This window comes from Azospirillum sp. TSH64 (assembly GCF_003116035.1).
In the GTDB taxonomy this organism is placed as follows: Bacteria; Pseudomonadota; Alphaproteobacteria; order Azospirillales; family Azospirillaceae; genus Azospirillum.
Map to the genome: position 1 here is coordinate 3,961,769 of NZ_LGQW01000015.1, position 56,115 is coordinate 4,017,883.

48 protein-coding genes and 1 tRNA gene (1 of these 49 running past the window's edge) are annotated in these 56,115 nt (G+C 68.3%); 27 read left to right on the forward strand and 22 right to left on the reverse strand.

The window, feature by feature from the left end; all coding sequences use genetic code 11:
- The first annotated feature begins 95 nt into the window (after nt 1-95).
- From TSH64_RS19410 to TSH64_RS19435, 6 genes are all read left to right on the forward strand, one after another.
- On the forward strand, nt 96-593 hold the full coding sequence (locus TSH64_RS19410) for a PaaI family thioesterase (protein WP_247873043.1): 498 nt from the start codon (nt 96-98) through the stop codon (nt 591-593).
- A 182-nt stretch (nt 594-775) separates the two neighbouring features.
- Nucleotides 776-1,240 (forward strand): 50S ribosomal protein L13, encoded by a 465-nt coding sequence (gene rplM / locus TSH64_RS19415; RefSeq protein WP_109447441.1) that lies wholly within the window; start codon nt 776-778, stop codon nt 1,238-1,240.
- A 2-nt stretch (nt 1,241-1,242) separates the two neighbouring features.
- Nucleotides 1,243-1,731: a 30S ribosomal protein S9 gene (gene rpsI, locus TSH64_RS19420; protein WP_098737139.1), complete on the forward strand. Its 489-nt coding sequence runs from the start codon at nt 1,243-1,245 to the stop codon at nt 1,729-1,731.
- Between the two features lie 150 nt (nt 1,732-1,881).
- Nucleotides 1,882-2,958: an N-acetyl-gamma-glutamyl-phosphate reductase gene (argC, locus tag TSH64_RS19425; RefSeq protein WP_109447443.1), complete on the forward strand. Its 1,077-nt coding sequence runs from the start codon at nt 1,882-1,884 to the stop codon at nt 2,956-2,958.
- Between the two features lie 177 nt (nt 2,959-3,135).
- Nucleotides 3,136-3,672, forward strand: coding sequence for a gamma carbonic anhydrase family protein (locus tag TSH64_RS19430; RefSeq protein WP_098737137.1), 537 nt, complete (start codon nt 3,136-3,138; stop codon nt 3,670-3,672).
- 170 nt (nt 3,673-3,842) lie between these two features.
- A complete protein-coding gene (locus tag TSH64_RS19435; RefSeq protein WP_109447445.1) occupies nt 3,843-4,454 on the forward strand; it encodes an OmpA family protein in 612 nt (203 codons plus the stop codon).
- 135 nt (nt 4,455-4,589) lie between these two features.
- On the opposite strand, the gene TSH64_RS19440 is transcribed toward TSH64_RS19435, so the two are convergent.
- A complete protein-coding gene (locus TSH64_RS19440; RefSeq protein WP_109447447.1) occupies nt 4,590-5,279 on the reverse strand; it encodes a pyridoxamine 5'-phosphate oxidase family protein in 690 nt (229 codons plus the stop codon).
- Nucleotides 5,280-5,391: 112 nt separating this feature from the next.
- On the opposite strand from TSH64_RS19440, the gene TSH64_RS19445 reads away from it, so the two are divergent.
- From TSH64_RS19445 to TSH64_RS19475, 7 genes are all read left to right on the forward strand, one after another.
- Nucleotides 5,392-6,918: a PLP-dependent aminotransferase family protein gene (locus TSH64_RS19445; protein ID WP_247873044.1), complete on the forward strand. Its 1,527-nt coding sequence runs from the start codon at nt 5,392-5,394 to the stop codon at nt 6,916-6,918.
- 337 nt (nt 6,919-7,255) lie between these two features.
- Complete coding sequence (gene treS, locus TSH64_RS19450; RefSeq protein WP_109447451.1) at nt 7,256-10,606, forward strand: maltose alpha-D-glucosyltransferase; 3,351 nt, start codon at nt 7,256-7,258, stop codon at nt 10,604-10,606.
- A gap of 182 nt (nt 10,607-10,788) precedes the next feature.
- Nucleotides 10,789-13,077: a 1,4-alpha-glucan branching protein GlgB gene (glgB, locus tag TSH64_RS19455; RefSeq protein ID WP_247873045.1), complete on the forward strand. Its 2,289-nt coding sequence runs from the start codon at nt 10,789-10,791 to the stop codon at nt 13,075-13,077.
- Nucleotides 13,078-13,634: 557 nt separating this feature from the next.
- Nucleotides 13,635-15,773, forward strand: coding sequence for a glycogen debranching protein GlgX (gene glgX / locus TSH64_RS19460; protein WP_109452832.1), 2,139 nt, complete (start codon nt 13,635-13,637; stop codon nt 15,771-15,773).
- A 155-nt stretch (nt 15,774-15,928) separates the two neighbouring features.
- Nucleotides 15,929-17,026: a response regulator gene (locus TSH64_RS19465; RefSeq protein ID WP_247873046.1), complete on the forward strand. Its 1,098-nt coding sequence runs from the start codon at nt 15,929-15,931 to the stop codon at nt 17,024-17,026.
- A 121-nt stretch (nt 17,027-17,147) separates the two neighbouring features.
- Nucleotides 17,148-19,337: a 4-alpha-glucanotransferase gene (malQ, locus tag TSH64_RS19470; protein WP_109447456.1), complete on the forward strand. Its 2,190-nt coding sequence runs from the start codon at nt 17,148-17,150 to the stop codon at nt 19,335-19,337.
- 157 nt (nt 19,338-19,494) lie between these two features.
- A tRNA-Gln gene (locus TSH64_RS19475) sits at nt 19,495-19,568 on the forward strand.
- Nucleotides 19,569-20,058: 490 nt separating this feature from the next.
- On the opposite strand, the gene TSH64_RS19485 is transcribed toward TSH64_RS19475, so the two are convergent.
- The 4 genes from TSH64_RS19485 to TSH64_RS19500 are packed head-to-tail and all read right to left on the reverse strand — an operon-like array spanning nt 20,059 to nt 24,369.
- Nucleotides 20,059-21,618, reverse strand: a complete 1,560-nt coding sequence (locus tag TSH64_RS19485) for a gamma-glutamyltransferase (RefSeq protein WP_109447458.1) — start codon at nt 21,616-21,618, stop codon at nt 20,059-20,061.
- 57 nt (nt 21,619-21,675) lie between these two features.
- Entirely contained in the window at nt 21,676-22,698 is a 1,023-nt protein-coding gene (locus tag TSH64_RS19490; RefSeq protein WP_109447460.1) for an ABC transporter substrate-binding protein, read from the reverse strand.
- Between the two features lie 27 nt (nt 22,699-22,725).
- On the reverse strand, nt 22,726-23,499 hold the full coding sequence (locus TSH64_RS19495) for an ABC transporter permease (RefSeq protein ID WP_109447462.1): 774 nt from the start codon (nt 23,497-23,499) through the stop codon (nt 22,726-22,728).
- Between the two features lie 3 nt (nt 23,500-23,502).
- A complete protein-coding gene (locus TSH64_RS19500; RefSeq protein ID WP_199237605.1) occupies nt 23,503-24,369 on the reverse strand; it encodes an ABC transporter ATP-binding protein in 867 nt (288 codons plus the stop codon).
- 234 nt (nt 24,370-24,603) lie between these two features.
- Here TSH64_RS19500 and TSH64_RS19505 point away from each other — a divergent pair, with 234 nt between their 5' ends.
- Nucleotides 24,604-25,320: a GntR family transcriptional regulator gene (locus tag TSH64_RS19505; RefSeq protein ID WP_109447464.1), complete on the forward strand. Its 717-nt coding sequence runs from the start codon at nt 24,604-24,606 to the stop codon at nt 25,318-25,320.
- A gap of 31 nt (nt 25,321-25,351) precedes the next feature.
- Here TSH64_RS19505 and TSH64_RS19510 read toward each other — a convergent pair whose 3' ends face one another.
- Nucleotides 25,352-25,750 carry a hypothetical protein gene (locus TSH64_RS19510; protein WP_109447466.1) on the reverse strand — a complete coding sequence of 133 codons (399 nt, stop codon included), beginning with the start codon at nt 25,748-25,750 and terminating at the stop codon, nt 25,352-25,354.
- Nucleotides 25,751-25,830: 80 nt separating this feature from the next.
- On the opposite strand from TSH64_RS19510, the gene TSH64_RS19515 reads away from it, so the two are divergent.
- Nucleotides 25,831-27,066, forward strand: a complete 1,236-nt coding sequence (locus TSH64_RS19515; RefSeq protein WP_109452836.1) for an amidohydrolase family protein — start codon at nt 25,831-25,833, stop codon at nt 27,064-27,066.
- On the opposite strand, the gene TSH64_RS19520 is transcribed toward TSH64_RS19515, so the two are convergent.
- From TSH64_RS19520 to TSH64_RS19540, 5 genes are read right to left on the reverse strand one after another with little or no spacing between them, the layout of a single operon-like run.
- Nucleotides 27,038-27,358, reverse strand: coding sequence for a DUF3325 family protein (locus tag TSH64_RS19520; protein WP_109447468.1), 321 nt, complete (start codon nt 27,356-27,358; stop codon nt 27,038-27,040). The genes TSH64_RS19515 and TSH64_RS19520 overlap by 29 nt on opposite strands.
- Complete coding sequence (locus TSH64_RS19525) at nt 27,355-29,010, reverse strand: PepSY-associated TM helix domain-containing protein (protein ID WP_247873047.1); 1,656 nt, start codon at nt 29,008-29,010, stop codon at nt 27,355-27,357. Before TSH64_RS19525 ends, TSH64_RS19520 begins: the two co-directional genes overlap by 4 nt.
- Before the next feature lie 13 nt (nt 29,011-29,023).
- Nucleotides 29,024-29,305 (reverse strand): DUF3649 domain-containing protein, encoded by a 282-nt coding sequence (locus TSH64_RS19530; RefSeq protein WP_109447472.1) that lies wholly within the window; start codon nt 29,303-29,305, stop codon nt 29,024-29,026.
- Nucleotides 29,302-30,030, reverse strand: coding sequence for a DUF4198 domain-containing protein (locus TSH64_RS19535; RefSeq protein WP_109447474.1), 729 nt, complete (start codon nt 30,028-30,030; stop codon nt 29,302-29,304). The genes TSH64_RS19530 and TSH64_RS19535 overlap by 4 nt, the downstream gene beginning before the upstream one ends.
- A 30-nt stretch (nt 30,031-30,060) precedes the next feature.
- Nucleotides 30,061-32,547 (reverse strand): TonB-dependent receptor, encoded by a 2,487-nt coding sequence (locus TSH64_RS19540; protein ID WP_109447476.1) that lies wholly within the window; start codon nt 32,545-32,547, stop codon nt 30,061-30,063.
- 315 nt (nt 32,548-32,862) lie between these two features.
- On the opposite strand from TSH64_RS19540, the gene TSH64_RS19545 reads away from it, so the two are divergent.
- From TSH64_RS19545 to TSH64_RS19575, 7 genes are all read left to right on the forward strand, one after another.
- Complete coding sequence (locus TSH64_RS19545; RefSeq protein WP_098737104.1) at nt 32,863-33,753, forward strand: LysR family transcriptional regulator; 891 nt, start codon at nt 32,863-32,865, stop codon at nt 33,751-33,753.
- A gap of 148 nt (nt 33,754-33,901) precedes the next feature.
- Nucleotides 33,902-34,903: a 2-hydroxyacid dehydrogenase gene (locus tag TSH64_RS19550; RefSeq protein ID WP_199237606.1), complete on the forward strand. Its 1,002-nt coding sequence runs from the start codon at nt 33,902-33,904 to the stop codon at nt 34,901-34,903.
- Nucleotides 34,900-36,120: an enolase C-terminal domain-like protein gene (locus TSH64_RS19555; protein ID WP_199237607.1), complete on the forward strand. Its 1,221-nt coding sequence runs from the start codon at nt 34,900-34,902 to the stop codon at nt 36,118-36,120. The genes TSH64_RS19550 and TSH64_RS19555 overlap by 4 nt, the downstream gene beginning before the upstream one ends.
- A 51-nt stretch (nt 36,121-36,171) precedes the next feature.
- A complete protein-coding gene (locus tag TSH64_RS19560; protein ID WP_109447480.1) occupies nt 36,172-37,260 on the forward strand; it encodes a maleylacetate reductase in 1,089 nt (362 codons plus the stop codon).
- Nucleotides 37,261-37,316: 56 nt separating this feature from the next.
- The gene (locus tag TSH64_RS19565) at nt 37,317-38,354 is read left to right on the forward strand and encodes a TRAP transporter substrate-binding protein (RefSeq protein WP_244592502.1); all 1,038 of its coding nucleotides are present in this window, start codon (nt 37,317-37,319) and stop codon (nt 38,352-38,354) included.
- Nucleotides 38,351-40,240, forward strand: coding sequence for a TRAP transporter large permease subunit (locus tag TSH64_RS19570; RefSeq protein WP_109447482.1), 1,890 nt, complete (start codon nt 38,351-38,353; stop codon nt 40,238-40,240). The genes TSH64_RS19565 and TSH64_RS19570 overlap by 4 nt, the downstream gene beginning before the upstream one ends.
- A gap of 113 nt (nt 40,241-40,353) precedes the next feature.
- On the forward strand, nt 40,354-40,587 hold the full coding sequence (locus TSH64_RS19575; RefSeq protein ID WP_199237608.1) for a hypothetical protein: 234 nt from the start codon (nt 40,354-40,356) through the stop codon (nt 40,585-40,587).
- Between the two features lie 102 nt (nt 40,588-40,689).
- Here the strand turns inward: TSH64_RS19575 and TSH64_RS19580 are convergent, their stop codons facing one another.
- The 7 genes from TSH64_RS19580 to TSH64_RS19610 all read right to left on the reverse strand — a co-directional run bounded on the left by TSH64_RS19580 (nt 40,690) and on the right by TSH64_RS19610 (nt 47,214).
- On the reverse strand, nt 40,690-41,604 hold the full coding sequence (locus TSH64_RS19580; protein ID WP_109447484.1) for an SMP-30/gluconolactonase/LRE family protein: 915 nt from the start codon (nt 41,602-41,604) through the stop codon (nt 40,690-40,692).
- Nucleotides 41,601-43,118, reverse strand: coding sequence for a tripartite tricarboxylate transporter permease (locus TSH64_RS19585; RefSeq protein WP_109447486.1), 1,518 nt, complete (start codon nt 43,116-43,118; stop codon nt 41,601-41,603). Before TSH64_RS19585 ends, TSH64_RS19580 begins: the two co-directional genes overlap by 4 nt.
- A gap of 39 nt (nt 43,119-43,157) precedes the next feature.
- On the reverse strand, nt 43,158-43,664 hold the full coding sequence (locus tag TSH64_RS19590) for a tripartite tricarboxylate transporter TctB family protein (RefSeq protein WP_109447488.1): 507 nt from the start codon (nt 43,662-43,664) through the stop codon (nt 43,158-43,160).
- 62 nt (nt 43,665-43,726) lie between these two features.
- Complete coding sequence (locus TSH64_RS19595; RefSeq protein WP_109447490.1) at nt 43,727-44,692, reverse strand: tripartite tricarboxylate transporter substrate binding protein; 966 nt, start codon at nt 44,690-44,692, stop codon at nt 43,727-43,729.
- 74 nt (nt 44,693-44,766) lie between these two features.
- Complete coding sequence (locus tag TSH64_RS19600) at nt 44,767-45,417, reverse strand: 2-dehydro-3-deoxy-6-phosphogalactonate aldolase (protein WP_109447492.1); 651 nt, start codon at nt 45,415-45,417, stop codon at nt 44,767-44,769.
- Complete coding sequence (locus TSH64_RS19605; protein ID WP_109447494.1) at nt 45,410-46,417, reverse strand: 2-dehydro-3-deoxygalactonokinase; 1,008 nt, start codon at nt 46,415-46,417, stop codon at nt 45,410-45,412. Before TSH64_RS19605 ends, TSH64_RS19600 begins: the two co-directional genes overlap by 8 nt.
- Complete coding sequence (locus tag TSH64_RS19610; protein WP_109447497.1) at nt 46,381-47,214, reverse strand: IclR family transcriptional regulator; 834 nt, start codon at nt 47,212-47,214, stop codon at nt 46,381-46,383. Before TSH64_RS19610 ends, TSH64_RS19605 begins: the two co-directional genes overlap by 37 nt.
- A 280-nt stretch (nt 47,215-47,494) precedes the next feature.
- Between TSH64_RS19610 and TSH64_RS19615 the strand changes: the two genes are divergently transcribed.
- Nucleotides 47,495-48,271, forward strand: a complete 777-nt coding sequence (locus TSH64_RS19615) for an SDR family oxidoreductase (protein ID WP_109447499.1) — start codon at nt 47,495-47,497, stop codon at nt 48,269-48,271.
- Between the two features lie 9 nt (nt 48,272-48,280).
- Here TSH64_RS19615 and TSH64_RS19620 read toward each other — a convergent pair whose 3' ends face one another.
- Together TSH64_RS19620 and TSH64_RS19625 are read right to left on the reverse strand one after the other, a co-directional pair.
- On the reverse strand, nt 48,281-51,544 hold the full coding sequence (locus tag TSH64_RS19620) for an efflux RND transporter permease subunit (protein WP_109447501.1): 3,264 nt from the start codon (nt 51,542-51,544) through the stop codon (nt 48,281-48,283).
- Entirely contained in the window at nt 51,544-52,608 is a 1,065-nt protein-coding gene (locus TSH64_RS19625) for an efflux RND transporter periplasmic adaptor subunit (protein ID WP_109447503.1), read from the reverse strand. The genes TSH64_RS19620 and TSH64_RS19625 overlap by 1 nt, the downstream gene beginning before the upstream one ends.
- A gap of 71 nt (nt 52,609-52,679) precedes the next feature.
- On the opposite strand from TSH64_RS19625, the gene TSH64_RS19630 reads away from it, so the two are divergent.
- The 3 genes from TSH64_RS19630 to TSH64_RS19640 all read left to right on the forward strand — a co-directional run bounded on the left by TSH64_RS19630 (nt 52,680) and on the right by TSH64_RS19640 (nt 53,646).
- Nucleotides 52,680-53,027: a metalloregulator ArsR/SmtB family transcription factor gene (locus TSH64_RS19630; RefSeq protein WP_109447505.1), complete on the forward strand. Its 348-nt coding sequence runs from the start codon at nt 52,680-52,682 to the stop codon at nt 53,025-53,027.
- Complete coding sequence (locus TSH64_RS19635) at nt 53,024-53,227, forward strand: DUF2892 domain-containing protein (RefSeq protein ID WP_109447507.1); 204 nt, start codon at nt 53,024-53,026, stop codon at nt 53,225-53,227. The genes TSH64_RS19630 and TSH64_RS19635 overlap by 4 nt, the downstream gene beginning before the upstream one ends.
- A gap of 167 nt (nt 53,228-53,394) precedes the next feature.
- Nucleotides 53,395-53,646 (forward strand): hypothetical protein, encoded by a 252-nt coding sequence (locus TSH64_RS19640; RefSeq protein WP_109447509.1) that lies wholly within the window; start codon nt 53,395-53,397, stop codon nt 53,644-53,646.
- Nucleotides 53,647-53,658: 12 nt separating this feature from the next.
- Here TSH64_RS19640 and TSH64_RS19645 read toward each other — a convergent pair whose 3' ends face one another.
- Together TSH64_RS19645 and TSH64_RS19650 are read right to left on the reverse strand one after the other, a co-directional pair.
- Nucleotides 53,659-54,204 carry a GNAT family N-acetyltransferase gene (locus TSH64_RS19645; protein WP_109447511.1) on the reverse strand — a complete coding sequence of 182 codons (546 nt, stop codon included), beginning with the start codon at nt 54,202-54,204 and terminating at the stop codon, nt 53,659-53,661.
- A 5-nt stretch (nt 54,205-54,209) separates the two neighbouring features.
- Nucleotides 54,210-55,457 (reverse strand): MFS transporter, encoded by a 1,248-nt coding sequence (locus TSH64_RS19650; protein WP_109447513.1) that lies wholly within the window; start codon nt 55,455-55,457, stop codon nt 54,210-54,212.
- A 75-nt stretch (nt 55,458-55,532) separates the two neighbouring features.
- Here TSH64_RS19650 and TSH64_RS19655 point away from each other — a divergent pair, with 75 nt between their 5' ends.
- A protein-coding gene (locus TSH64_RS19655; RefSeq protein ID WP_109447515.1) for a LysR family transcriptional regulator crosses the window boundary here: on the forward strand, nt 55,533-56,115 show its 5' portion. 329 nt of this gene lie beyond the right edge of the window; only the first 583 of its 912 coding nucleotides appear in the window; the start codon lies at nt 55,533-55,535; the stop codon falls past the right edge of the window.

The window sequence follows — 56,115 nt, forward strand, 5'->3', positions numbered from 1 at the left end:
TGGAGACCAAGCCGGCCGAGTAGCACCATACTTGTCCGAATGGACGGGATGGCGCACAGTTCGGTGGTCCAACCAAGATCACCGACAGAGGCCCCATGTCCGCCGTCGACCGTTCCGCCGCCGCTCCCGTTCCCGCCATGACGAAGGGGGAGCTGGAGGATCTGATCCGCGAGGGGGTTCCGCTGGTCGGAAACTTCGGCGTCGTCGTCGAAAGCCTGGGGGCCGGCACGATCCGCCTGCGCCTGCCCTACAAGGACGATTTCGTCCGTCCCGGCGGCACCGTCACCGGCCCGGCGATGTTCGGGCTGGCCGACGTGGCGCTCTACGGTGCGGTGCTGAGCCTGATCGGCCGGGTCGAGCTGGCAGTCACCACCAGCATGACCATCAACTTCCTGCGCCGTCCGCCGCCCGTCGCCATCATCGCTGAAGCGCGCGTCCTGAAGCTGGGCAAGCGGCTGGCCTATGGCGAGATCCTGCTGTTCTCCGAAGGCGATCCGGAGCCGGTCGCCCATGTCACCGGAACCTACTCGATCCCGCCGCATGACCCTGTCACCGTTGCGGTATCTCATTACCGTACCGATGAAGCCTCATAAAAAGTCGTTTCAGATCAATGGGTTTGCCAGCGCGGTATCTTATTACCGCGATTGCAAGTCATTGAAATAAAAGGATAATTTTTCCATTGACAGAGGCATGCTCCGGCCCGTAGAAAACCGTCCGCTTCGGCGCCCCGGTATCGGCGGCCAGCCGATCCGTATTCGAAGAAACGAGTGTGGCGATGAAGACCTTCAATCTGAAGCCGACCGAAATCGAGAAGAAGTGGTACGTCGTCGACGCCGACGGCCTCGTTCTCGGCCGGCTTGCCAGCATCCTGGCGAACATCCTGCGTGGCAAGAACAAGCCGACCTACACCCCCCACATGGATTGCGGCGACCACATCGTCGTGATCAATGCTGAGAAGGTGAAGCTGACCGGCAACAAGCGCGACGCCGACATCTTCTACTGGCACACCGGCTATCCGGGCGGGATCAAGGGCCGTTCCAAGGGCCAGATCCTGGACGGCAAGTATCCGGAGCGTGTGATCGAGAAGGCCGTGGAGCGCATGGTTCCGCGCGGTCCGCTCGGCCGCCAGCAGATGACCCACCTCAAGGTCTATAAGGGTGCCACGCATCCGCACGATGCGCAGCAGCCGGTCGCCCTCGACATCGGCGCCCTGAACCCGAAGAATAAGCGGAGCGCGTAAGCATGGCCCAGGTCACCACCACCCTCTCCGGCCTTAAGGAACTGACGGGCGCTGCCGCCACCGCGACCGTCTCCGAGGAGCTCGCCGCTCCGAAGCTGGACGCCCAGGGCCGCGCCTATGCCACCGGCAAGCGCAAGGACGCCGTCGCCCGCGTGTGGATCAAGCCGGGCTCCGGCAAGGTCACCGTGAACGGCCGCGACCAGTCGGTCTACTTCGCCCGCCCGGTGCTGCGCATGATGATCGCCCAGCCGTTCGGCGTGACCGAGCGTTCGGAGCAGTTCGACGTGGTCGCCACCGTTGCCGGCGGCGGTCTGTCGGGCCAGGCCGGTGCCGTCCGTCACGGCATCTCCAAGGCGCTGACCTACTTCGAGCCGGCCCTGCGCCCGCCGTTGAAGGCCGCCGGCTTCCTGACCCGCGACGCCCGTACGGTCGAGCGTAAGAAGTACGGCCGCGCCAAGGCCCGCCGCAGCTTCCAGTTCTCGAAGCGCTAATCCCTACACGGGCCTGCTGCTTTACGGTACAAGCGAGGGGCGCCCCGGAAGGGGCGCCCCTTTCTTTTTGCGCTGTCATCACGCTTTCGCTTATCCCGGATACAGGTTCCACCCGTCTTCAGATCGTCTTCAGCGAAGGACATTGCCTCCATGGCCTCGACCAGCATTCTCGGCAGCACGTCCGGCGGTTCGAAAATCCGCGTCGGCATCCTGGGCGCTTCCGGCTACACCGGCGCCGAACTGGTGCGCATGCTACTGCGCCACCCGAACGTGGAGATTGCCGCGCTGACCGCCGAACGACAGGCCGGCAAGCCGATGGCGGAGGTGTTCCCGCATCTGGGCGGCTATGGCCTGCCGGATCTGGTGAAGATCGAAGAGCTGAAGTGGGACAATCTCGACTTCATCTTCTGCGCCCTGCCGCACGGCACCACGCAGGAGGTGGTCGCTGGCCTGCCGAGCGGGCTGAAGGTTGTCGATCTGTCCGCCGATTTCCGCCTGACCGACCCGGCCGAATACGCCACCTGGTACGGGCATGAGCACCGGGCCGTCGACCTGCAGAAGGAGGTCGCCTACGGCCTGACCGAGTTCAACCGCCAGGGCGTGCGCAAGGCGCGGGTGGTGGCCAATCCGGGCTGCTACCCGACCTGCTCGCTGCTGCCGCTGCTGCCGCTGCTGCTGGAGAACCAGATCGAGCCGGGCGGCATCGTCATCGACGCCAAGTCCGGCGTGTCGGGCGCCGGCCGCGACGCCAAGCAGGCCAACCTGTTCACCGAGGTGTCGGAAGGCTTCAACGCCTATGGCGTCGGCCATCACCGCCATATGCCGGAAATCGAGCAGGAGCTGCGGCTGGCCGCCGGCCGTCCGATCACCGTCTCCTTCACCCCGCATCTGGTGCCGATGAACCGCGGCATGATGGCGACCATCTATGTCCGCATGGCCGATGGCGTCACCGCCGACGATCTGCGGGCGACGCTTGCCGCCCGCTATGCCGACGAGCCCTTCGTCGGCGTGACCCCGGCCGGGGTGGTGCCGGCGACGCGCCATGTCCGGGCCTCCAACCACAACCTGATCGGCGTTGTCGCCGACCGTGCCCCGCGCAGCGCCATCATCGTGTCGGTGATCGACAATCTGGTGAAGGGCGCGTCGGGTCAGGCCATCCAGAACATGAACGTCATGATGGGGCTGGGCGAGACGACCGGCATCGATCAGGCGCCGCTTTTCCCGTAATCGGCTACCGCGAAAGGATAGGTGGGGGGCTGTGACAGCGTTGTGGCCCCCTGTCCGCACTGTTGCACAGAGGCACCAATCGGGATTTGCTTTGGCCTGTCAATGCGAAATCAGGTGGTGCCTTAAGCCTTACGGTGCTTCAATCCGGCCCGTCATGCACGACTTCGGTACGACCTGATGACTGGCCTTGTCCGCGCCTTCAACGGCATCCTGCCCACCGTCGACCCAACCGCGTTCATCGCGGAAACGGCGGCGGTGATCGGCGATGTCGTGATCGGGGCGAACAGCAGCATCTGGTACGGCTGCACCGTGCGTGGAGACGTCAACGAGATCCGAATCGGCGCTCGCACCAACATTCAGGACGGCACCGTGATCCACGTGGCCTCCGAAGGGCAGGGCACCTACATCGGCGACGACATCACCGTCGGCCACATGGCGTTGCTGCACGCCTGCACGCTGGAAGACGGCTGCTTCATCGGCATGAAGGCCTGCATCCTGGATGGGGCCTATGTCGAGTCGCGGGCGATGGTCGCGGCCGGTGCTCTGGTGACGCCCGGAAAGCGGGTTACGTCCGGATTTTTGTGGGCCGGCAGCCCTGCTAGACCGGTTCGCGAGCTTACGGAAAAGGATCTCGCGGTTTTTCCTGTGCTCAGCCACCGTTATACGGATTTGGCAGAATCATACCGGAAAAGCTGCTATGGAAGTGGAGCATAGGTCAAGGTACAGGTACGGTTCGGCCGAACGGCTGAGGTGTCGGAACATCGCCGCACACCACATGTTGGGAAGGTCGCTGCCGCGCTTGCACGTGGGCCGTTGCTTCGATTGATACGTTCATCCCCCGCAGGCACTCTGATGGGGAAGGGTTCTGGAAGGGAGTGAAGACAATGAAGACTATTGTTCGCGCGGGTCTGGCTGCCATCCCGGCCGCCATCGTCGCTTTCGGTTTGTCGGCGGCCGCCAATGCCCAGGACGCGAGCCTGGTCGGCAAGGGCACCCAGTGGTGCAACCCGGTCATCGGCTGGACCGGTCAGGTGTCGGAAGGCGTCGCCGCCCGCACCGCTGACGGCGGCTACGTCATCCATCAGGGCAGCTATCCGTGCCCGCCGGCCGCTGCCGCTCCGGCTCCGGCCGCCGTTGCCGCGGTCCAGAGCGAATATCTGGTGTTCTTCGACTGGGATAAGTCGAACATCACCCCGGCCGCCGATCGCGTGATCGGTGACGCGGTGTCGGCCATCCTGAAGAACGGTGGCGCCAAGATCCACGTCGTCGGCCACACCGACACCTCGGGTTCGCCGGCCTACAACCAGAAGCTGTCGGTCCGTCGCGCCGACGCGGTCAAGAAGGCCCTGGTCGCCAAGGGCATCCAGGCTGCCAACATCACGACCGAAGGCAAGGGCGAGAGCCAGCTGCTGGTCCAGACCGGTCCGAACGTCCGCGAGCCGTCCAACCGTCGTGCGCAGATCCTGCCGCGCCTGCTGAACGCTCCGTCGTCCTAAGGACGGTTGGCAGGGGGCCGCTCCGGGGGTTTCGGAACGGCCTTCCCGCCTGCGGAAGAAACCGCAGGAAAAAGGCCGCGCCGGGCTTCCCGGTCGCGGCCTTTTTCTTTTCCAACTGTCAGCGTCGTCCGCGCCTCACCCTGCGGTCTGGGCCGGGTCCTGTTCCGGCTCGCCGGCGGTCAGCCGCAGGGGCACCACGCCCGCCCACACCGGGTGGGCCATATCCTCCGGATCGTCGGCGGGCGGGCCGGAGCGCCGCTTGGCCGACGCCTCGGCAATCGGGAAGGCCAGAACCGACGTGGCCTTCAGTTCCTGCACGTTGGGCGCCCGCACCTTGGCGCTGCGGCCCGGCTCGATCTTCTCCATCAGCGCATCGAGGGCAGCACGCTTCTCCGTCTCCTCCGACACCAGCCGCGGCCAGCCGAACAGCATGACCGAGCGGTAGTTGACGGAGTGATGGAAGGCCGAGCGCGCCAGCACCCAGCCATCGATCAGCGACAGCGTGATGCAGGCCTCGCCCCCCTCCTGCAGCCGGCGGATCATCCGGCTGGACGAGGCGCCATGGATCATCAGCTCGTCGCCCACCCGCCAGGGAACCGTCGGGATCACCATGGGGGAGGGGGACCCATGGCCCTTGATGGCATCGTCGACGAAGCCGACGTGGCAGATCGGCGCCTCGTCGATGATGGCGTGGATCTGGGCGACCTCATGGCTGCCGCGGTCGCCCAGACGCACCGGGCGGGTGCGCGGAGTCTGTGCCAGAGCGGCGGAGGAAACGGCGGCGGCGGAATCGTTGAGGGCGGAATCGGCGGGAAGGCTGGTCATTGTCGTGCTCAAGGCCGGACTGTTGCGGTGCTGCAGAATGGCCGGCAAAATGGCCCCTTTGAAAGGTCCGGAATGTCGATTCCATAGGGGCCAATTCCAGAGACCGCTTTGCTTGACCCTCGCGAGGATCGCCATGGCCCGCTCGGCACGTCCGGTTCTGTCCAGCCTGGGGCCGGTGGCGCTCGACCGGGACGGGGCGGAGCCGCTCCACCGCCAGCTCTACCGCGCCTTGCGTCAGGCGGTGCTGGACGGCCGTCTGCGCCCGGGTGAGCGCCTGCCGCCCAGCCGGGCGCTTGCCACCGAATGGGCGCTGTCGCGCAACACGGTGGTCACCACCTATGACACGCTGCTGGCGGAGGGGTATGTCACCGGCCGGGTCGGCGCCGGCACCTTCGTCGCCGCCTCCCTGCCCGATGCGGCACCCGGCGGTGCCGCCGGCCGCGATGAGGCGCGCCGGGGCGTCGGGCTGTCCGCCCGCGGCCGGGCGCTGGCGGAGGCGCCATCCATCGCCCGCGACCGGGTGGGGCGGCCCTTTGCGCTCGGCACGCCGGACCTGGAGGCCTTTCCCTTCGCCCTGTGGGCGCAATTGATCGGCCGCTGCTGGCGCCATGGCGGGCGGGCGCTGGCGACGGAGCCGGACCCGTTGGGCTACGGCCCCTTGCGGGCGGAGATCGCCGCCTATCTGCGGGCGGTCCGCGCCGTGCGTTGCGAGCCGGAGCAGGTCGTCATCGTCTCCGGCGCGCAGCAGGGGCTGGCGCTGATGGCGCAGCTGCTGCTCGACCCCGGCGACGCGGCCTGGGTCGAGGAGCCGGGCTGGCCCGGCAACCGCGCAGCATTGCTGGGCGCCGGGGCGCGGCTGGTGCCGGTGCCGGTGGACGGGGAGGGCATCGACGTCGCCGCCGGCATGGCCCGCGGGGCGGATGCCCGGCTGGCGCTGGTCACCCCGTCCCACCAGTTCCCGCTGGGCGTGACGATGAGCTTGGCCCGCCGCCTGCGCCTGCTGGATTGGGCGGCGGCGCGCGACGCCTGGATCGTGGAGGACGATTACGACAGCGAGTTCCGCTATGCCGGCCCGCCGCTGGCCGCTCTCCAGGGGCTGGATGGCGCCGGCCGGGTGATCTATGTCGGCAGCTTCAGCAAGGTGATGTTCCCGGCGCTGCGGCTCGGCTATGTCGTCGTGCCGCCCGATCTGGTGGAGCCGGTGCGCGCCGCGCGCCGCCATTTCGACGGCGGGACCAGCGTGGTGCCGCAGGCAGCATTGCACCGCTTCCTGGCCGACGGCCATTTTGCCTCGCATCTGCGGGCCATGCGTTCGCTTTACGCCGCCAAGCGCACTGCCATCCTGGCATCGATAGAGACTGCCTTCGCCGGCTTTGCCACGGCCGAGGCGGGCGAGGCCGGCATGCATGTCCTGCTCCGCCTGCCGCCGGACTGCCCCGACCATGTCCTGGCCGGGCGCGCCGCCCGCATCGGCCTGACCACGCCATGCCTGTCCGGCTATTACCGCGCTGATGCCGAGACCGCTGACGCGGTCACCGGCAACGGCTTCCTTCTCGGCTTCGCCGCCCACGACCCGGCGGCACTCGACCGCGCTGTGCGCGATCTGGCGCGGCTGGCGGTCGACATGCCGAACGGCTGACGCGACCTCGCCATTTGCTCCGCCGCCGGTCACGACGATGAAGGAACCATGCATCGCCTTCCTCTTGCGGCATACGCTCAAAGCGGTACGTACGATCAGGCCGCCCGCAAGATCCGTCGGTGTCGCTCCATGTCCACTCCGGATTGCCGCGCATTCGAACGGAGCCCCCGGCACCCTCGCTGAAGGGTGTACGCCTTGGTTTCCGCCATCCCGCCTATCCGGAAGTCAGGGGTTGCCGGACGGCCGTCCGGGTGAAACCTTCGACCCTCTGGCTTGTTTCCGTCCCGTGTTCCCGCGACACGTGTTCCGTCAATCGCTTCTCGAAAGTGCTGGACTCATGATCGATCGGCAGGACCGGCTCTGGTACAAGGACGCCGTCATTTATCAGCTGCACATCAAGGCGTTCTTCGACGCCGACAATGATGGCATCGGCGATTTCGCCGGCTTGACCCAGAAGCTGGACTACATCCAGGAGCTGGGTGTGACGGCCGTGTGGCTTCTGCCCTTCTATCCATCGCCGCTGCGCGACGACGGCTATGACATCGCCGACTACACCTCGGTCAACCCGACCTACGGGAACCTGGATGACTTCCGGCGCTTCATGGAGGAATGCCGCAAGCGCGGTCTGCGGGTGATCACCGAGCTGGTCATCAACCATACCTCCGACCAGCATCCCTGGTTCCAGCGCGCGCGCGAGGCGCCTCCGGGCTCCAACCACCGCGACTATTATGTCTGGTCCGACAGCGACCAGAAATACCAGGGCACGCGGATCATCTTCTGCGACACCGAGAAGTCCAACTGGACCTGGGATCCGGTCGCCAACGCCTATTACTGGCACCGTTTCTATTCGCACCAGCCCGACCTGAACTTCGACAATCCCGAGGTTCTGGAGGAGGTGCTGAAGGTCATGCGCTTCTGGCTGGACATGGGGGTGGACGGGCTGCGGCTCGACGCCATTCCCTACCTGAAGGAGCGCGAGGGCACCAACAACGAGAATTTGCCGGAGACGCACGACGTCCTGAAGGCGATCCGCGCCGCGCTCGACGCCGAGTATCCCGACCGCATGCTGCTGGCCGAGGCCAACCAGTGGCCGGAGGACGTGCTGCCCTATTTCGGCGATCCGGAGAAGGGCGGCGACGAATGCCACATGTCCTTCCACTTCCCGCTGATGCCGCGCATCTACATGGCGGTGGCGATGGAGGACCGGCATCCCATCGCCGACATCATGCGCCAGACCCCGGACATCCCGGCCGATTGCCAATGGGCCATCTTCCTGCGCAACCATGACGAGTTGACGCTGGAGATGGTCACCGACACCGAGCGCGATTATCTCTGGAACTTCTACGCCGCCGACCGGCGCATGCGGATCAACCTGGGCATCCGCCGCCGCCTCGCCCCGCTGCTGGAGAACGACCGCCGCAAGATCGAGCTGCTGAACAGCCTCTTGATGTCGATGCCCGGCACGCCGGTGCTCTATTACGGCGACGAGATCGGCATGGGCGACAACATCTATCTCGGCGACCGCGACGGCGTCCGCACGCCGATGCAATGGTCGATCGACCGCAACGGCGGCTTCTCGCGCGCCGACCCGGCGCGGCTCTATCTGCCGGCGGTGCTCGACCCGATCTACGGCTTCATGGCCGTCAACGTCGAGGCGCAGTCCCGCAACCCCTCCTCGCTGCTGAACTGGATGAAGCGGCTGGTGGCGGTGCGCAAGCAGCGCCAGAGCTTCGGCCGCGGCAGCTTCGCGCTGCTCTATCCCGGCAACCGCAAGGTCCTCGCCTACATCCGCAGCCTGGAGACCGAGAACGGGTCGGAGATCGCGCTGTGCGTCGCCAACCTGTCGCGCTCGGCCCAGGCGGTCGAGCTTGATCTCAAGAACTGGAAGGGCCGCATCCCGGTCGAACTGCTGGGCCGCACCGTCTTCCCGCCCATCGGCGACCTTCCCTATCTGCTGACCCTGCCGGCCTACGGCTTCTACTGGTTCGCCCTGACCGCCGAGGCGGAGCTGCCGACCTGGCACGAGACCCCGCCGGAGCCGGTGCCCGACCTGCTGACCGTCGTCGTCCGCGACGGCTGGCACAGCCTGACCACCGGCAAGGCGGCGGATGAGCTGGGCCGCGATGTCCTCCAGGGCTTCCTGCCGCAGCAGCGCTGGTTCTCGGCCAAAGACCGCCGCATCACCCGCTCGCACGTCACGCTCGCCGCCCAGCTTCCGGGGCCGGGCGAGGGCTTCATGCTGGTCCGGACGCAGGTCGGCCTCAGTGGGGTCGGCCTGGACGGCGACGCCGCGGAGCAGAGCTATTTCCTGCCGATGGCGATGAGCTGGGAGGATGGTGCCGGCGGCACCGGCTGGCCGCTCCTGCCCTACACGCTGGCCAAGGTGCGGCGCGGACCGCGGACCGGCGCCATCTACGATGCCGTCCAGGCCGACGGCTTCGCCCTGGCGCTGATCGAGGCGCTGCGGCGCGGCGACACGCTGAAGGCGACCGCCGGCGAGGACAGCATCCGCTTTACCGCGACAGAGGCTTTGGGCGCCATCGAGCTGTCGCCGGAGCCCGAGGTGCGGCGCCTGGGCGTGGAGCAGAGCAACACCTCCGTCCTGGTCGACAGCCAGATCGTGCTGAAGGTGCTGCGCCGTCTGGTGGAGGGCGAGCATCCCGAGGTCGAGATGGGCCGCTTCCTGACCGAGGTCGGCTTCGCCAACACCCCGGCCCTGCTGGGCACGGTGGAGCAGGTCGCCGCCGACGGCACCCCGACCGCCCTGGCGGTGGCGCAGGCCTTCGTCCGCAACCAGGGCGACGGCTGGGCCAGCACGGTGGAGGAGCTGGAGCGCCAGCTGGAGGACATCCGCCTGGGCGTCGCCGGCAGCACCGAGGACGCCGCCGAATCGGGCGAGCCCTTCGGCATGCATCTGGTCATGATGACCACGCTGGGGCAGCGCACCGCCGAACTGCACCGGGCGTTGGCGCAGAGCACCGGCAATCCGGCCTTCGATCCCGAGCCGATCGCCGCCGGCGATCTGGCGAACTGGGCCGATGCCGTCCGCACCCAGGCCGAGGCTGCCTTCGCCGCCCTGCCGGGGACGCTCGACCGCCTGTCGGCGGACGTGCGGACCGACGCCGAACAGCTGCTGGCCCGCCGGGCCGAGGCGATGGAGCGCATCTCGGCGCTGGCGTCGATGCCGGCCGGCGGGGTCAAGACCCGCATCCATGGCGACTATCACCTGGGGCAGGTCGTGCGGGCGCAGAACGACTGGTACATCCTCGACTTTGAAGGGGAGCCGGCCAAGACGCTGGAGGAGCGCCGCGCCAAGTCCAGCCCGTTGCGCGACGTGGCCGGCATGCTGCGCTCCTTCAACTATGCGGCCTGGGCGGCGCTGTTCCGGCTGGACAGTGCCGGCGAGGGGGCCAACAGCGGCGACAGCCCGGCGCTGGCCGCCGCCCGCGACTGGGAACGCCGCAGTGTCGACTCCTTCCTCGACGGCTACCGCACGGCCATCGAGGGCTGCCCGGCCTGGCCGGAGGCGGAAAGCACGGCGCGCGGCCTGCTGACCCTGTTCCTGCTGGAAAAGGCCTTCTACGAGATCGGCTACGAGGCGGCGAACCGGCCGAGCTGGATCGGCATCCCGGTGAAGGGTGTGCTGGGCCTTCTCGACGATGCCGACGGGGCGGGCGCGAAGGAATAACCGGACAAATCCGCGGCGGGCATGGTGTGACGAAACCGCCGCGGGTATGTTCACGTCCGGAGAAGGCGTTCCGGCGTCGGCCGTCATTCCCGCCTTCGCGGGGATGACGGCGTTGGGACAGGTATGGTCCACGAGACGACAGAGCCTCCACGAAGAAGGGCACTTGGCCAATGGCGAGCGACATGACGACGGACACCCGCAAGGACCAGGCGCAAACCGGCGTCTCCGAAAGCCGCACCCCCGAACAGCGCGCTGCCGACCATCGGGCCGAGGCCCTGCGCGCGGCGGCGGACGCCATCGCGCGGGCCGACCATGGCGATCCCTTCGCCGTGCTGGGCATGCAGCAGGAAGCGCCCGGCCGTCCGGTGGAGGTCCGCGCCTTCGTGCCCGGTGCCGAAAAGCTGTGGGTGATCGACAGCGCCACCGGCGAGCCGGCCGGCGAGGCGGAGCGCATCCATCAGGACGGCTTCTATCTCGCCGTGATGCCCGACCGGACGGAGCGTTTCCGCTACCGCCTGCGCGCCCAATACCCGCTGGCGACCCAGGAGTTCGAGGACGCCTATCGCTTCGGCAACATGCTGGGCGAGCTGGACGTCCATCTGCTGGCCGAAGGCACCCACCTGCGCAATTACGAGAAGCTGGGCGCCCACCCGCGCGAGGTCGACGGCGTGGCCGGCGTGGCCTTCGCCGTCTGGGCGCCGAGCGCCCGCAGCGTCAGCGTCGTCGGCGACTTCAACAACTGGGACGGCCGCCGGATGCCGATGCGCCGGCGCGTGGAGGTCGGCGTCTGGGAGATCTTCGTGCCCGGTGCCCATGCCGGCCAGCGCTACAAGTTCGAGATCCGCGGGCCAAACGGCAACCTGATGCCGGCCAAGGCCGATCCCTACGCCTTCCAGGCGGAGATGCGCCCGGCGACCGCCTCGGTCGTCCACGGCCTGTCGTCCTACGACTGGCGCGATCAGGAGTGGCAGAGCCGCAAGCTGGCCGCCTCCGAGCGCACCGCGCCGATCTCGATCTACGAGGTCCATCTGGGATCCTGGGCGCGGGTGCCGGAGGAGGACAACCGTTTCCTGACCTATCAGGAGCTGGCGGAGCGGCTGATCCCCTACGCCAAGGACATGGGCTTCACCCACATCGAGCTTCTGCCGATCACCGAGCATCCGTTCGACGGTTCCTGGGGCTACCAGCCCATCGGCCTCTATGCGCCGACCGCCCGCCACGGCTCGCCGGAGGATTTCAAGGACTTCGTCAACGCCTGCCACCGTGCCGGCCTCGGCGTGCTGCTCGACTGGGTGCCCGGCCATTTCCCGACCGACCCGCACGGGCTGGGCGATTTCGATGGCACGCATCTCTACGAGCATGCCGACCCGCGCCAGGGCTTCCACCAGGACTGGAACACCCTGATCTACAATTTCGGCCGGACGGAGGTGCAGAACTTCCTGCTGGGCAACGCGCTGTTCTGGCTCGACCAGTACAAGCTGGACGGGCTGCGCGTCGATGCCGTCGCCTCCATGCTCTATCTCGATTACAGCCGCAAGGAAGGGGAGTGGGTTCCCAACAAGTTCGGCGGGCGCGAGAACCTCGAATCCATCGCCTTCCTCAAGCGGATGAACGAGCTGGTCTACGGCCAGCAGCCGGGTGCCATGACGGTGGCGGAGGAATCGACCTCCTGGCCGATGGTGTCGAAGCCGACCTACCTCGGCGGCCTCGGTTTCGGCTACAAATGGAACATGGGGTGGATGCACGACACGCTGCATTACATGCAGAGCGATCCGATCCACCGCCGCTACCATCACCACGAGATGACCTTCGGGCTGATCTACCAGTTCTCCGAAAACTTCGTGCTGCCGCTCAGCCATGACGAGGTGGTGCATGGCAAGGGCTCGCTGATCAACAAGATGCCGGGCGACGATTGGCAGAAATTCGCCAACCTGCGCGCCTATTACGGCTTCATGTTCGCCCATCCCGGCAAGAAGCTGCTGTTCATGGGCGGCGAGTTCGCCCAGTGGCAGGAGTGGAGCGAGGCGCGCAGCCTGGACTGGCACCTGCTGGACCAGCCGATGCACCGCGGCATGCGCGACCTCGTGCGCGACCTCAACGGCCTCTACCGCGAGCTGGAGCCGCTGCACAAGACCGACTGCGACCCGTCCGGCTTCGAGTGGATCGAATCGAACGACAACGAGAACTCGGTCTTCACCTTCCTGCGCAAGGCCGACGAGTCCGGGCACATCGTCATCGCGGTGTGCAACTTCACCCCGGTGCCGCGCCAGGGCTACCGCGTCGGCGTGCCGCTTCCCGGCCGCTATGTCGAGCGGATGAACACCGACGATGCGAAATACGGCGGCAGCGGCATCGGCAACCCCGGCGGCGGCGTCTATGCCGAGGAGATCCCCTGGCACGGCCGCACCCACTCGCTGGACCTGACCATCCCGCCGTTGGGCACGCTGATCCTGGAGCGGACGGCCGAGTAGCGTCTTCCGCCCAACCCGCACCGGCTCCTCCAACCCGACACCCATCCCTTCTCCCCCCTGGGGAGAAGGTTAGGATGAGGGGGTGCCGAAGGCACGGCCCCGACTTGTACGGGATACTGCACTGTCGCGACCTCGTTCGGTTCGTTCCCGATCTGACCGGTGCGGTGCATTTCACACCCTCTTCCGAGACGGCAGAGGGCGATCATCGCCAAATGCGACCACCCGCCCATGTTGCCAACCTCCCTTGACGCCGCCGGGGGGAGGCTTTCTTATTGGATCCCTTGTGTCTTTTCGGGGAACCGGTGAGGCGTGCGCTGGCTGATGGTCGACAGGAACCCCGTTCCCTCCCTTGATGACGCGTTGCGGACCCAGCGGGAAAACCGCAAGGTGCGGTGCTGCCGAGAGTGTGGAACACTGGAACAGGCCCCGAAAACCGTTTCATCCTGTTCCAAACGTCCCATCCGCTGGCCTTCCGACCGGCGACCTGCCGGATCCCCCGTCCCATCGCCGGCCCTGACCATCACCTCCAAGACATCCACCACACAGGCCGCCCGCTGATGCCCCTCTCCCCCGCGCGCACCCCGGTCTGGCCCGGCAAGCCCAATCCGCTCGGCGCCACTTGGGACGGGTTCGGCGTCAATTTCGCGATCTTCTCCGCCCATGCCGAGCGGGTGGAGCTTTGCCTGTTCGACAAGACCGGCCAGCGCGAGGTGGAGCGGGTCACCCTGCCGGAACACACCGACGAGGTCTGGCACGGCTATCTGCCCGACGCCCGGCCCGGCCTGCTTTACGGCTACCGCGTCCATGGACCGTACGAGCCGGAGGAGGGGCACCGCTTCAACCCGAACAAGCTGCTGATCGACCCCTATGCGCGGGCGCTGTTCGGCGGTTTCAAATGGTCGGACGCCCATTACGGCTACCGGGTCGGCTCGACCAAGGAGGACTTATCCTTCGACCGGCGCGACAACGCCCGTGGCATGCCGAAATGCCGGGTGGTGGACGGCGCCTTCACCTGGGGCCATGACCGCCACCGCCGGGTGCCCTGGACCGACACGGTTCTCTACGAGACCCATCTGCGCGGCTTCACCATGCGCCACCCGGATGTGCCCGCCCATCTGCGCGGCACCTTCGCCGGCATGTCGACCCAGAATGTCGTCGAGTATCTGCGGGCGCTCGGCATCACCTCGGTGGAGTTCCTGCCGGTCCAGGCCGTCGCCGACGAACAGCATCTCGTCACCCGCGGCCTGACCAACTACTGGGGCTACAACACCATCGGCTTCTTCGCGCCGGAACCGCGCTACATGAACACCGGCGTCCTGTCGGAGTTCAAGACGATGGTCGCCCGCCTGCACGAGGCGGGGATCGAGGTCATCCTCGACGTCGTCTACAACCACACGGCCGAAGGCAACCATCTGGGGCCGACCCTGTCCTTCAAGGGCATCGACAATCTCAGCTATTACCGGCTGATGCCGGACAACCCGCGCCACTACATCAACGACACCGGCACCGGCAACACGCTGGATTTCAGCCACCCGCGCGTGGTCCAGATGGTGATGGACAGCCTCCGCTACTGGGTGACGGAGATGCATGTCGACGGCTTCCGCTTCGACCTCGCCACCGTGCTGGCGCGGGAGCCCTACGGCTACGATCCCGGTTCGGGCTTTCTCGACGCCGTGCGCCAGGATCCGGTGCTGGCCGACGTGAAGCTGATCGCCGAGCCGTGGGACGTCGGTCCCGGCGGCTATCAGGTCGGCAATTTCCCGCCGGGCTGGGCGGAGTGGAACGACCGCTACCGCGACACCGTCCGGCGCTACTGGCGCGGCGACGACGGCATGCTGCCGGAACTGGCGGGCCGCATCGCCGGCTCCGCCGACCTGTTCGAGAAGCGCGGGCGCCGCCCCTGGGCCAGCGTGAACTTCATCACCGCCCATGACGGCTTCACCCTGCACGACCTCGTCTCCTACAACGACAAGCACAACTGGGCGAACGGCGAGGAGAACCGCGACGGCCATTCCTCCAACTGCTCCTGGAACCATGGGGTGGAGGGGCCGACCGACGACCCCGCGGTGACCGGGCTGCGGGCGCGGCAGAAGCGCAACATGCTGGCGACGCTGATGCTGTCGCAGGGCACGCCGATGATGCTGGCCGGCGACGAGCTGGACCACAGCCAGGACGGCAACAACAACGCCTATTGCCAGGACAACGACATCACCTGGCTGGACTGGAGCCGGCGCGACGGGGCGCTGGTGTCCTTCGTCCGCCGGCTGGTCGCGCTCCGGCGGGCCCATCCGGTGCTGCGCCGGCCGCTCTTCCTGCATGGGCGGGAGGTGGCGGAAAACGGGCTGAAGGACATCGTCTGGTACAACGCGCAAGGGGTGGAAAAGACGGCGGAGCATTGGCGCAACACCCAGGCGCGCTGCATCGTCCTGCTGCTGAACGGCCGCGCCGGCACCCATGTCGGTCCGGACGGGCAGCCGCTGTCCGACGGCGTCCTGCTGATCGTGCTGAACGCCCATGCCGACACCCTGACCGTGACCCTGCCCGACGTGCCGGGCGGCCGTGGCTGGCGCTGCGTGCTGGACACCCGCATCGACGACGGGGCGGGAGACGAGCGCATCCATCTGGCCGGTCGGTCGGCGCTGGTCGACGGGCGGACGGTCCTGGTCTTCACCCTGGTGGAGCAGCCGGGCATGTGAGGAGCTGGACAGGAGACGGGGCATGCGGTGCCCTGCGATCCTTTGCCCACTGTCCCTCTGCCGGGCGGAGATGCTACCGCGACGGGCGGAGACAACGTGTGTTACGCTGTGCGGCGCGTTTCCGTCACAGCCGCAGCGGAGCTTCGGGTAGGACGATGCCGGATTACGATTTCTCGCAGGTCGACGCCGCGATCATCGACAGCCAGCTCAACACCGCGCGCGTGTTCCGCGACGTGCTGATCCGGCTGGGCTTCCGGCGGGTGGAGCTGTTCGATTCGGTGAAGGCCGCCGCCGGCCTGCTGGGGTCGGTCATGCCCGATCTGGTGCTGGTCGATGCCGACGGCGAGGATTCGGAGGCCTTCCACTTCATCCGGGCCCTGCGCAACGAACCGACGGTGCCCAACCCGTTTGCCTGCGTCATCGTCACCACCTGGGCGCCGACCCCGGCGCTGCTGACCCGCGTCACCAATGTCGGCGGCGACGACCTGCTGATGAAGCCGGTGTCGCCCAAGCAGGTGCGCGACCGCATCGTCAGCCTGATCGAGTCGCGCAAGGGCTTCGTCGTCACCGCCGACTACATCGGACCCGACCGCCGCAAATCGCCGCGCGAAGGGGCGCAGGTTCCGGTTCTGGACGCTCCCAACACCTTGAGGCTGAAGGCGACCGGCCAATGGACGCAGTCGGGCGCGCGCATGCTGCTGAACGAGGCGGTCGCCACCGTCACCACGCAGAAGCGGCTGCGCGCCAGCATCCAGGTTGCCTTCCTGGTGGAATTCGCCCTGGTCGGCTTGGCGCGGCAGGCTCCCGACCGCATGTCCATCGACCATGTCGGCCGCATCGGCGGCTTTCTGGACGATCTGCTGCGCCGGCTGGGCGATGACGGCGACCATGCCCCCGTCGAGGCGGTGGCCCGTGCGATCAAGACGCTGGCCGACAAGGTGCGCGCCACCGCCGAAACCGGTCCGGTTGCCGCCGACGACCGCGACCAGCTGCAGGCGCTGTCCCGTGCCCTGATGCAGGCCGTCGATCCCGACCGCGCGCTGGAGGCGATGACGCACGAAGTGTCGTCGGCCGTTGCCGGCTACCGCAGCCGGCTGGAGCAGATCGCCCAGGCCAAGGCCGCCGCTGCGGCGGCGCTGACGGCCTCCACCGCCGCGGCGGCCGACGAGGGCGCAAATGAGGGCGCGACCCGGCCCGTCGCACTGTCCGCCTCGTTGCCGGCTGCCGCCGGCACGGCCCTGTCTGCCGGCTGATGGGAGCCGGCTGATTGGAGAGCGCCGATGGCATAGGCCGCCGTGCGGCATTGACGCCGGCCGTTGCCGCCCCAATCCCTAAGCCCCACCCTTCCTTCCGTACAACCCGCGGGGACCCTGCATGAGTGCTCTCGACCGGCTGGCCGATCTGCTTGGACTTGAACCCCACTATCACGACATCTGGGGCAACCGGCGGGAGACGTCCGCCGCCACCAAGCGGTCGCTGATCGCCGCCATGGGGTTGCAGGCCGCCACGGACGGGGAGGTCGCCGACAGCCTGCGCACGGTCGAACGCCGGTCCTGGAGCCGTCCGCTGCCGCCGGTCCTGATCGGCGGGGAAGGGCAGGGGATCGGTCTGGATGTCGCCCTGCCGGCCGGCCTGGACGAGGCCGCGCTGGTGTGGGAGCTGACGCCGGAGGGGGGAACCGCCCAGGGTGGCCGTGCCGCGGTCCGCGACCTGGCCGTTACCGACCGCACCACCCTGGACGGCACGGCCTATGAGCGCCGTGCACTGGGCGCCCTTCTGCCGGTGTCCCTGCCCATCGGCTATCACCGGCTGGACCTGCATGTCGAGGCCGGTGGCGGGACGGGACTGTCGGGTTCCACCACCCTGATCGTGGCGCCGGAACGCTGCGTGACGGTTGAGGAGCTGGTGCCGGCCGGCCGCAGCTGGGGCATCGGCCTGCAGGTCTATTCGCTGCGGTCGGAGCATGACTGGGGCATGGGCGATTTCGCCAACCTCGCCGGCTTCGCCGAAGTCGCCGGGCGGCTGGGCGCCGGGCTGGTCGGGCTGAACCCGCTGCACGCCCTGTTCCCGGCGGACCCAAACCACATCGGCCCCTATTCGCCGTCCAGCCGTCAATTCCTCAACATCCTCTACATCGACCCGGCCGCCGTTCCCGAATTCGCCGGTGCCGACGATCTGCAGGCCCGGATCGCGGAGCCCGCCTTCCAGACTGCGCTGGCGTCGGCCCGGCAGGCGGAACTGGTCGACTACCCCGCCGTCGCCGCGCTGAAGCTGCCGCTGCTGGAGGCCCTGCACGTCCGCTTCCGTAGCCTCCCCGACGACCACCCGCGCAAGGCCGCCTATGCCGCCTTTCGGCAGGAGATGGGGGCGGCGCTCGACCGCCATGCCCTGTTCGATGCCCTGCACGAGCATTTCTTCCGCCAGGACTCCGCACAGTGGATGTGGCGGAGCTGGCCGGCCGCCTTCCAGGACCCGCAGAGCGCCGAGGTGGCGGATTTCGCCGCGACGCACGCCGACCGCGTCGATTTCTTCGCCTGGGCGCAGTTCGAAGCCGACCGCCAGCTGGGCGAGGCTGCGGCGCGCGGTCGCTCCGCCGGCCTTGCCATGGGCTTCTACCGCGACCTTGCCGTTGCCGCCCACCCCGGCGGCGGCTCCGCCTGGGCCGATCCGGCGATGCTGGTGCAGGGCGCCAATGTCGGAGCCCCGCCCGACCAGTTCAACATGAACGGCCAGAACTGGGGCTTGGCGCCTTTGTCGCCGCTGGGCCTGCGCGAGTCCGCCTACCGCCCCTTCATCGAGCTTCTGCGTGCCAACATGCGCCATGCCGCAGCGCTGCGCATCGACCATGTGATGGCGTTGCAGCACCTGTTCTGGATTCCGGAGGACGGCAGCCCCGGCGCCTATGTCGCCTATCCCTTTCACGACCTGCTGCGCATTGTGGCGCTGGAGAGCCGGCGGAACCGGTGCGTCGTGATCGGCGAGGATTTGGGCACCGTGCCGGACGGCTTCCGCCCGGCCCTGGAGCAGGCCGGCATTCTCAGCTACCGCGTGCTCTATTTCGAGCGCACCGCCGACGGCGGCTTCAAGTCCCCCGGTGAGTATCCGGCCGGTTCGATGGCGACGGTCAGCACCCATGATCTGGCACCCTTCAAGGGCTTTTGGACCGGCCGCGACCTCGACTGGCGCAAACGGCTGGGCCTTTATCCCGACGATGCCAGCCGCGACAAGGACCGCTGGGACCGCGGTGTCGACCGCTGGCGCCTGTTGCAGGCCCTGTCGCGGGAGGGGCTGCGCCCGGACAGCTATCCCACGGAGGACGGCGACCAGCCGTTCCGCATCGCGCTGTCCGCCGCTGTCCACGCCTATCTGTCGCGCACGCCATCCCGCATCGTGATGGTTCAGATCGAAGATGCGCTGGCCGACGACGAGCAGCCCAACCTTCCCGGCACGGTGGACCAGCACCCCAACTGGCGCCGCCGCCTTCCCCGCAAGCTGGAGGAGTTGGAGGCTGACGAAGACCTTCGCCACATCGTCGCCCCGATGACCGGTATCGTTCCGCGATGACGACAACCGCCGCCGGCCTTGGGAAAAGCGGGCCGGCGGCGGTTGTTGGAAAAAAATGCATCGGGATCGAAAAAAAGCTCTTCACAGCCCGGCACATGGTCGCTATAAACCCGCCCACACCACGGGGCACGGCGAACGAGCCGCCCCGGTGACGGTCTGGGGGATCGTCTAGCGGTAGGACAGCGGACTCTGACTCCGCCAGCCTAGGTTCGAATCCTAGTCCCCCAACCAACCTTTCCTAGAAATCATTGCACATCAGGCACTCAGGGCGAAGCCAGCAGGCTGGTCCCCCAACTGCGCTATCGACGGTTCGGCGCCCTTCACGGGGGAGTGCCGAGGATGTCGTTTGGGGTCCATCTCTACCGTCGGCCTCGACGATCATCACGCCGTCATCGAAGCCATGGTGCAGTGGACGCGGCCGGTGATACTGATCGCGCTCGCTGCGGTGCTGGCCTTCATCTCCCTCACGCATTCCGTCTTTTGGGGGTCGATGGCCTACACGCTGATCGGCGGTACGGCGGTTGGCACCTGCTGTTCCTACCCGTCTATATGCGACATGGTTCCGCGGCGGCGGTCAGCGACAGGTCAAGCTCCCATGCCTGTCTGGGAGTAATCTGAAGGGCGTTCGAGGTGGTCGTTTGGCAAGAGGGGCCACCTCAAGGTCCGTCCTTCATCCTGGGCGAACCAAGCCTATCCGACCGGCTGGGGATGGGGACCAGCCCTAACTCTGGAATAGGATCGCGTTGCCTTCGCCACGCGGATCGTGGGCGCCGCTCAAGGTGCCGGCATCGGTGAGCCTGATGGCTCCCGCCTGACCGAAGATCGGCGACAAGGCAGGAAGGGGCGCCACCTCATGCCCCAGAGCGGAAAGAGTCCCTATCGCGGCCTCACCCAGGGACGCCTCGATCTTGAGACTGTCGCGGCTGTCGGAGAATGTCTTGCCCAGAAGGAAGCGGGGCTGGGCGAGCGCCTCCTCGGGCGTCATGCCGTGATCGATCAGGCCGGTGAGCAGCACGGACAGGGTCTGTGGTTGGCCGTCCGCACCCTGGGTGCCGTAGAGAAGGTGAGGGTTCCCGTCCTTGAGGGCGATGCCGGGATTGAGGGTGTAGAAGGGGCGCTTGCCCGGCTCGATCCCGTTGCGGTCGCCGGGGACGGTCGAGAATGCCGCGCCACGGTTCTGCCAGAGGATGCCTGTGTCGCCGATGGGGACACCGCTGCCCCAGTCGAAATAAGTGCTTTGCAGGACGCTGGCACAGCGTCCCTGCTCGTCGGCCGCGGCGAAATAGACCGTATCGCCGTGCCGGTAGGGATGGGGCCAGGGCAGGGCACGTGCCGGATCGATGGCGGTGGCCTTGGCGGCCAGACGCTGCGGATCGAGGAAATCATGGGGGAGCGGTTCGGCACGATCCGGATCGGCGATCAGCGGCCGGTCGAGGAAAGCCTGCTTCACCGCCTCGACCAGCAGATGGTAACGGAGCGGGCTGGTGGGAGGCAGTGCCGCCAGATCGAAGTGGGAGAGGATGCCCATGATCGCCAGCGTGGATAGCCCCTGCGTCGGCGCTGGCGGCGCCAGCAGCGTCAGCCCGCGATAGTCCAGGCTTGCGGAGGCCTCGTCGCGCGTCCGGGTCGCCGCCAGATCCGCGGCACGGAGAGGAGAGCCGGCGGCGGCCAACCCCTCTGCCAGCTGCCGGCCGAGCCGCCCGTCATAGAAGGACCGGTAACCGTCCTCCGCCAGCAGGGAGAGGCTGCGGGCGAGGCCGGGCTGCCTGAAGAGGGCGGCGGGGGCCGCGGTGAAATGCTCCGCGAAGCCTTCCCACTGCGGGATCTCGGCGCGGCGGAAATCGAACCAGAACTGTTGCGAGCGGCTGGGGACATAGCCGTCCCGGGCCAGGGCGATGGCGGGGGCGAGGAGGTCGGCGAAGGGTTGGGTGCCGCCCCAGAGGTCCGCACCGTAGGCAAGGGCATGGCCCCAGCTGTCGACCGCGCAGGCCGAGGTGACCGTCGAGGCCGGTCCGCGCAGAGGGATGGCACCGTCATAGACGGGCAGGGTCTCCGCCGCCTGTCCGATGCCGAGGAAGCAGCGCTGCCGCCCCTGCCGGTCCGCCACCAGCCAGACGGCGTCACCGCCGATCCCGCAGAAATGCGGCATGACGACCGACAGGCAGGCGGCGATGGCGACCGCCGCTTCGATGGCGGTGCCGCCCCTTGCCAGAACGGCGGCTCCGGCTTCGGAGGCCAGGGGATGCGGGCTGGTGACCATTCCGGGCCGGGCGGCGTTCATCTCTTTCCCCCTCTGGTGGAGCCCGGCCGTCGCTGCGGCCGGGCCTGTTGCCCGCTGTCAGTTGGTCTTGTAGGCGAGCTTGCGGTCGGCCGGCGGCTGCAGGAACCGGCGGGTGAAGACCTGGTCCGGCTTGGGCGTGGCGGTCAGCTGATAGCCTTCCACCACGATGCCGATGGAGCGGGCGAGGCGGGCGTCGTCGACATCGCCGAGGCCGAGCCTGTCGACTTCGGGCGAAACGATGAGATGCTCGTAGGAGAAGATCATGCGGGCGCGTTCAAGGTCTTCCTTGGCCAGATTGTCGTATGCCAGGACCGCCTTCAGCCCGGCGGCCGGATCGCCGCCGATCTCGACCGCCGCCTTGTTGACCGCGCGGACGAGGCCGGCGACGGCGGCCGGGTTGTCCCGGATCAGCTTCTGGGAAACCATCATGCCGTTGGAATAGAGGTCGAGGCCGAAATCGCCGAACAGCAGCCAGTTGTAGTCCTTGGCCGGATCCTGGCGGTTGTTGATCAGGTTGAACCAGCTGGTGATGTTGAAGACCAGGGCGCCGTCGATGTCGCCCTTGATCAGCATCGGCTCCTGCAGGTTCGGCCCCATGTTCTCGATGGCGACCTTGGTCATGTCGACCTTGTTGAGCGTGCCGAGCACGGTGACGAGGCGGGTGGTCGGGGTGCCCTGGGCGCCGCCCAGCTTCTTGCCGACGAGATCGGCGGGTGTGGCAATGTTGGTCGCCTTCTTCGAGACGATGGCGAAGGGCGGCTTGTTCCAGAGCTGATAGACCATAACCGGAATGTCGCCGGGGCGGGTCGCCGCATTCTGGATGATCGCGTTGATGTCGCCGAAGCCGGCGTCATAGGCGCCCGACATGATGCGGGTAACGGTGGCCGCCGACCCTTCGCCCTGGTCGATGGTGACGTTCAGCCCCTCCGCCTTGAAATAGCCCTTCTGCAACGCCAGCAGGAACGGCGCGTCGGAGCCCTGGGTCTTCCAGCCGAGCGTGAACTTGATGTCGGTGTCGGCCGACGCCGTCCCGCCCAGGCAAAGGCCGAGCGCAAGCGTCGCGAGAAGCTTTTTCAACATGGGGAGGCTCCGTTTCGGAAGGATGGGTCAGGCGGAGGCAAAGCCCTGGCGGCGGGTGGCCCAGCCGGTGACGTGCGCCTCGACGAGCGAGAAGGCGACGTAGAGCAGGATGCCGAGGGCGGCGAGCAGGAAAAGGCCGGCGAAGACCAGCGGCACGTCGAAGTTGGAGGAGGCCGTCATCATCACATTGCCGATGCCCTTGTTGGAGGCGACGGTTTCGGACAGCACGCTGCCGACGAAGGCGAAGGTGACGGCGATCTTCAGCGAGGCGAAGAAGAAGGGCATGGTGCGGGGCAGGCCGACATTCCACAGGATGTCCAGTTTGCTGGCCCCCAGCGACTTCAGCACGTCCTCCAGCTCCGGCTCGGTGGTGGCGAGGCCGGTCGCGATGTTGACGACGATGGGGAAGAAGCACATGGCGAGTGCCGTGAGGATGGCTGGCGTGGCACCCGATCCGAACCACAACACGAAGATAGGCACCACCGCGACCTTGGGGATCGAGGAGAAGCCGATCAGCAGGGGATAGACCGTGTCGTAGGCGGTGCGCGAGACGCCGATGGCCGCCCCGATGACCACCCCGACGGTGACGCCGAGGACGAAGCCGATCATCGTGGTCCAGAGGGTCTGCATCACATGCGGCCACAGGATGCCGAAGCGCGCGGCCAGCGTCGCGAAGACCTGGGTCGGGCGCGGCAGGACCAGGTCGGAGACCTGGAGGACGAGGCAGAGGATCTCCCAGGCGGCGAAAAAGCCGAGGATGAGGAGGGCGGCCCAGAGGCGGCGGCGAAGCTCGTAGCTCATGGCTCAGGCTCCCTGGATCGCGGTGTCGCTGCGCGCATCGATGATGAGGTCGCGCAGGCGCTGGTTGAGGGCGACGAAATCGGCGTCGAAGGTCATCTCGACCGTGCGCGGCCGGGGGAAGACGACGGCGCTATCGTCGATGATGCGGCCGGGACGGGCGCTCATCACGCAGATGCGCGAGGCGAGGAAACCGGCTTCCTTCAGATCGTGGGTGATCAGCAGCACGGTGGGTTTGCGCGTCAGCCAGAGTGACTGCATCGTCCCCCACAGCTCCTCGCGGGTGAACTGGTCGAGCGCGCCGAACGGCTCGTCGAGCAGCAGCAGGCTCGGCTCATGGATGAGGGCGCGGCACAGGTTGGCGCGCTGCAGCATTCCGCCCGACAGTTGCCAGGGATAATGGTTGGCGAACTTGTCGAGCCCGACATCGGCCAGCAGGGCATGCACCCGGTCGCGGAACTCCGTCCTGCGCTTGGCGCGATAGTCGGAGCGGAAGGGCCGCACGATCTTCAGCGGCAGCATGACGTTCCGCTCGATGGTCAGCCAGGGCAGCATGGTCGGGTTCTGGAAGGCCATGCCGATGCGCAGCGCCTTGGCCCCCACCTCGCGCCCGCCGACGATGACGGCCCCCCGGGTGGGGTTCAGCAAGCCGGCCGTCAGCCGCAGGATCGTCGATTTCCCGCAGCCCGACGGCCCCACCAGGGCGACGAATTCACCCTCGGCGATCCGAAGGTTGGTCTCCTGCAAGGCCGCGACCGTCTTGCCCGGCTTGCCGAACGAAACGGCGGCCTGCGAAAGCTCGACGGCTATGGCCGGGGCTATGGCTGGGGAGATGGACGGGTGGCCTTGCGGGAGGGCTTCGGATCGGGACATGCGGCGTACCTCGTGGCGGATCGGTGAAACTGTATGCAACGGGTGCGCCAGTTTCGTTGAGGGGCCAAGCTCCACGGAGGAGAAGCCGCAAACCGGCTGACAAAAAGTGCATACAGTTTTTGCATGCACTTATTTTATGCATGTGCACGGAGCTGCTGCATTCAAATGCGGCACTTGGCGAGTTGCATTCCCAACCGGCCTCGCTTATGGAAGGCGGAGCAGGCGGGGGCGGTGATGGCCGAGGAAAAGCGCGAGCAGAAGCGTTCAGGGAAAACCGGTGGCGACCGTGTCGCGGCGATCTGCACCGCCTTGCGGCGCGCGATCATCGAGCGGGCGCTGTCGCCGGGAGACCGGCTGCCCGAGGATTCGCTGGGCGAACGCTTCGGCGTCAGCCGGACCATCGCCCGCAGCGCGCTCGGGCAGCTGGCGGCTGAGGGGCTCGTCGATCTGCGCCGGAACCGCATCGCCGTGGTCGCCGTGCCGTCCTTCGAGGATGCGCGCGACATCTTCGACATCCGGGTCGATCTGGAGCGGCAGGTCGTCCGCCATCTGGCCGGCAAGCTGACCGAGGCCCAGGTCAAGCAGCTGACGGCGATTGTCGAGGCCGAGCATCAGGCCCGGCATGGTGCCGAGGGGATTTCGATCCGCCTTGCGACGGAGTTCCATGTCCGGCTGGCGGAGATGACCGGCAAGCCCGTGCTGATCCGCTACGTGACGGAGATCTGTTACCGCGCCGGGCTGTCGCTGGCGGTCTTCAGCCGGCCCCATTCGTCCGAATGCGCAGTGAATGAGCATCTGGAACTGATCGAGGCGATCCGGACCGGCCCCGCCGACAAGGCCTGCGCCCTGATGGACGAGCATCTGGAGGCCGTGGCCTCCCGCGCGCTGCTGCAAAGCTCGGGCGCCCGGAGCCGCGACCTCATGGATATCCTGGCGCCCTACACCGAATAAGGGCGCCAGGACCGGCGGTCGGCAGCTTAACTCAGCGGGCGCAGGAGGGATCGAGGATCCATTCGGCGCTGTCGTTCCAGACATCGGTTTCGACGATCAGCCCGTCCCGCACCACGAAGCGGTCGACATAGCGGTTGTTGTCGAAGAGCGTACCGTCCGGCCAGGCGCCATACAGGTAGCCCAGGCTGTAGACGATGGTTTCCGTCTCGCCCGGCACCACGTCATAGCGCTCGATCCGCTTCTTCACCCATTTGTAGCGCGCGGCATTGAAACCGGTCGGCCCGCTGGGGGTGTCGAAGACGCGATGCCCGGTGAAGCGGCAGATGAAGCCCGGTGCCACGTGTTTGGCCGCACGCACCGGATCGGGGGCCATCGACGCCTCCAGATAATCCCTCACCGCCTGCAGATCGCGTTCAGTCGTCTCACTCATCTGGACCTCCGTAAGTGTCGGCATATTGGTATCAAAACTGCATGCGATTTCCGCATGCAAACGACACGCCGGATTTCGAAATGCCGCAGACCAACAGTTTCGATCTTCTCCTGCGCAACGCCCGGTTCAGGGGAGGGCAGGGCTTGCAGGACATCGCGGTCAGGCAGGGACGGATCGCCGCCATCGGCCCCGACCTGACGGGCACCGCCGTCCTGGAAGAGGACATCGGCGGGCGCCTCGTCCTGCCGGGGCTGGTGGACACCCACATCCATCTCGACAAATCCTGCCTGCTCTGCCGCTGCCGCGATGCCGGCGGCGGGCTGAAGGGAGCGATTGCCGCGGTCTCCGGCCTGAAGCGGGCATTCACGGTCGAGGATGTCTACCAGCGCGGCGCCCGCACCCTGGAACGGGCGATCACGCAGGGCACCATGCATATGCGGGCGCATGTGGAACTCGATCCGCTGGTCGGCCTGCGCAGTTTCGAGGCAATGACGCGGCTCAAGCGCGACTATGCCTTCGCCATTGACCTGTCGATCTGCATCTTCCCGCAGGAGGGGATGACCAACGACCCGGCGGTCGAACGGCTGCTGGTCGAGGCGCTGGCGGAGGGGGCCGATCTGCTGGGCGGCTGTCCCTACACCGATGCCGACCCGTCCTTGCAGATGGAGCGCCTCTTCGCCCTGGCGGTGGCGCATGACGTCGATCTCGATTTCCATCTGGATTTCGATCTCGACCCCAGCTGGTCGCATCTGGAGGAAATCTGCCGGCGGACGGTGGCGGCGGGCTGGCAGGGGCGGGTCGCCGTCGGCCATGCCACCAAGCTCGCCGCCATCGACGATGCCGCGCTGGAGCGGATGACCGCGCTCCTGGCCGAAGCCGGCGTGGGGGTGACGGCCCTGCCGGCGACGGATCTCTATCTGAATGGGCGCGATCAGAAGCACCGGGCGCCGCGCGGGGTGGCGCCGGTCCATCTGCTGGCGGACGGCGGCGTCACCGTCTCGGTCGCGACCAACAATGTCCTGAACCCGTTCACGCCCTTCGGCGACGGTTCGCTGATCCGGATGGGCAACCTCTATGCGAACCTGATGCATCTGGGGCCCGAACGGTTCGGCGATTGCCTCGACATGGTCTCGATCACGGCCGCCCGGCTGATGCGCATTGCCGACTACGGCATCGCGGTCGGCGCACAGGCGGATTTGATCGTGCTCGACGCCGACGACGAAACCGACGCCTTCGGCGGCATCGCCACGCCCCTGATAGGGTTCAAGCGCGGCCACAAGAGCTTCGTCAGACCCGCCGCGACGCTGGTGAGATAGCGGCCGATTTCCCGCGGCGGCGGGCGCCGGCAAGGCCGATGGCGGCGCAGAACACGACGCCCGCGGCCAGGCTGGTGTGGCCGCTGAACATGACGAGGCCGAGGCCCCAGCCCTGCCAGTCCAGCAGGACGCCCAGCGCCAGCAGCATGACGCCCGTTCCCGCGACCCGCAGAAGGCGCGTCGCGGCCGGCGATAGCGGACCTCCGAACAGGTCGTGCTGCTGGCGCTCCGTCGCCAGGGCCAGCGCCGCGAAGGCGGCAAGGCAGAGCGCGAAGGACAGGAGATGCATCATGAGCGCCCCTCCTCCAGCGCGCCGCCGATAACGCCGCCCCGCCCCTTGGTGGGCACAGCCCGCGGTTTCGGCCGATGGCGGGCGGTGCGCAGTGCCAGCACGGCGTGGAGCGCCGCCAGTGACAGGCACATCAAATCCATGCCGGCGAACACCCAATCGGCCTCGGCCACGCTGTGCCACAGCGGCCGGTCGGTCGTGACGGCGTTCAGCACCGGAAGAAGCGCCAGCAGCGCCGTCGCCGCCCACAGCTGTTCGATCCAGGCCGTCTTGGCCGGGCGCAGCACGGCATGCGCCAGCGCCAGCGCCCAGACCGCGAAGAACAGGTGGATCTCCCAGGCCCCCCGGTCCGCCAGTCCCGCCGGCAGCAGGCGGTTGCCCCAGAGGAAGGCCGTCATGGCGACCGACAGCCCGGCGATGCTGGCGATGTTCAGCCGCTCGACGATGCGGAAGCCAATATGGGGCCGCTCGGGATCGGCCAGCTTCTGGCGGCGCTTCACCGTCCACATCACCAGACCGGTGCCGACCATCGCCGTGCCCATCAGGCTGACGAGGAAATAGAGCCAGCGTGTCACCGCGTCGCTGAACCGCCCCAGATGCAGGGCATAAAGCACGCCGCGCGTCTCCGCCGCGGCCCCCACCCCCTCGCGGGTCTCCAGCAGCCGGCCGGTCGGGCCGTCGAACAGCATGTATTGTGGGCTCATCGAGACGCGGCCGGCCTCGCCGCGCGCGACCGCCACACGGGCGGTGCTGTCGCCGGAATTGGTGGCGGTGACGCGGCCGACGGCGTCCTGGCCCCAACGCTCCTGCGCTTGGCGCACCATGTCGGCGACGGAGGCGAGCGGGACCGCCTGTCCGCTGGGCTTGCCCGGCTGGATGAAGGCGTTCAGTTCGGCGGTCAGCTGCTGGCGCTCGGCCTGTGTCGTGATCGCCGTCCGCTCGCCCCAGGGCATGTAGAGCGCCATCAGCGTGACCAGCCCGGTGTAGGTGATCATGGCGTGGAAGGGCAGCCCGAACACCGACAGCGCATTGTGCGCGTCGAACCACGACCGTTGCCCCTTGCCGCCGCGGAAGGTGAAGAAATCGATGAAGATCTTCTTGTGCGTGATGACGCCGCTGACGATGGCGACCAGCATGAACATCGCCGCCGCCCCGGCGATCCACCGTCCCCACAGCACCGGCATGTAGTGGAACTGGAAATGGAAGCGGTAGAAGAAATCGCCGCCCAGCGTTTCGCGCGCGGTGACCTTGCCGCCGGTGGCGGGATCGAAGGCGGCCTCCGCGAAGGAGCGGCGGCCGGACGCCGCCCCCGCTTCTCCGGGCGCCAGACGCCAGAAGGCGTAGACGCTGTTGGTGCGCGCATCCGGCAAGCGCATGCTCCATTGCGGGCTGCCCGGCGCGATGGTGGCCAACTCGTCGGCGACGCGCTGGGCGACCAAAGCAGGGTCGGGCAGTTCCGCCTGATGCGCCAGTTCCGGCCGCATCCATTGCGACAGCTCGTCCTTGAAGTAGGACACCGTTCCGGTCAGGTACATGACGTACAGGATCCAGCCCATCAGCAGGCCGGCCCAGATGTGCAGGCCCGACATGCTCTGGCGGATGCCGCGGCCGGCGGGACGCTGTTCCCTTTCCCGCCTTACGTTGTCCGTCTTCACAGGACCTCTCCCCTCACCAGACCGACCATGCCGCCAGCAGCAGCGGGGCCGCCGCCGCCAGCAGGCCGGCCCAGGCCCGCAGCGCGCTGCGCGCCGCGAAGACCCAGACGACCGCCGCCGCATAGATCGCGAAGCTCGCCAGCATGCCGGTCAGCACGGCCTGCGGCTTGCTCATCGGCAATGCCAGCGCCGCCACGCTGCCGAGCGCCGCCAGCGCATAGCCGCCGAACAGCGCCGCGACGATGCGCGAGGCGACCGGTGCGGCGCGGCGGACAGGGCCGATCCGCGGCATCATTGGTGCGGCGCTGCCGCCGGGCCGGCGGGAAGCGGCGGCAGGCCGTCGCCGTGGACGTAGGTGACCGTGGTGGCGTAGCTCACGGCGTCATAGCGTTCCGGACCCTTGGCGCCCGGACGCTCGCCGGGGCTGCGGTCGGTCAGGCTGGCCTCGGCGACATAAGTGCCCTTCCACGGCAGGTCGAAGCCGACGACGCCCTGTTCGTCGGTGTAGCCCTCCTTGGCCCAGCCGGACTGCGTCACCAGCGACACCTTGGTCTTCGCCTTGGGCTGTCCCTTGAAGAACAGCTTGAAGCGGCCTGGCTCGCCGGCGGGAACCAGATCCAGGGGCAGCTTCGGCTGCTGCTCCTTGAAGCCGGTGATCAGGCGCGCCGACGGGTGGTACCAGTTGGCGGTCTCCTTCCCGTTGTCCTTGCCCGGATAGAGCGGATAGAGCGGGTCGTCGGCGACGATGGCGTCGCCCTCGCCGGCCTTGAAGGGCAGGGTAAAGCCGGTTGCGGTCTTGGCCGCGTCCACCGTCTGCTCGCCTTTGGCCGAGACCAGCGTGGCGGCCGGCTTGACGAATTTGTCGAGCAGGCCGGGCGACGCCTCGCGCAGGTTGTCGCCGAACTCGCCGAAGCGGATCACCGCATTCTGGCCGTCGGGCTGTTCGATCCAGATCTGGTGGGCGTTGGCGGGTGCCGCGAGGCCCAGCAGGGCGACAATGGCGATGGACAGTCTGGTCATGATCACTCCGGCTGGATCGGGGGGTGGGGATCAGAAATCGGCGGAGGCGGACAGCAGCACCGTGCGCGGCGCGCCGACGGTCACGTAGGTGCCGGTGGTCAGCCAGTAGTTCTTGTCGAACAGGTTCTCGACATTGGCGCGGAAGGTGACCGGCGTGCCGACGACCGTGGTGGCATAGCGCGCGCCGATGTCGAAGCGGGTCCAGCCGTCGAAGCGCAGGGTGTTGGCGTCGGTCAGGTAGGAGCCCGAGGTGTAGATCACCCGCCCGTTGAGGGCGAGGCCCTGGACCCACGGGGTTTCCCAGTCCAGCCCGGCCGACAGGGTCTTGTCCGGCACGCCGGCGGCGTCGTTGCCCTGCACCGCGGCGACGGCGGTGCGCGTCAGCTTCGGGTCCATGAAGGCGGCGCTGGCCATGCCGCGCAGGCCGGGCAGGATCTCGCCATAGACCGACAGCTCCAGGCCGCGGTTGCGCTGCTCGCCGTCATAGGCCAGCTCGTTGGCCGCGGTGCGGATCGAGTTCGGCTTGGTCAGCTGGAAGACCGCCGCCGTGGTGGTGATCGTCCCCCAGTCGACCTTGACGCCGGCCTCGTACTGCTTCGACTTGAAGGGGGCCAGCACCGCGCCGGTGTTGGCGTAGCCGGCGCCGACCACGGTGCCGCGCGTCAGCCCCTCGGCATAGTTGGCGTAGAGCGAGACGTTGGACAGCGGCTTGACGACGAAGCCGGCCAGCGGCGAGGTCGCGCTGGCATCGTAGGTGCCGGTCTGGGCGCCGGTGGCGGTGCTGAAGCTGTCGACATGGACCTTCTGGCGGCGGGCGCCCAGCGTCAGCATCACCCGGTCGTCCAGCACCGACAGCGTGTCGGCCACCGCGAAGCTGGTCAGCGAGGTTTCCGCCGACTTGCGCGCGGAGGTGCGGGCGGCGGTGACGGCCGGCAGCGCCACCGGGTTGTAGATGTTCGACAGGGCGGAGCCGGCCGACTGGATGTAGGCGTTGCCCTCGTCGCGCTTGAAGCCGGTGTAGCCGACATTCAGCTGATGATGGACCGGGCCGGTCGCGAAGCGCCAGCGGGCGCCCGCGGTGCCGCTGACCGTGCGGGAATAGGAATCGTAATAGGCGTTGCGGACCGTGAAGTTGCCGAGCGCGTTCACTGCGGTGGTCGAGCTGGGGAAGGTCTGGTCGTTCTCGCCCTTGCGGTAGCCGATGCCGGCATAGGCGGTCAGGCTGTCCGTCAGGTCGACCTCGATGTTGGAGGCGACGGTGACGTCCTTCTGCACCAGAACCGTGCCGGGATACCAGTTGCTGCGCGCGTCGGGCGGGGAGGGGATGGCGGTGGTGGCGGGCAGGATGCTGATCTGCGGCCGGAAATTGTCGGTGTCGTCGCGCTGGCTGATGGCGTCCAGCGACCAGCGCAGCCGCTCGCCGCGGTAATCGACCGCCAGGGCTCCCAAGCCGGAGCGGAGGTTGCCGCCGTCGACCGACGCCTCGCCGTTGCGCATCAGCCCGTTGAAGCGGACGCCCCATTCCTTGGTCTCGCCGAACCGGCGGCCGACATCCAGATGCACGCCGAGATTGGCGTCGCTCATGTAGGTGGTGGTGACGCGGGTCAGCGGTTCGTCCCCGGCGCGTTTGGCAAGGATGTTGATGCCGCCGCCGATGCTGCCGCCGGGAGAAATGCCGTTGACCAGCGCGCCGGGGCCCTTCAGCAGCTCGATCCGCTCGACGATCTGCGCCGGCACGCGGTTGGACGACACCAGGCCGTACATGCCGTTGAAGCCGACATCGCCGGACCCGACGGCATAACCGCGGATCTGGAAGGTGTCGTCGAAGCCGTTGCTGCCGGTGGTCAGCCGGACGGAAGCGTCGTTGATCAGCGTATCCGCCGCGGTGCGCGCCTGCTGGTTCTCGATCAGGTCGGAGGTGTAGTTGACCGTGCTGAAGGGCGTGTCCATGACGTCGCCGCTGCCGAGCAGGCCGACCGATCCGCCGCGCGCGACCTGCCCGCCGGCATAGGGCTGCGCCAGACCGCCGGTCATCAGTCCGGCGTTGGCCGTCACCTGGAGGGCCGGCAGGGTCGTGCTGTCCGGGGAAATAGCCGGGGCCGCGGCGCTCTGCGCGACGACGGCATAACCCGACGCCGTGCGCGCGATCCCATGGCCGCTGCCGGCCAGCAGGCGGCGCAGGCCATCCTCCACCGTGGTGGCACCCTTCAGGCCGGGCGAGGTCTTGCCCCGGACCATCGCCGGATCCGCCTGGACCGTCACGCCCGCCTGCGCGGCGAAGCGGCTCAGCGCCTCGCCCAGGGGACCGGCGGGAATGTCGGCGTTGACGGTGGCGGCCGTCGTCTGGGCATGGGCCGCGGAGACCGGGAACGCGCCACCCGCCAGAACCGCGGCGGCGAGCCCGGCCGCGACGGCCGCCGGACGCAGGCCGGACCTGCGGGCGTCAGGCCCGGCCGAGCGCTCGCCACACGCAATGGTCGTGCAACGGGCATCTGCCGTGCCGCGAACTAGTTTCATAGTATCGGTTCCCCTGCCTGACGATGGTTGCAGCACGACACCGCCGACCGGCACGGTTCCCCCCAGGCCAGTCGAACGTGTGACTTATATAAGAGAATGCATATCATTCGCATCGATAATGCGAATCGTTCGCACTATAGTCATCGACTCTTGGCCGGTGCAACAGATGTTTGGCTCGATTGGATTTTTCCGGGGAACCGGGAGCAGCCTATCGCAATGCGCGCACCGTCCTGCCGCCGCAGGTGGCGGGCGCAGGAGCGCCGGACCCCCCATCCCGCCTTTACAGCGCCGGCCCAATGATCTTATCTCCGCAGCATGGATCGTCGCAGGCTCCAGTTCTTTGTCGCGCTCTGCGAGGAGCTGCATTTCCACCGTGCCGCCGCGCGGTGCCACATCACGCAGCCTGCCCTCAGCCAGCAGTTGCGGCAGCTGGAGGACGAGCTTCAGGTCCAGCTGGTCCACCGCAACAAGCGGCGGGTTTCCCTGACGAGGGCCGGCGAGTCCTTCCTGGGCGAGGCCCGGAAGATCCTGAACCAGATGGATCGAGCCGCACAGCTCGCGCGCCAGACCGACCGCGGCGAGATCGGGCAATTGTCGGTCGGCATGACCGCACCGGCGCTCTACATCGTCTTCCCCGAGATCATGCACCGGTTCCGCACGGCCTTGCCCAATTTCGGCGTGAACGTGCATGTCATGACGACGTCCGAGCAGGAGGAGGCCCTGAGGGCGGGGGCCATCGATGTCGGCATCTTCCATCCGCCGCTCGACGACCAGTCGCTGTCGTCGCACCTCATCGCGCGCATCCGTTTCAATGTCGTGCTGTCGGACCGCAACCCCCTGGCGGAGCGGCCCCGCCTGCGGCTGGAGGATCTGTCCAGGCAGCGCTTCATCATCTTCCCGCGCGTGATCGGTCCGCGCCTGTACGACGAGATCATCAGTCTGTGCCAGCAGGCGGGGTTCAGTCCGGAGCTGATCCTCGAAGCCTCGCCTGCCCAATCGATCATCGCGCTGGCCGCCGCCGACTTCGGCATCGGCCTCATCGCCTCCGATCTCCAGCAGTTCGCGCGGCCGGGTGTCGTCTACCGCCCTCTGGACGGGCCGGCTCCCTATCTGACGCTCGGGGTCGCCTACCAGAGCGACGACACATCCCCGGCGATCCAGACATTCCTCGATGTCGCCGCGACCGTCGGTGAACTGGTCTCCTGAGCGAACAGCCTCCGGCACGATCTCCGCCGGTAGAAACAAGGCCGGTGAAAACTTCTCCTTATCAATCGATCATTTTTAAAAGTTGGACCTACTCAGTTCGTTGGCCCTATCGTTTGCATAACGGAGGATCAAGCCAATGAAAGTCTTCATGATTGGGGAAGCAGCCAATCACAAGGACAAGCTCGGCGCTTTCCTGACGACACCCTGCGAGATCATTTCCCTTCCCCGTGAGGCCGCCCACTCGCCAGACTTCGATTCGGCGATCACCGCGGACGACGTGGTCGTGTCTTTGCGTTTCTCCCGCAACGATGGGTCCGTTCCGGATTTTCGACTTCTGCATGTGCCGGGGGCCGGGCTGGACGGCATCGACATGGCCTCCCTGCCGTCCGGAGCCAGCCTGTGCAACGTCTTCGAACATGAGATTCCCATCGCCGAATTCGTCATGGCGGCGATGCTGAACTGGGAAATCCGTCCCGATGCCCTGCGCGGCTCCTTCGCCACCGACAGCTGGTCCGACGTCTACCGGGCGCGCGTGCCGCATGGCGAGATCCACGGCCTGACCCTGGGGCTGATCGGCTTCGGCCGCATCGGGCGGATGATTGCCCGGCGGGCGGCGGCCTTCGGCATGCGCATCCTCGCCGTGGATCAATTCGCGGCTGACCCCGACGGTCTGGCCGAGGCGATCCTGCCGCCGGACCGCCTGCCGGAGATGCTGGCGCAGTCGGATTTCGTGGTGATCGCCTGCCCGCTCACCGACGAAACACGCGGGCTGATCGGAGCGGCCGAACTCGCCGTCATGAAGCAGACCGGCGTGCTGATCAACGTATCGCGCGCGCCCATCGCCGACGAGGAGGCGCTGTACGGCGCCTTGCAGCGCCGGACCATCGGCGGTGCGGTGCTCGACGTCTGGTACGGCTATCCGGCCGGGGCGGACGACCGGGTGGCGCCCGCGCGCTTCCGCTTCGAGGATCTGCCGAACGCGGTCTGCACCCCGCATTCCTCGGCCTGGACCACCCGGCTGCCCGAACGCCGCTATGCCTTCATCGCCCGGAACATCGACCGGCTGATTGCCGGCGAACCGCTGCTGAACCTTGTGCGGGCGCCTGCTCCGGCAGCGCGGCCCGCCTTCCAGAACACGAGCTTCCCATGATCCGAGACACCGAGGACCTCGCCCGCCGCAGCGCCGGCGTGCCGATCAAGATCACCGGCGTGAAGACCTTCGTCGTCAACGCCGAGATGCGCAACTGGATCTTCGTCAAGGTGCTGACCGACCAGCCCGGCCTGTATGGCTGGGGCGAGGCCAGCCTGAACTGGAAGACGCGGGCCGTCACCGGCGCCGTCGAGGATCTGGAGCCGACCGTGCTCGGCCGCGACCCGCGCGACATCGAGCAGTGTGTCCGCGCGATGAACAAGTTCAGCTATTACAAGCTGGGCATGGTCGGCGTCACGGCGATCAGCGGCATCGAGCATGCGCTGTGGGACATCTTCGGCAAGAGCGTCGGCCTGCCGGTGTGGCGCCTGCTGGGCGGCAAGGTCCGCGACCGCGTGCGGGTCTACACCCATCTCGGCCTCGGCGAGATGAAGTCGGTGTACGAGACCTTCGACATCGGCTCCCTGAAGGAGCGCGCCGCCGCGGTGACGGAGAAGGGCTACGACGCGCTGAAGGTGGTGTTCATCCCCTACGGCGCCCACAGCGCCCCGGTCCCGGCGCAGCGCCATGTCGGCAAGATGATGCAGGCGCTGCGCGACACGGTGGGCGACGGCGTCGACATCATGATCGACTTCCACGGCCGACCCGGCTCCATCGCCGCCGCCATGGGCTACATCCGCGAACTGGAGCCCTACCGGCCGATGTTCTGCGAGGAGCCCGTCCAGCCCGGCGACACCGAGGCGCTGCGCCGCATCGCCGAGCAGGCCGACTGCCCCATCGCGTCGGGCGAGCGGCTGGTAGGACTGAGGGAGTTCATGCCGGTCTTCGCCCAGAAGGCGGTGCACATCGCCCAGCCCGACCTGAACCACACCGGCGGCCTGCTGGAAGGGAAGAGGATCGCGGCACTGGCGGAGGCGGAGCTGATCGGCATCGCGCCCCACAATCCCAACGGCCCGCTGGCCGGCGTCGCCGCCCTGCATTTCGACATCTCCACCCCGAACTTCGTCATCCAGGAGGAGATGAGCGGTGCGGTGCCCTGGTACGACGACGTCGTGCAGACGCCGATCCGCCGCACCGGCAGCCACTGGGAGGTGCCGGACGTTCCCGGTTTCGGCATCGAGGTGAACGAGGATGAGGCGGCCAAGCACCCCTTCAAGCCGGAGGTGATGCACACGACCTCCGCCGTCCTGGACGACGGCACCATCGTCGATTGGTAAGCCGCAATCGGTAAGGCGCTGCCACTCTGCTTCATCGGACGGATTTCCATCATGAGAGACTTCAACACCCCGGGCGACGTGTTCAACGCGCTGCCGTCGCGGGTCGTCTTCGGGGCGGGCGCGGTCGACCGCATCGACGGAGAGGTGGAGCGGCTGGGGGCCGAACGCGCGCTCGTCGTCTCCACGCCCGGCCGCAGCGCCATGGGCGGGCGTGTCGCCGACCGCCTCGGCAGCCGCTGCATCGGCATCCTGCCGGAAGCGATTTCCCAGGTGCCCATCGAACTGGCCATCCGGGGCCGGGCCAGGGCGCGCGAGATGGGCGCCGACTGTCTGGTCAGCGTCGGCGGCGGCGCCTCCATCGGTCTGGGCAAGGCCATCGCGCTGGAACTCGGGCTGCCGATCATCGCCGTGCCGACCACCTATTCCGGCTCCGAGATGACCGGCTTCTGCGGGATCACCATCGACGGCGTCAAACGGATGCACCAGAGCCTGCGCATGCTGGCCGGTACCGTCGTCTACGATCCCTCGCTGACGCTCGGGCTGCCGGTGGACGTCAGCATGGCCAGCGCCATGAACGCGCTCGCCCATTGCGTCGACGCCATCTACACCCCCACCATCAGCCCGGTGATCGTGCCGGCGGCGATGGAGGGCGCTCGGGCGATCATGGACGCGCTGCCGCGGGTGGCCGCCCGTCCGGACGATCCGGAGGCGCGTGCCGACCTGCTTTACGGCGCCCATCTCGCCGGTGCGGCGCTGGCCGGAGGCTTCGCCCTCCAGCATGGCGTCGCCCATGTGCTGGGCGGCACCTACGGCGTGTCGCACGGATTGTCCCATGCGCTGGTGCTGCCCCATGTCGCGGCCTACAATGCGCCCTTCGCCCCCCAGGCCATGGACCGGCTTGCCGCCGCCATGGGGGTGGCAGACGTCGGCGCCGCCATCTTCGACGTGATGGAAACGGTCGGCCTGCCGACGCGCCTGACCGAGGTCGGCTTCTCCGCCGACCGGATCGCGGAGGCCGCCCGCATCACCGTCGAGACCGACAACCGATACAACCCCGGACCGGTGACCGAGGAGGCCGTGCGCGGCATCCTCGCCGCGGCGGTGGAGGGGCGCCGCCCAGGGTCGCATCCGGGCCGATAGGGGCCGGCGCTGGGAGCCGAACCGGAGCAGAGAACGCAAAAAAGGGAGGAACCACCATGACGATCAAGCCCACCATGACGATCAAGCGCAGACAGTTTCTGGCAGCCACCGCGGCGGGCGCCCTGGCCGTCCCCTTGGCCGCCCCCTTCATCTCGAAGGCGCATGCCGCGGAATTCGCCTGGAAGTTCGGCCACGGCTTCCCTGCCAGCCACCCGCTGCACGTCCGCGCCGTCGAGGCCGCCGAGCGCATCCGCAAGGAGACCAACGGCAAGGTCGACATCGCCGTCTTCCCCAACAGCCAGCTCGGCGGCGACAGCGACCTGCTGGCGCAGGTCCGCTCCGGCGGCATCGAGTTCTTCAGCACCGGCGGGCTGATCCTGTCCACCCTGGTCCCGGTAGCCTCGATCAACGGCATGGGTTTCGCGTTCAAGGATTACGACGCGGTCTGGAAGGCGATGGACGGCCAGCTCGGCGGCGTGATCCGCAAGGGCTTCGACAAGGCCGGCCTCCACGCCTTCGAGCGCATCTGGGACAACGGCTTCCGCCAGATCACCACCGCCACCAAGCCGATCACCGGGCCGGCCGATCTGGCGGCCTTCAAGATCCGCGTCCCGGTCAGCCCGGTCTATGTGTCGCTGTTCAAGGGGCTGGGCGCGTCGCCGACCAGCATCAACCTGGGCGAGGTTTACGCCGCGCTACAGACCGGCGTGGTCGATGGGCAGGAGAATCCGCTGGTGGTCGCCGACACCGCCAAATTCTACGAAGTGCAGAAATTCTGCTCGATCACCAACCATGTCTGGGACGGCTCGTGGATCGTCACCAACGGCCGCTCCTGGCGCGGGCTGCCCGAGGATCTGCGCCAGATCGTCAGCCGCAACCTGAATGACGGCGCGCAGCAGCAGCGCCAGGACATCGCCGGCCTCAACGAGGCGCTGCAGAACTCGCTTTCGCAGAAGGGTCTGACCTTCAACAAGGTCGATCCGGCGCCGTTCCGGGAGGTTCTGCGCAAGTCCGGCTTCTACGGCGAATGGAAGGCCAAATACGGCGAGGAGGCCTGGAACGCCCTGGAAAGCTCGGTGGGGGCCCTGACATGACGGCGGTGGTGGATCACAAGTCCACCGCCGGCCCGTCCGCTGCCGGTCCTTCCGACGGCGCCAGCCCGTGGCTGGCGCAGGTCGACCGGCTTCTGGGCTGGCTGTCCGAATTGCCGGTGGCGCTTCTGGTGGCGGCGGAGGTGGTGATCCTCTTCACCGGCATCGTCGCCCGCTACGTACTCCACGCTCCGATCACCTGGTCGGACGAGCTGGCGTCGATCCTGTTCCTGTGGCTGGCGATGCTGGGGGCCGTCGTCGCCTTCCGCCGCGGCGAGCATATGCGGATGACCGCCTTCGTCAACTGGGCGTCGCCCCGCGCGCGGGCCTTCCTCGACGTCTTCGCGGTGGCGGCGGCGCTCTGCTTCCTGCTGCTGGTCATCCTGCCGGCCGGCGAATTCGCCTGGGAGGAGCTGGAGATCACCACCCCGGCCTTGCAGATCTCGAACATGTGGCGCGCGGCGGCCCTGCCGACCGGCCTCGCGCTGATGATCGCGACGGCCCTGGTCCGGCTGGCACGGGTGGGCGATGTCCGGCTGGTGGCGGGCGCCCTGGCGGCGGTGGCGGCCATCGCCGCACTGTTCACGGTCCTCCAGCCGGTGCTGGCCGATCTCGGCAAGATCAACCTGCTGGTCTTCTTCGTGGTCGTGGTGGCCGGGTCGGTGTTCGCCGGCGTGCCCATCGCCTTCGCCTTCGGGCTGTCGAGCTTCGGCTATCTCGCTTTGACCACGAAGGTGCCGCTGCTCGTCGTCATCGGCCGGATGGACGAGGGCATGTCGCACCTGATCCTGCTGTCGGTGCCGTTGTTCGTCTTCCTCGGATTGCTGATCGAGATGACCGGCATGGCCCGCGCCATGGTGGCGGTGCTGGCCAACCTGCTCGGCCATGTGCGCGGCGGCCTGTCCTATGTGCTGATCGGTGCGATGTATCTGGTCTCCGGCATTTCCGGATCGAAGGCCGCCGATATGGCGGCGGTCGCCCCGGTGCTGTTCCCGGAGATGAAGAACCGCGGCGCCAAGCCGGGCGATCTGGTGGCGCTGCTGGCCGCGACCGGCGCGCAGACCGAGACCATTCCGCCCAGCATCGTGCTAATCACCATCGGCTCGGTCACCGGGGTTTCCATCGCCGCTCTGTTCACCGGCGGCCTGCTGCCCGGCCTGCTGCTGGCGGTGATGCTGTGCCTGGTCGTGCGGCACCGCTACCGCAACGAAGACCTGTCGGGGGTGCGCCGGCCGACCGGCAGCGAGCTGGGCAAAAGCCTGGTGGTGGCGCTGCCGGCGCTCGCCCTGCCTTTCGTGATCCGCACCGCGGTGATCGAGGGCGTCGCCACCGCGACCGAGGTGTCGACCATTGGCATCGTCTATGCCGTTGCCGTCGGGCTGCTGGTCTATCGCCGCTTCGACTGGCGGCGGGTGGTCCCGATGCTGGTCGAGACCGCCGCCCTGTCTGGAGCGATCCTGTTCATCATCGGCACCGCGACGGGGATGGCCTGGTGCCTGACGCGCTCCGGCTTCTCGACCGATCTGGCCCACTTCATGGCCAGCCTGCCGGGAGGCTCCTTCACCTTCCTGGCGGTGTCCATCGTCGCCTTCATCATCCTGGGCAGCGTTCTGGAAGGCATCCCGGCCATCGTGCTGTTCGGCCCGCTGCTGTTCCCCATCGCCCGCGAGATGGGCGTGCATGAGGTGCAGTATGCGATGGTGGTGATCCTCGCCATGGGTTTGGGCCTGTTCGCCCCGCCCTTCGGCGTCGGCTTCTACGTCGCGTCTGCCATCGGGCGGGTCAACCCGGACGAGGGCATGCGCCCGATCATGGGCTATCTGGCGGCGCTGCTGGCCGGACTGGCGCTGGTCGCGGCCATTCCCTGGATCTCGACCGGCTTCCTGTAACCCGTATCGTCGGTCTTTTGGCAGGTTGCTCAAGCCGGCTCCGGTTCACTCCGGGGCCGGCTTTGTTTTTGGGAGGCCGGTCAGCGCTGCGAGACCTATCCGGCCGCCGCAGCGTGCAGGCGGACGTCGGCGAGCAGGACATCAAGCTGTTCGTGAAGCCCCGGCTGGGCGCCACGGTGGACATCCCAGCGTTGTCCGACTGGCTCGGCCGTCAGCTGGCGCCCTACCAGAACCCGCGCTACATCGCGCTGGTGGAAGGGTTCGAGCGCACACCCAGCCAGCGCATCATGAAGCACCGCCTGTCGCCCGCGGTGAATGACAGCTGGGACCGTCAGGCGGCGCGGTAAGGCTGCCCGGCATCGTCTTCGCCTCCGTCGTCGAAAACGGACAAAGCCGGCTGTGAGGCACAGCCGGCTTTGTCGTGTAGCAGGGAGGCAGAAGCCCCGCCCTCAGCGGGTCATGCGCGGCTCCGGCAGGCCCTGGACGCCGGCGTCGAACATCAGGACCCGGCCGCCATGGGGGTCCTCGGCCAGATCGGCCGGGCCGCGGCTGAGCGAGGTGACCAGCATCGTCCGCAAGCCCTCCCCGCCGAAGGCGCACATGGTCGGCTTGCGCATCGGCACCTCGATGCGGCGGTCGAGGTCGCCGCGCGGGGTGAAGCGCTTGATGCAGCCTTCGTCCAGGCAGCAGATCCAATAGCAGCCGTCGGCGTCGACCGCCGCACCGTCCGGCCGCCCGACCATCGCCCGCATGTCGATGAAGGGGCGCCGGTTGCCGGCGGTGCCGGCCTCCGGATCGTAGTCCCAGGCCCAGACCATCCGCACGTCGCGGTGGGTGTCCGATGCGTAGAGTGTCCGGCCGTCCGGGCTGAAGGCGGAGCCGTTGGGGATGACGAAGCCGGTCAGCCCGGTTTCCACCAGCCCCTCGGCGCGGGTGTAGCGGTACCACGCGCCGGACGGGTCGCCCTTGGCGATGTCCATCACCATGGCGGACACCCACAGCCGCCCCTGCCGGTCGCAGCGCCCGTCGTTGAAGCGCATGCCCTCCGTCGGGAAGGGGCTATCGGCGAGGCGGCTGAGCACCGCTTCGCCCCCCGCCTCGGGCAGGTCGGCATCGAAGAGGCCGGTCTGGCAGGCGACGACGGCACCACCGTCCGGCCGCAGCGCGAGGCTGCCAACCGGCTCCGGCAGCGTCCAGTCGCGCCGCACGCCGCTGGACAGATCCAGCCGGTGGATGCGGCGGCCGGGGATGTCGATCCAGGTCCAGCTGCGGCGGTCGGCGTCCCAGACGGGATTCTCGCCGGTGCCATTGCGCAGGTCCGGTTCGATGACGGCATCGAGACCGATGGTGGTGACGGCGGTCATTTGGTTGCTTTCACCGGTCCGCCCGAAACGCCCGCCCGTTCGGCCCGCCAGCGCTTCACCAGCGGCAGCAGCATCGTCAGGATGGCGACGGTCAGCAGCACCGCGGTGATCGGCCGGCTGTAGAGGAAGTCGTAGCTGCCGCCCGAGAGCGACAGCGCGCGGCGGAAGTTGGCCTCGGCCATCGGTCCCATGATCAGCGCCAGCACCACCGGCGAGGCCGGGAAGTCCCACTTCTGCATGAAGTAGCCGGCGACGCCGGCGGCCAGCATGATGCCGATGTCGAACAGGCTGTTGTTGATGGCATAGGTGCCGACGACGCAGAGCGCCAGGATGACCGGCGTCAGCACCGACTTCGGCATCTGCAGGATGCGGCCCATGAAGCGCAGCGAACCAAGCCCCAGCACCAGCATGCCGACATAGCAAAAGATCATGCCGGCGAAGAGGGTGAAGACCAGATCGCCGTGTTCCTTGAACAGCAGCGGACCCGGTTGCAGGCCCTGGAGCGTCAGGGCGCCCAGCATCACGGCGGTCACCGCGTCGCCGGGGATGCCCAGCGTCAGCATGGTCAGCAGCGCGCCGCCGGTGCAGCCGTTGGCGCCGGCCTCGCAGGCGGCCACGCCGCCCAGCTCGCCCTTGCCGTAATTCTCCGGCGTCTTGCTGAAGCGCCGCGCCTCGTTGTAGGCGACATAGGCGGCGATGTCGGAGCCGGCACCGGGAATGATGCCGATGACGATGCCGAGGATCGAGGAGCGCGACACGACGCCGAGCAGCGACTTGTAGGTCGCCCAGGGCGGGATGATGCGGCCAAGTGCTGCCGCCATGCCGAGGCGTACCTTCGGGTCCTCCATCGACTTGAAGGCTTCGGCGGCGGCGAACAGCCCGATCATCACCGGGATGAAGGGGACGTTGAACAGCTCGGTGTAGCCGCCGGTGAAGCGCGGGAAGCCGCCCATCGGGTCCATCCCGACGGTGGCGATCAGCAGGCCGAGGAAGCCGGCGATCAGCCCCTTCACCACCGACTTGCCGGAGATGCTGGCGATGATGCTCAGCCCGAAGACGGCGAGCGCGAAGCTTTCGGACGCGCTGAACTCCAGGGCGAAGCCGGCGAGAACCGGCGCCAGGAAGATCAGCACGAGGATGCTGGCCATGCCGCCGAGGAAGGACGACAGGGTGGCGGTGCCGAGTGCCACACCGGCCATGCCCTTCTTGGTCAGTTCGAAGCCGTCCATCGCGGTTGCGGCGGCGGCAGGCGTGCCGGGGATCTTCAGCAGGATGGCGGTCACCGAGCCGCCATAGACGCCGCCGAAGAAGACGCCGGAGATCATCAGCAGGCCGGACACCGGGTCCATGCCGAAGGTGAAGGGCAGCAGGATGGCGACGCCCATCGTCGCGGTCAGGCCGGGAAGGGCGCCGATGACGATGCCGAGTGCAACACCCACCAGGGACAGCAGCAGCGCCATCGGGTTGGCGGCCAGCGTCGCGACGCCGTTCATCAGCATGCCGAACTCATGCATGGCGGCGCTCCTTGGCGGGAGTGAGGCGGGACGACGGGGTCATTCGAACAGGCTCCCGACCGGCAGTGGCACCTGGAGGGCGCTCTGGAAGGTGAAATAGATGACGGCGGTCACGACAACGGCGATCACCGGATTCCACAGCGGGCTGCGCTGCCCCATCAGCCACATCAGGGCTGCCATGTAGACCACCGTGGCGACGGCGTAGCCGACATACTCCATGGCGTAGAGGCAGGCGGCGGTGGCGAGGATGCCCAGCGCCACCCCGGCATAGCCGGCGACACCGACCGGCGGGGTATCGTCGGCGATGGTCGGCATGCGCAGCGTGTTGGCGATCAGGATCAGGCACAGCACGATCAGCACGGAGGCGTGGATGATCGGGAAGCGGGCCGGGCCGACGTCGGCGGCCAGCATGGTCTTGGGGAAATCGCCGGTCGATGCGATGGCGGCGGCGGCCACCGCGATCAGCACGACCGCGATGACGAGATTGGCGATCTTGGTGGAGAGGGGCGCGCCGGCCCCGCCGCCCTGGACAGGTGCGTTGCTCATCAGTCGGACTCCTCGGAAACGGAACGCCGGCCCGGCGGCTGCCGGACCGGCGCGTTTCCGTGTTACTTGGCCATGCCGAGCTTGGTCATCAGATCCTTGAAGAAGGCGTTGTCCTTCTGCATGGCGGCGCCGAACTCCGGACCGTCGGCATAGGCCCAGGTCAGGTTCATCTTGGCGAGCTGCTCACGGAAGGCCGGCTCCTCGGCCGCCGCCTTGCTGGCCTTGCGCAGGGTCTCGACGACCGGCGCCGGGGTCTTCTTCGGAACGACGATGCCGCGCCATGTGGCGACCGACAGGTCGATGCCCTTCTCCTTCAGCGTGGGCACGTCCGGGAACGCCTTGGAGCGCTCGTCGGCCATCACCGCCAGCATGCGGAGCTGGCCGCCGGCAACCTGGCTCGACACCTCGGCCGGGCTGACCGACACCGCCTCGATGTGGCCGCCCAGCAGGGAGGTCACGGCCGGGTTGGCGCCGTCGAACGGGATGTGGTTGAAGGTCAGGCCGGTCTTGTTCTGCAGCGCCTCGGCGGCGAGGTGCCAGATGGCGCCGGTGCCGGAGTTGCCGATGCGGACCTTGCCGGGGTTGGCCTTGGCGTCGGCCAGGAACTCCTCGATGGTCTTCCAGGGCGCATCGGCCTTGACGGTGATGGCGCTCGGCTCGGCGTTCAGGCGGGCGATCGGGGTGAAGTCGTCGACCGAGAAGCGGGCCACGCCCATGTGCGGCAGCAGGGTGATCTCCACCGTGCCCATGCCGACCTTGTAGCCGTCGGCGCGGGCGGCCATGATCTCGGTCAGGCCGACGGCGCCGCCGCCGCCGGTCTTGTTGACGACGCCCATCGCCTGCGGCAGGTGCTTCTTGGTGGCGTCGGCATAGGCGCGGGCGACCAGATCGGTGCCGCCGCCTGCGGCATAGGGAACGATCAGCTCGATCGGCTTGGTCGGGTAGTCGGCGGCCTGCGCGCCGGCAATCAGGCTGGCCGTGGCCAGGACGCCGACGACGGCGCCGGTCAGGAGGCGATAGCCCTTCATAAACGTTCTCCCTCGAATTTTGCTTGATGGGGTGCGGATAAGGAAAAGCGGACGGCTTCGCCGCCCGCGTGAAGTCAGCGCGGGTTGAGCGCGGTCCAGGACGCGACGAAGGCGTCGGCCCGCTCGGCGATCTCAGCTGCGGTCATGCCCGGCTTGTAGAGCGCCGATCCCAGCCCGAAGCCGGCGACGCCGACCTCCAGGAAGGGGGCCATGGTGTCGGGGGCGATACCGCCCACCGGCAGCAGCCGGGTGCCGGCCGGCAGCACGGTGCGGATCGCCTTGACGATGGTCGGGTTGATCTGCTCGGCCGGAAACAGCTTCAGCGCGTCGGCGCCGGCCGCCAGAGCCGCGAAGGCCTCGGTCGCCGTGGCGACGCCGGGGACGCAGGCCAGTCCGGCCGCCTTGGCGGCGCGGATCACCGCGGTGTCGGCATGCGGCATCACCACCAGATCGGCGCCGATCTCCTTGAGGCGGGCGACCTGCGCCACCTCCAGCACGGTGCCGGCGCCGACCAGCGCGTCCTGCGGCAGGATGCGGCGGATGGCGGCGATGCTGTCGAACGGATCCGGCGAGTTGAGCGGCACCTCGATCAGGCGGAAGCCGCGCTCGTAGAGGGCGCGGGCGGCGTCCTCGCATTCGGCGGGCTTCAGGCCGCGCAGGATGGCGACCAGCGGCAGGGCGGCGAAGGCGGCGTCGAGCCTAGCCTTCAATGTGTCTTCAGACATGTGTGTCCTTTCCGGCCGGCGGCGCGATCAGGCCGGCGGCGATGGCGAACTGGAACAGCCCCTTGGGCGCGGTGTTTTCGAGCCGGGCGGTGGGCTCGATGCCCAGCAGGGCCAGCCCCTGGACGTAGCGGCGGCACAGCGAGCCGTCACCGATCAGCAGAAGCGGCCGGCCACTGCCCAGCGCCGCCCCCATCCGGGCGAGGCCGGAGACCATCTCGTGCCCGATCAGCAGGCCGGACAGGAAATCCTTCAGCAGTTCCGGCGCCATGCGGCGGGTGATGCCGAGCGTGCGGGCGGCGAAGATCTGGTGCGACAGGTCGCCTGGGCCGCTGGCCTGCGCCGCCCGCACGCCGTCGGCGAAGGCCGCGTCGCGGGCGTCAGCATCGGCCTCCACATCCGCCGGCATCAGGCGGCCGAGGATCGAGTGCTTGGTCAGCACGGCGAACAGCTCGCCGGTCATGTAGGTGGCGAAACGGGTCATCCGCCCGTCCTCGATCTGCACCCATTTGGAATGGGTGCCGGGCAGCACCATGCAGGCCTCGCGCGCCCAGTCCGGACGGTCGGCCAGCACGCCGGCGATCTGGATTTCCTCGCCGCGCAGGATGTCGGGCGGTGCGTCGGGCGGGGCGTAGGTGACGCCGGGGGCGATGAGGATGCGGACGCCGGCGGCACTGTCCACCGCGATGGCGTGGCCGGCCAGCGTGCCGGTGTCGGCCGGGCAGGCGACATAGGGCGCCTCGGCCCAGCCCTGGGCGCTGCCGACCATGCCGCCGGCCACCACCGGGACGCCCGGAGTGCCGGCCAGCCAGTCGCCGCACAGCTCGGCGAAGGCCTGCTCGAAGCCGGGCAGGCCGGGCTGCGGCAGATTCTGGATGCCGTGCGCGTTGGCGCGCTGCTCCAGCACCATGCCGGCGCCGTCCATGAGGAATCCGCGCAGACTGGAGGTGCCCCAGTCCAGCGCGATCAGGGCCGCCCCGTCGCGCTTCCGTCCTGTTTCCATCCCAATTCCTTCGATATCGCATCGGCGGCCGCGCGGACCACCGGTCCGAGTTCAGCCATCCGTTCGTCCGGCATGTAGGGCACCGCGCTCGCCACGCTGATGGCGGCGACCACCTGGTTGCTGATGTCGCGCACCGGCGCGCCGACGCAGCGGACGCCGATCTCGTTCTCTTCGAGGTCGAGCACCCAGTCCCGCCGCAGGAAGCCTGCCATCAGCTTTTCGTATTTCGGCCAGGGCAGCGGCCCGGGCCGTCCGCCCACCGTGTCCGGCGCCGTCGCCACCGCGTCGTGCAGCGCACGCCAGCGCGACGGCGGCATCCCCAGCATCAGCGCCTTGCCGATGCCGGTCGAGGCCAGCGGCATGCGCAGGCCGACGCGCGAGCGCATCTCCAGCCCGCGCGTGCTCGGAATCTTGTCGAGATAGAAGACCTCGTCGCCGTCGACCACGCCGAGATGGACGGTGTCGCCGGTGCGCTGGGCCAGCGCCTCGATGTGGGGCCGGGCGAGCGCCACCAAGGGCCGCTGCTCCAGCGCCCTCATGCCGAGTTCGATCAGCTTCGGTCCCAGCAGATAGCCCTTGTAGGGGACATGGTGCAGGTACCCCTCCGCCACCAGGCTGTTCAGCATGCGGTGAACGGTGCTGCGCGGCGTGTTCAGCCGGGCCGCGATGCCCTTCACCTCGGTCGTGCCGGTCGCCACGCACTCGATGGCCGCCAGCCCGCGGAGCAGGGTCTGCGTTCCGGCGGCCTGCCGCCTTTCGGGCGTGGCCGGGTCGATCGCGTCAACGGGCTGGGTCATGGGGTCGGTTCTGGTGGGCATTCGTGTCGCCTCGGTGACGGGACCTTAGTGGCCACGTTGTATGTTGTCAAATCTAACGGCAATGATGCCATATAGTGAGACATCTATAAAGAAGGCAATATGACGCGCCGGTACGGCCAATCTTGACCCAGCCATGGTCAGCTCCTAACATCCTGATGATATTGAGAGTTGTATCTCAATATTTGAGACATTGTTTGCGTCGAGCGCGGGCCGCACCGCGCTTCGCGGTTTTCAACACGAGTGAAGGAAGGGCTCACGCATGTTCGATGATCTGAAAGGCCGGCGCGTTCTGGTGACGGGGTCGTCCCAGGGAATCGGTCTGGCGGCGGTCGAGGCGTTCGCCCGCCACGGCGCGCTGGTCGGCATGAACGGCCGCAAGGCGCCGGCCGACCTCGACTCCACGCTGGCCCGGCTGAACGCGCTGGACGGCGAAGTCGCCTTCCTGCCTGGCGACGTGTCGTCCAGCGAGGGTGCAAAGCGTCTGGTCGAGGATTTCGTCGCCCGCTTCGGTGGCATCGACGTACTGATCAACAACGCGGGCGGTCTGGTCGCGCGCAAGCCGCTGGAGGAGATCGACGACGAATTCTTCGACGCGGTGACCGACCTGAACGCGCGCTCCGCCCTGATGGTCACCAAATACGCGCTGCCGCACCTGAAGGCGTCCGCCACGCAGAGCGGCACCAGCGCGTCGGTGATCCTGGTCGGCTCGGTCGCCGGCTACACCGGCGGCGGCCCCGGCGCCGGGCTGTACGGTGCGGCGAAGGCGTGGCTGCACAACATCCAGAAGAACTGGGTGGCCTTCCACACGAAGGACGGCATCCGCTTCAACACGGTGTCGCCCGGCACCTTCGACACCGCCTTCCACGCCGACAAGGACATGGACACCAAGGCCCGGATCGGCGCCGGCTTCCCGATGGGCCGCTTCGGCAAGCCGGAGGAATGCGCGCCGACCTTCCTGTTCTTCGCCTCGCATGCCTGCAGCGGCTACATCACCGGGCAGATCCTCGACGTCAACGGCGGCCAGTACATGCCCTGAGCCGGCTGGCTACTCCCTCCGGCCCGAAGTTTCGGCCAATCGGCCGCTCCGGGCCGGCAGGGCAGGGGCATCGTCGCGCAGCACGACGTAGATCGCCGGGATGACCAGCACGGTCAGCAGCGTCGAACTCAGCAGGCCGAACAGCAGCGAGATCGCCAGCCCCTGGAAGATGGGGTCGGTCAGGATGAAGGCGGCGCCGATCATCGCCGCCACCGCCGTCAGCAGGATCGGCTTGAAGCGGATCGCCCCGGCCTCGAGGACCGCCTCCCGCAGCGGCAGCCCGCGGTCCCGAAGATGGCGGATAAAGTCTACCAGCAGGATCGAATTGCGCACGATGATGCCCGCCAGGGCGATGAAGCCGATCATCGAGGTCGCGGTGAAGGCGGCCCCGAACAGCCAGTGTCCTGCCACGATGCCGATCAGGGTCAGCGGCACCGGCACCAAAATCACCAGCGGCAGCCTGAAGCTGCCGAATTGCGCGACCACCAGCAGGTAGATGCCGAGGATCGCCACTGCGAAGGCGGCACCCATGTCGCGGAAGGTGACGTAGGTGATTTCCCACTCGCCTTCCCACAGCAGCGTAGGCCGGCTCTGGTCGTCGGGTTGGCCATGCAGCAGGATGTCCGGCGCCGCCGTGAGGCCGGCGGCTTTCCAGTCGATCCGGTTCAGCCGCTCCTGCACCGCCAGCATGCCGTAGACCGGCGCCTCGTAGCGTCCGGCGAGATCTGCCATCACCATCTCGGCAAAGCGGCCGTTGCGGCGGAACAGCGGATATGACGCCGGTTCCCGCGCCATGGTGACGAGGTCGCCCAGCTCGACCGTGCCGCGGGCGCCGGGCACCGGCGTCGCCAGGATGCGCTCCGACAGGAACAGGCCCGACTTCGGCAGCCGCACCGATATCTCGATGGGAGTGCGCCCGGCGCCGCGATGCGAGTAGCCGACCGGCACGCCGCCGACCAGCGCCTGCAACGTGTCATAGACCGCCTGCTCCTCGACGCCGTGGAACTCCAGGCTCTCGCGGTCCAGCGCGAAGCGCAGCCGCTCGCCGGGCGCACGCACGGTGTCGTCCACATCGACGATGAAGTCGACGCTGCGGAAGGCGTCCCGGACGATGCCCGTCGTCTTGCGCCGCGTCTCCGCATCGGGACCGTAGACCTCGACCAGCAGGGTGGAGAGCACCGGCGGGCCGGGCGGCACCTCGACGACCTTGAGCGAGGTGCCGTCGGGAGCGGCCAGATCCCTCAGCCGGGCCCGGATGTCGAGCGCGATGTCGTGGCTGCTGCGGTGGCGCTCGCCCTTGGGGGCGAGGTTGACTTGCAGGTCGCCCTGCTCCGGCTGGTCGCGCAGATAGTAATGGCGCACCAGACCGTTGAAGTTGAAGGGCGAGGCGGTGCCGCCATAAGCCTGGACGCTCGCCAGTTCCGGCAGGTCGGCGATCGTCCGGGCGGCGGCCAGCAGCACGCGCCCGGTATCCTCCTGCGCCGCCCCGCGCGGCAAATCCACGACGACCTGGAGTTCGGACTTGTTGTCGAAGGGCAGCAGCTTGACCGCCACGTCCTTGGTGTAGAAAAGCGCCGTCGAGGCCAGCGTCGCCACGCCGACCACGAGCAGGAATGCCCAGGCCCGGCGCCTGCTGCGGATGACCGGGCGCGCGACGGTGAGGTATAAGCGGCCCAGCAGGCCGCCCTGCTTATCGCCATGCCCGCCGCCCTGTTCATCGCCGTGCCCAGCCGGGGCTTCGCCCGGCCGCAGCTTCACCATCAGCCAGGGCGTCAGCACCATGGCGACGAAGAAGCTGAAAACCATGGCGGCCGACGCATTCGCCGGGATCGGGCTCATGTAGGGGCCCATCAGGCCGGACACGAACATCATCGGCAGCAGTGCGGCGATCACCGTCAGGGTGGCGACGATGGTCGGGTTGCCGACCTCCGCGACCGCCTCGACGGCGGCCTGCACCTTGCTGCGGCCGTCGCGCATCGACCAGTGCCGGTCGATGTTCTCCACCACGACGATGGCGTCGTCCACCAGGATGCCGATGGAGAAGATCAGCGCAAACAGGCTGACGCGGTTGATGGTGTAGCCCATCAGCCAGGACGCGACCATGGTCAGCAGGATGGTGGTCGGGATGACGATCAGCGTCACCATGCCCTCGCGCCAGCCGATTGCCAGCACGATCAGCGCGACGATGGTCACGGTGGCGAGCGCCAGATGGAACAGCAGTTCGTTGACCTTCTCGTCCGCCGTCTCGCCGTAGTTGCGGGTGACGGTCAGCGTCAGGTCCCTGGGCAGCGGCCCGGCCTGGATGGCCTGCACGCGGTCGAGGACGCGCCCGGCGATGGTCACCGCATTGGCCCCGGCGCGCTTGGCGATGGCGATGGTGACCGCCGGCGTTTGGACGAGCCCGCCCTTGCCGTCGGGCAGCAGGTTCCAGGCCGTGCTTTCGTCCGGCCGCGAGCCCATAACGATGTCGGCCACATCCTTGACATAGACCGGGCGCCCGTCGCGGGCGGTCACCAGCAGCAGGCCGATGTCGGCGGTCCCCTGAAGCGTCTGTCCGGCCAGCGCCGGCAGGCTGCCGCCCTGGGCGCGCACCGAGCCGACCATGAAGGCGCGGTTGGCGCTCCTCACCTTGTCGACCAGCTGGTTGAGCGTGACGCCGAACAGAGCCAGCCGCTCCGGATCCGGTTCCACCCGGATCTGGTCGGGATGGCCGCCGGCGATGAAGCTGCGGCCGACATCCTCCACCTGCACCAGCTGCGCCAGCAGCTCGTCCGCCACGCCATACAGCGCGGTGTCGGTCCAGCGCGACGCCGCGTCCGGCCGGGGCGCCAGCGTCAGGGTCAGGATCGCCACGTCGTCGATGCCGCGCCCGACGATCAGCGGCTCCGGAATGCCGAGCGGGATGCGGTTCAGGTTGGCCCGCACCTTCTCGTGGACGCGCAGGATCGCGTCGTCCGCCGAGGTGCCGACGAGAAACCGGGCGGTGACGACGACGCGGTCGTCCAGGGTCTGGCTGTAGGTGTGCTCGACCCCGTCGATGCCCTTGACGATCTCCTCCAGCGGCTTGGTCACCAGCTCGACCGCGTCGTCCGCCTTCAGCCCGTCGGCGCGAACCAGGATGTCCACCATCGGCTCGCTGATCTGCGGCTCCTCCTCCCGCGGCAGCGAGAGCAGGGCGACCGTGCCGACCACCAGCGAGGCCAACAGCAGAAGCGGGGTGAGGGGCGAGCGGATGAAGGTCCGCGTTAGCACCCCGGAGAGTCCGAGCGTCATCATGCACCGTCCGGGCGGACGATCACGTCGCCGGGCCTCAGGCCGGACAGCACCTCGATCCCGCCGAGCTGGTTGCCGACCCCGGGGATCGCACCGCCGACCTGCACCGGCACCTCCGTCCCGTCGGCCAGCCTTACGAAGTCAGTGCCGAAGCGGCGCAGGAGATAGCCGGGCGGAATGACGAATGCCTGCCGCGTGCCGGTGGCGACGTAGACGCGCACACGCTCGCCGACAAAGAAGTCGCCGAGCCCGCTCACCGTGGCGTCGGCCACCACCTGACCGCCGGACATCTCGGGATAGACCTGACGGACGGTGCCGCGCTTCAGGTCGAGCGGCTTCGCGTCCGGCGCGGCCTCGCCGCCGGGCGGCATCACCGGGGCGAGGCCGCGGTCGCCGACCAGCACCGGGTCGCCCTCGTGCATGAAGCGGGCATGGCGTTCGGGCAGGCGCAGGCGCAGCACGTAGGTTTCCGTCGCGATGCTGGCGACCGTCTCGCCGGGCATCACCACGGCGCCGTCGATTGCCTTGACCTGGAGGATGCGGCCGTTGGCGGGGGCGGACACCGCGCCCTCGCGCATCTGCTCCACCACCACCGCCCGCTCCGCCGTCATGGCGGCGATCTGGGCGCGGGCCACGTCCACGGCGGACTGCGCGTCGTCGAGCCGCTGCTGCGTCCCCGTTCCGCTCGCCCGCAGCTGCCGGGCGCGGTCCAGCTCCAGGCCGGCCTGATGCTGCTGCGCCTGGAGCGCCTGGATGCGCGCGTCCAGCGCCGCCAGTTGCAGCGGCAGCTTCGGGTCATGCACGGTGGCAACGACCTGACCCATGCTGACCTTGTCCCCTTCCTTCGCCGTCAGATCGGCGATGGTGCCGCCGATGCGGGTGCGCGCCAGCGTCTCGTGGACGCTTTCCACGGTGGCGAAGACGGCCTTCAGATCCTCCACCATAAGGGCGCGCACTGTGAGCCGGGCGGCACCGGCGTCGGCCTGGGCCAGCGCACCGGACAGCGGAACTGCGGCGAACAGGAGCGTCGCGGCCAGAAGGAGGCCGGCGGGTCGACGGGGCATGACGGCCACCTTGACTGGGATGGATAAAGCACCTCTTGACCATTAAATAAGAATAATCTAATTTAGTGTCAATGAATGAATTGGACCGCAGCCATGTGAGTTCGGCGGCGCGCCTGCTGAAGGCGCTGGCCAACGAACGGCGCCTCTCCATCCTCTGCCTGTTGGGGCGCGGGGAACTCTGCGTCGGCGACTTGGCGGACGCAGTCGGGCTCAGCCAGTCGGCCTTGTCGCAGCATCTGGCGAGGCTGCGTGCCGAGGGCCTCGTGCGGACCCGCCGCGACGGGCTGACGATCTTCTACAGGCTGGCCAGCGCCGAGGCGGCTGCGGTGATCGAGGTGCTGGCGGGCCTGTATTGCGATCCTGTGCCGGAGGACTCTCCGGCTTCGGGCCAATCCTTGCATCGGGAGACATCGACATGAGCATCGACCGCATCGTGATGGCCTTCGCCGGGACCCTTGTCCTGCTGAGCTTGGCCTTGTCGCATCTGCACAGCCCGCAGTGGCTGTGGCTGACCGCCTTCGTCGGCGCCAACCTGTTGCAGGCCGCCTTCACCGGCTTCTGCCCGCTGGCGGTCGTCCTCAAGCGGCTGGGCGCCAGGGCGGGCGCCGCCTTCACCTGAGCCTATGCAGCTGGGGTCATGGCCAAGACGATCCGCATAGACCCTGAGGCCGCAGTCAGCCTTCGCCTGAACCGAAGGCAGACTGCGGCAAAGCCGCATTGTGACGTTCCGCCGCATCGATCAAGCTTGTCCCAGCTACGGAGGCCAAGAGGACGGGAGGACGGAGCATGGCTCTGCTGGATCGCGACAACGCCGAAGCCGATGGCAAAGGCCCGATGGCCGGGGTGGACCGCCGGCTGCTGGTGGTGGCGCTGTCCCTGGCGCTGCTGACCCTGCTGGCGGTTCTGGACCAGTACCGGCCGACGCCGGGATCGGCGCCTCCGATGGAGTGGCAGATCCCTGGCGTGGAGCTGCCGCGGACGGTGCCGATGGCAAAGGCGCCCAGCCCGCGCCCGGACGAACTGCTGGGCGCCGACTGACGGGGTTGCCGGTCAGCCGGCCGGCGGGCTGTCGCTCCCGTCGCCGAGCGGCCGTTCCATCAGAACGCCGTCCAGCCAGCGGCCGAACTTGAAGCCCACGGCGGGCAGGATGCCGACAGGACGGAAGCCGCAGGCGCTGTGCAGGCCGATGGAGCCGTGGTTGGCGCTGTCGCCGATCGCCGCGATCATCCGGCGGTAGCCCGCCGCCTCGCACATCTCGATCAGTGGGTCCATCAACGCCCGGCCGATGCCGCGCCGGCCCATGCCGTCGGCGACATAGACGGAATTCTCCAGCGTGAAGCGGTAGGCGCTGCGCGTGCGGTACAGGCCGGCATAGGCATAGCCGACCAGCCGCCCCTCGCACTCCGCCGCCAGATAGGGCAGCCCGCGGCCCAGGATATCGGCGCGGCGGCGGGCGATCTCGGCCTCGTCCGGCGGCACCTCCTCGAACGAGGCGGTGCCGTGCAGCACATGGCGGGCGTAAAGGGCGGTGATGGCGGGAATGTCGGCGTCGGCGGACGCCCGCACGGTGATGGCAGGCCCGGTAAGGGAAACCATGTGGATCAGCTCCGGTCAGGACGGTCGGCGGGAAGAAGAAGGGCGCAGACGGTCGCCAACCCGCCGCCGACGCCGAGAAGCGCGAAACCCCAGCCCCAGCCGGCCACGCCGGCACCACCGGCCCGGTCCAGCATCAGACCGACCGCCAGCGGTGCCGCCCCGCCGGCGCCGAAGCCCAGGATGGAGCGGACGGCGAGCGCCGCCCCCAGGCTGCCCGGCTCGACCGATTCGGTCATCGCCGTCGACAGCACGGGGGAGTCGCCCAGCGCGGAAAAGCCGTAGAGCGCCGCCACCGCCAGGACCAGGGCCAGCGGCATCCCGTCCATCCAGCCGATGGTGAAGGAGCAGGCGGCCCCCAGCACGCCCATCGCCACCAGCACTGCCCGCCGGCCCAGCCGGTCGGATGCGCGCCCCATCAGCAGCGACGAGAGGAAGCCCGAGATATGGATGGCACCGGCGATCCACAGCCCGCGCATGCCCGCCCCGTCGCCGCCGGCGCCGGCCAGACTGGCGGTCAGGAAGGCCGGCAGCCACGCCCACATGCCCAGCAGTTCCCAGCAATGGGCGGTGTAGCCGGCGGTCAGCAGGAAGGACCGGCGGTCGGACAGGAAACGGAAGGCGCCGCGCAGCCGCCGCGCTCCCCCGCCCGCCACCAGATTGGGCCGCCCGAGCAGTCCCGGCGTGGCGAGCAGCGCCGCCAGCAGCGGCCCCAGCCCGCAGGCGATGAAGGCCGCCTCGTAGCCGAACCGTTCGGCCAGCCCGGCGGCCACCGCGATGGAGGCGAAATAGCCGAGCGACCCCGCCGCCAGCAGCCAGCCCACCGCAGCACCGCGCCGGTCCGCCGGCACGCCCTGTGCCACCAGCATGATGGAGGGGGCATAGGTGCCGCCCTGCGTCAGCCCCATCAGCGCGAACAGCAGCAGTCCGCTTTCCGCCGAGCGGGCGAAGAATGCGAAGGCGATGCCGGTCAGCGCCGTCGCCCAGCTGGCCCACAGGAAGACGCGCCTGGCGCCCAGGCTGTCGGCGAACCAGGAGGATCCCACCAGCGACAGGGCGTAGCCGACGTTGAAGGCGGTCTGGATCGACCCGGCCTCTCCCGCCGACATGCCCCAGGCCTGCATCGCGGGCACGAGCGCGCCGGCATAGACCATGAAGGACAGCGAGGTGGCGAAACGGCTGGCGCAGAGCAGCACGAACCAGATCGGCCGGGGCGTTTGGGCAGGGGCGGGAGTGGCGATGGCGGCGGTCGTCATGCCCACACCGTCGCGGAGGGCCGGGGAAAAGGCAAATTTATTGATCTGATCGGAATCATAAGGAAGACTGGGGGTATGCGCGGCCTGAACCTTGACCAGCTCATCACTTTCGCGACCGTCGTCGAACATGGTGGCTTCACCGAGGCCGCCGGGCGGCTCGGCCTGACCCAGCCGGCGGTCAGCATGCAGATCCGCAATCTGGAGGAGCGTTTCGGCGTGCGGCTGGTGGAGCGGGTGGGCAAGCGCGCCCTGCCGACCGCGGCCGGCCGCGACCTGCTGCCCTTCATCCGCCGCCTGCGCGAGGAGATGGAGGCGGCATCGGCCGCCATGGGCCGCCACCGCGCCGGGCAGGTCGGGCGCGTGCGCATCGGCACCGGGGCCACCGCCTGCATCTACCGCCTGCCGCCGATCCTGACCGCCCTGCGCAGCGCCCATCCCGGGCTGGAGATCATCGTCGTCACCGGCAACACGCCGGACATCCTGGATGCGGTGGAGGGCGGAACGCTGGATCTGGCGCTGGTCACTCTGCCGGCCGGCCGCCCCGGCCTGTCCATCGAACCGGTCTGCGCCGAGGAGCTGGTCTGTGTCGGCCCCCGGGGCGACGCGCCGCTACCGGAGCGGACCATCGCCCCGAAAATCGCCCCAGAAATTGCCCCTG

What these genes read in the sequence shown, in the direction of transcription:
- TSH64_RS19440 (WP_109447447.1), bottom strand. Translation starts at nt 5,279, where the DNA reads ATGACCAGCCTTCCCGCCGATTCCGCCCTCAACGATTCCGCCGCCGCC.
- TSH64_RS19495 (WP_109447462.1), bottom strand. Translation starts at nt 23,499, where the DNA reads ATGAGCTACGAGCTTCGCCGCCGCCTCTGGGCCGCCCTCCTCATCCTC.
- TSH64_RS19430 (WP_098737137.1), top strand. Translation starts at nt 3,136, where the DNA reads ATGACTGGCCTTGTCCGCGCCTTCAACGGCATCCTGCCCACCGTCGAC.
- TSH64_RS19595 (WP_109447490.1), bottom strand. Translation starts at nt 44,692, where the DNA reads ATGAAGGGCTATCGCCTCCTGACCGGCGCCGTCGTCGGCGTCCTGGCC.
- rpsI (WP_098737139.1), top strand. Translation starts at nt 1,243, where the DNA reads ATGGCCCAGGTCACCACCACCCTCTCCGGCCTTAAGGAACTGACGGGC.
- TSH64_RS19600 (WP_109447492.1), bottom strand. Translation starts at nt 45,417, where the DNA reads ATGTCTGAAGACACATTGAAGGCTAGGCTCGACGCCGCCTTCGCCGCC.
- TSH64_RS19515 (WP_109452836.1), top strand. Translation starts at nt 25,831, where the DNA reads ATGCCGCAGACCAACAGTTTCGATCTTCTCCTGCGCAACGCCCGGTTC.
- TSH64_RS19645 (WP_109447511.1), bottom strand. Translation starts at nt 54,204, where the DNA reads ATGGTTTCCCTTACCGGGCCTGCCATCACCGTGCGGGCGTCCGCCGAC.
- TSH64_RS19500 (WP_199237605.1), bottom strand. Translation starts at nt 24,369, where the DNA reads ATGTCCCGATCCGAAGCCCTCCCGCAAGGCCACCCGTCCATCTCCCCA.
- TSH64_RS19435 (WP_109447445.1), top strand. Translation starts at nt 3,843, where the DNA reads ATGAAGACTATTGTTCGCGCGGGTCTGGCTGCCATCCCGGCCGCCATC.
- TSH64_RS19465 (WP_247873046.1), top strand. Translation starts at nt 15,929, where the DNA reads ATGCCGGATTACGATTTCTCGCAGGTCGACGCCGCGATCATCGACAGC.
- argC (WP_109447443.1), top strand. Translation starts at nt 1,882, where the DNA reads ATGGCCTCGACCAGCATTCTCGGCAGCACGTCCGGCGGTTCGAAAATC.
- glgX (WP_109452832.1), top strand. Translation starts at nt 13,635, where the DNA reads ATGCCCCTCTCCCCCGCGCGCACCCCGGTCTGGCCCGGCAAGCCCAAT.
- TSH64_RS19540 (WP_109447476.1), bottom strand. Translation starts at nt 32,547, where the DNA reads ATGAAACTAGTTCGCGGCACGGCAGATGCCCGTTGCACGACCATTGCG.
- TSH64_RS19560 (WP_109447480.1), top strand. Translation starts at nt 36,172, where the DNA reads ATGAGAGACTTCAACACCCCGGGCGACGTGTTCAACGCGCTGCCGTCG.
- TSH64_RS19565 (WP_244592502.1), top strand. Translation starts at nt 37,317, where the DNA reads ATGACGATCAAGCCCACCATGACGATCAAGCGCAGACAGTTTCTGGCA.
- TSH64_RS19520 (WP_109447468.1), bottom strand. Translation starts at nt 27,358, where the DNA reads ATGATGCATCTCCTGTCCTTCGCGCTCTGCCTTGCCGCCTTCGCGGCG.
- TSH64_RS19505 (WP_109447464.1), top strand. Translation starts at nt 24,604, where the DNA reads ATGGCCGAGGAAAAGCGCGAGCAGAAGCGTTCAGGGAAAACCGGTGGC.
- TSH64_RS19510 (WP_109447466.1), bottom strand. Translation starts at nt 25,750, where the DNA reads ATGAGTGAGACGACTGAACGCGATCTGCAGGCGGTGAGGGATTATCTG.
- TSH64_RS19530 (WP_109447472.1), bottom strand. Translation starts at nt 29,305, where the DNA reads ATGATGCCGCGGATCGGCCCTGTCCGCCGCGCCGCACCGGTCGCCTCG.
- TSH64_RS19585 (WP_109447486.1), bottom strand. Translation starts at nt 43,118, where the DNA reads ATGCATGAGTTCGGCATGCTGATGAACGGCGTCGCGACGCTGGCCGCC.
- TSH64_RS19640 (WP_109447509.1), top strand. Translation starts at nt 53,395, where the DNA reads ATGGCTCTGCTGGATCGCGACAACGCCGAAGCCGATGGCAAAGGCCCG.
- TSH64_RS19550 (WP_199237606.1), top strand. Translation starts at nt 33,902, where the DNA reads ATGATTGGGGAAGCAGCCAATCACAAGGACAAGCTCGGCGCTTTCCTG.
- TSH64_RS19625 (WP_109447503.1), bottom strand. Translation starts at nt 52,608, where the DNA reads ATGCCCCGTCGACCCGCCGGCCTCCTTCTGGCCGCGACGCTCCTGTTC.
- TSH64_RS19610 (WP_109447497.1), bottom strand. Translation starts at nt 47,214, where the DNA reads ATGACCCAGCCCGTTGACGCGATCGACCCGGCCACGCCCGAAAGGCGG.
- TSH64_RS19590 (WP_109447488.1), bottom strand. Translation starts at nt 43,664, where the DNA reads ATGAGCAACGCACCTGTCCAGGGCGGCGGGGCCGGCGCGCCCCTCTCC.
- TSH64_RS19535 (WP_109447474.1), bottom strand. Translation starts at nt 30,030, where the DNA reads ATGACCAGACTGTCCATCGCCATTGTCGCCCTGCTGGGCCTCGCGGCA.
- TSH64_RS19615 (WP_109447499.1), top strand. Translation starts at nt 47,495, where the DNA reads ATGTTCGATGATCTGAAAGGCCGGCGCGTTCTGGTGACGGGGTCGTCC.
- TSH64_RS19545 (WP_098737104.1), top strand. Translation starts at nt 32,863, where the DNA reads ATGGATCGTCGCAGGCTCCAGTTCTTTGTCGCGCTCTGCGAGGAGCTG.
- TSH64_RS19570 (WP_109447482.1), top strand. Translation starts at nt 38,351, where the DNA reads ATGACGGCGGTGGTGGATCACAAGTCCACCGCCGGCCCGTCCGCTGCC.
- TSH64_RS19650 (WP_109447513.1), bottom strand. Translation starts at nt 55,457, where the DNA reads ATGACGACCGCCGCCATCGCCACTCCCGCCCCTGCCCAAACGCCCCGG.
- TSH64_RS19410 (WP_247873043.1), top strand. Translation starts at nt 96, where the DNA reads ATGTCCGCCGTCGACCGTTCCGCCGCCGCTCCCGTTCCCGCCATGACG.
- TSH64_RS19490 (WP_109447460.1), bottom strand. Translation starts at nt 22,698, where the DNA reads ATGTTGAAAAAGCTTCTCGCGACGCTTGCGCTCGGCCTTTGCCTGGGC.
- glgB (WP_247873045.1), top strand. Translation starts at nt 10,789, where the DNA reads ATGACGACGGACACCCGCAAGGACCAGGCGCAAACCGGCGTCTCCGAA.
- malQ (WP_109447456.1), top strand. Translation starts at nt 17,148, where the DNA reads ATGAGTGCTCTCGACCGGCTGGCCGATCTGCTTGGACTTGAACCCCAC.
- TSH64_RS19485 (WP_109447458.1), bottom strand. Translation starts at nt 21,618, where the DNA reads ATGAACGCCGCCCGGCCCGGAATGGTCACCAGCCCGCATCCCCTGGCC.
- treS (WP_109447451.1), top strand. Translation starts at nt 7,256, where the DNA reads ATGATCGATCGGCAGGACCGGCTCTGGTACAAGGACGCCGTCATTTAT.
- TSH64_RS19555 (WP_199237607.1), top strand. Translation starts at nt 34,900, where the DNA reads ATGATCCGAGACACCGAGGACCTCGCCCGCCGCAGCGCCGGCGTGCCG.
- TSH64_RS19605 (WP_109447494.1), bottom strand. Translation starts at nt 46,417, where the DNA reads ATGGAAACAGGACGGAAGCGCGACGGGGCGGCCCTGATCGCGCTGGAC.
- TSH64_RS19635 (WP_109447507.1), top strand. Translation starts at nt 53,024, where the DNA reads ATGAGCATCGACCGCATCGTGATGGCCTTCGCCGGGACCCTTGTCCTG.
- TSH64_RS19630 (WP_109447505.1), top strand. Translation starts at nt 52,680, where the DNA reads ATGAATGAATTGGACCGCAGCCATGTGAGTTCGGCGGCGCGCCTGCTG.
- rplM (WP_109447441.1), top strand. Translation starts at nt 776, where the DNA reads ATGAAGACCTTCAATCTGAAGCCGACCGAAATCGAGAAGAAGTGGTAC.
- TSH64_RS19620 (WP_109447501.1), bottom strand. Translation starts at nt 51,544, where the DNA reads ATGACGCTCGGACTCTCCGGGGTGCTAACGCGGACCTTCATCCGCTCG.
- TSH64_RS19580 (WP_109447484.1), bottom strand. Translation starts at nt 41,604, where the DNA reads ATGACCGCCGTCACCACCATCGGTCTCGATGCCGTCATCGAACCGGAC.